Origin of the sequence: Haloferula helveola, assembly GCF_037076345.1 — a bacterium.
Classification (GTDB): Bacteria; Verrucomicrobiota; Verrucomicrobiia; order Verrucomicrobiales; family Akkermansiaceae; genus Haloferula; species Haloferula helveola.
This window is the reverse complement of sequence record NZ_AP024702.1, coordinates 3,741,818-3,799,488: the sequence shown is the minus strand read 5'-3', so window position 1 is coordinate 3,799,488 and position 57,671 is coordinate 3,741,818. Positions and strand designations below refer to the sequence as shown.

Annotated in this window: 45 protein-coding genes and 1 pseudogene (2 of these 46 running past the window's edge); 25 read left to right on the top strand and 21 right to left on the bottom strand. The window is 63.5% G+C overall.

Annotated elements, in window-relative coordinates; genetic code table 11:
* The 7 genes from thrS to HAHE_RS14240 all read right to left on the bottom strand — a co-directional run.
* Nucleotides 1–665 carry the start of a threonine--tRNA ligase gene (thrS, locus tag HAHE_RS14270; RefSeq protein ID WP_338685361.1) on the bottom strand. Its footprint begins 1,210 nt before the window's first position, so 665 of the gene's 1,875 nt are visible here — the first part of the coding sequence; the start codon lies at nt 663–665; the stop codon falls past the left edge of the window.
* A gap of 154 nt (nt 666–819) precedes the next feature.
* Nucleotides 820–3,837, bottom strand: a complete 3,018-nt coding sequence (locus HAHE_RS14265) for a M66 family metalloprotease (RefSeq protein ID WP_338685360.1) — start codon at nt 3,835–3,837, stop codon at nt 820–822.
* A 32-nt stretch (nt 3,838–3,869) separates the two neighbouring features.
* The gene (locus HAHE_RS14260) at nt 3,870–7,070 is read right to left on the bottom strand and encodes an Ig-like domain-containing protein (RefSeq protein WP_338685358.1); all 3,201 of its coding nucleotides are present in this window, start codon (nt 7,068–7,070) and stop codon (nt 3,870–3,872) included.
* A 125-nt stretch (nt 7,071–7,195) separates the two neighbouring features.
* On the bottom strand, nt 7,196–10,966 hold the full coding sequence (locus tag HAHE_RS14255; RefSeq protein ID WP_338685357.1) for an FtsK/SpoIIIE domain-containing protein: 3,771 nt from the start codon (nt 10,964–10,966) through the stop codon (nt 7,196–7,198).
* The gene (locus HAHE_RS14250; protein WP_338685356.1) at nt 10,950–11,165 is read right to left on the bottom strand and encodes a hypothetical protein; all 216 of its coding nucleotides are present in this window, start codon (nt 11,163–11,165) and stop codon (nt 10,950–10,952) included. The genes HAHE_RS14255 and HAHE_RS14250 overlap by 17 nt, the downstream gene beginning before the upstream one ends.
* Complete coding sequence (locus tag HAHE_RS14245) at nt 11,162–11,674, bottom strand: hypothetical protein (protein ID WP_338685354.1); 513 nt, start codon at nt 11,672–11,674, stop codon at nt 11,162–11,164. Before HAHE_RS14245 ends, HAHE_RS14250 begins: the two co-directional genes overlap by 4 nt.
* Before the next feature lie 92 nt (nt 11,675–11,766).
* Nucleotides 11,767–12,039 (bottom strand): WXG100 family type VII secretion target, encoded by a 273-nt coding sequence (locus tag HAHE_RS14240; RefSeq protein WP_338685352.1) that lies wholly within the window; start codon nt 12,037–12,039, stop codon nt 11,767–11,769.
* Between the two features lie 110 nt (nt 12,040–12,149).
* Between HAHE_RS14240 and HAHE_RS14235 the strand changes: the two genes are divergently transcribed.
* The 7 genes from HAHE_RS14235 to HAHE_RS14205 all read left to right on the top strand — a co-directional run bounded on the left by HAHE_RS14235 (nt 12,150) and on the right by HAHE_RS14205 (nt 23,819).
* The gene (locus tag HAHE_RS14235) at nt 12,150–12,938 is read left to right on the top strand and encodes an MBL fold metallo-hydrolase (protein ID WP_338685350.1); all 789 of its coding nucleotides are present in this window, start codon (nt 12,150–12,152) and stop codon (nt 12,936–12,938) included.
* Nucleotides 12,939–12,975: 37 nt separating this feature from the next.
* Nucleotides 12,976–14,526 (top strand): TIGR03790 family protein, encoded by a 1,551-nt coding sequence (locus HAHE_RS14230; RefSeq protein WP_338685348.1) that lies wholly within the window; start codon nt 12,976–12,978, stop codon nt 14,524–14,526.
* A 4-nt stretch (nt 14,527–14,530) separates the two neighbouring features.
* Nucleotides 14,531–15,907: a DUF2851 family protein gene (locus HAHE_RS14225; RefSeq protein ID WP_338685347.1), complete on the top strand. Its 1,377-nt coding sequence runs from the start codon at nt 14,531–14,533 to the stop codon at nt 15,905–15,907.
* A 9-nt stretch (nt 15,908–15,916) separates the two neighbouring features.
* Complete coding sequence (gene dprA, locus HAHE_RS14220) at nt 15,917–17,017, top strand: DNA-processing protein DprA (RefSeq protein ID WP_338685345.1); 1,101 nt, start codon at nt 15,917–15,919, stop codon at nt 17,015–17,017.
* A gap of 197 nt (nt 17,018–17,214) precedes the next feature.
* Nucleotides 17,215–20,085, top strand: coding sequence for a PVC-type heme-binding CxxCH protein (locus HAHE_RS14215; RefSeq protein ID WP_338685344.1), 2,871 nt, complete (start codon nt 17,215–17,217; stop codon nt 20,083–20,085).
* A gap of 218 nt (nt 20,086–20,303) precedes the next feature.
* Nucleotides 20,304–22,856, top strand: a complete 2,553-nt coding sequence (topB, locus tag HAHE_RS14210) for a DNA topoisomerase III (RefSeq protein WP_338685342.1) — start codon at nt 20,304–20,306, stop codon at nt 22,854–22,856.
* A gap of 402 nt (nt 22,857–23,258) precedes the next feature.
* A complete protein-coding gene (locus HAHE_RS14205) occupies nt 23,259–23,819 on the top strand; it encodes a POTRA domain-containing protein (RefSeq protein ID WP_338685341.1) in 561 nt (186 codons plus the stop codon).
* 183 nt (nt 23,820–24,002) lie between these two features.
* On the opposite strand, the gene lpxD is transcribed toward HAHE_RS14205, so the two are convergent.
* Together lpxD and HAHE_RS14195 are read right to left on the bottom strand one after the other, a co-directional pair.
* Nucleotides 24,003–25,037 (bottom strand): UDP-3-O-(3-hydroxymyristoyl)glucosamine N-acyltransferase, encoded by a 1,035-nt coding sequence (gene lpxD, locus HAHE_RS14200; protein ID WP_338685339.1) that lies wholly within the window; start codon nt 25,035–25,037, stop codon nt 24,003–24,005.
* Complete coding sequence (locus HAHE_RS14195) at nt 25,034–25,672, bottom strand: OmpH family outer membrane protein (protein ID WP_338685338.1); 639 nt, start codon at nt 25,670–25,672, stop codon at nt 25,034–25,036. Before HAHE_RS14195 ends, lpxD begins: the two co-directional genes overlap by 4 nt.
* A 128-nt stretch (nt 25,673–25,800) precedes the next feature.
* Between HAHE_RS14195 and panC the strand changes: the two genes are divergently transcribed.
* The 3 genes from panC (at nt 25,801) to HAHE_RS14180 (ending at nt 29,212) form a co-directional block, all read left to right on the top strand.
* Nucleotides 25,801–26,640 (top strand): pantoate--beta-alanine ligase, encoded by an 840-nt coding sequence (gene panC, locus HAHE_RS14190; protein ID WP_338685337.1) that lies wholly within the window; start codon nt 25,801–25,803, stop codon nt 26,638–26,640.
* A gap of 79 nt (nt 26,641–26,719) precedes the next feature.
* Entirely contained in the window at nt 26,720–28,333 is a 1,614-nt protein-coding gene (gene nadB, locus HAHE_RS14185) for an L-aspartate oxidase (protein ID WP_338685336.1), read from the top strand.
* A gap of 6 nt (nt 28,334–28,339) precedes the next feature.
* Nucleotides 28,340–29,212, top strand: a complete 873-nt coding sequence (locus HAHE_RS14180) for a hypothetical protein (protein WP_338685335.1) — start codon at nt 28,340–28,342, stop codon at nt 29,210–29,212.
* Here HAHE_RS14180 and HAHE_RS14175 read toward each other — a convergent pair.
* Complete coding sequence (locus HAHE_RS14175; protein WP_338685333.1) at nt 29,206–30,906, bottom strand: transglutaminase-like domain-containing protein; 1,701 nt, start codon at nt 30,904–30,906, stop codon at nt 29,206–29,208. The genes HAHE_RS14180 and HAHE_RS14175 overlap by 7 nt on opposite strands.
* Nucleotides 30,899–32,011, bottom strand: coding sequence for a DUF58 domain-containing protein (locus HAHE_RS14170; RefSeq protein ID WP_338685330.1), 1,113 nt, complete (start codon nt 32,009–32,011; stop codon nt 30,899–30,901). Before HAHE_RS14170 ends, HAHE_RS14175 begins: the two co-directional genes overlap by 8 nt.
* A gap of 120 nt (nt 32,012–32,131) precedes the next feature.
* Here HAHE_RS14170 and gltX point away from each other — a divergent pair, with 120 nt between their 5' ends.
* From gltX to aroE, 3 genes are read left to right on the top strand one after another with little or no spacing between them, the layout of a single operon-like run.
* Nucleotides 32,132–33,442 (top strand): glutamate--tRNA ligase, encoded by a 1,311-nt coding sequence (gene gltX / locus HAHE_RS14165; protein ID WP_338685329.1) that lies wholly within the window; start codon nt 32,132–32,134, stop codon nt 33,440–33,442.
* Between the two features lie 19 nt (nt 33,443–33,461).
* Nucleotides 33,462–33,728, top strand: a complete 267-nt coding sequence (locus HAHE_RS14160) for a hypothetical protein (RefSeq protein ID WP_338685328.1) — start codon at nt 33,462–33,464, stop codon at nt 33,726–33,728.
* Between the two features lie 4 nt (nt 33,729–33,732).
* Entirely contained in the window at nt 33,733–34,620 is an 888-nt protein-coding gene (gene aroE / locus HAHE_RS14155; RefSeq protein ID WP_338685327.1) for a shikimate dehydrogenase, read from the top strand.
* A 6-nt stretch (nt 34,621–34,626) separates the two neighbouring features.
* Here aroE and HAHE_RS14150 read toward each other — a convergent pair whose 3' ends face one another.
* From HAHE_RS14150 to HAHE_RS14130, 5 genes are all read right to left on the bottom strand, one after another.
* Nucleotides 34,627–35,565: a hypothetical protein gene (locus HAHE_RS14150; protein WP_338685325.1), complete on the bottom strand. Its 939-nt coding sequence runs from the start codon at nt 35,563–35,565 to the stop codon at nt 34,627–34,629.
* A gap of 155 nt (nt 35,566–35,720) precedes the next feature.
* Nucleotides 35,721–36,770: a hypothetical protein gene (locus tag HAHE_RS14145; protein WP_338685324.1), complete on the bottom strand. Its 1,050-nt coding sequence runs from the start codon at nt 36,768–36,770 to the stop codon at nt 35,721–35,723.
* 58 nt (nt 36,771–36,828) lie between these two features.
* On the bottom strand, nt 36,829–38,604 hold the full coding sequence (locus HAHE_RS14140; RefSeq protein WP_338685323.1) for an Hsp70 family protein: 1,776 nt from the start codon (nt 38,602–38,604) through the stop codon (nt 36,829–36,831).
* 55 nt (nt 38,605–38,659) lie between these two features.
* Nucleotides 38,660–39,193, bottom strand: a complete 534-nt coding sequence (locus HAHE_RS14135; protein ID WP_338685321.1) for a hypothetical protein — start codon at nt 39,191–39,193, stop codon at nt 38,660–38,662.
* Between the two features lie 16 nt (nt 39,194–39,209).
* Nucleotides 39,210–39,575, bottom strand: a complete 366-nt coding sequence (locus HAHE_RS14130) for an iron-sulfur cluster assembly accessory protein (RefSeq protein ID WP_338685319.1) — start codon at nt 39,573–39,575, stop codon at nt 39,210–39,212.
* Nucleotides 39,576–39,640: 65 nt separating this feature from the next.
* Here HAHE_RS14130 and HAHE_RS14125 point away from each other — a divergent pair, with 65 nt between their 5' ends.
* The 5 genes and pseudogenes from HAHE_RS14125 to HAHE_RS21760 all read left to right on the top strand — a co-directional run.
* Complete coding sequence (locus HAHE_RS14125; protein ID WP_338685317.1) at nt 39,641–40,480, top strand: patatin-like phospholipase family protein; 840 nt, start codon at nt 39,641–39,643, stop codon at nt 40,478–40,480.
* A 12-nt stretch (nt 40,481–40,492) separates the two neighbouring features.
* Complete coding sequence (locus tag HAHE_RS14120; protein ID WP_338685315.1) at nt 40,493–40,723, top strand: acyl carrier protein; 231 nt, start codon at nt 40,493–40,495, stop codon at nt 40,721–40,723.
* A gap of 21 nt (nt 40,724–40,744) precedes the next feature.
* Nucleotides 40,745–42,082, top strand: a complete 1,338-nt coding sequence (locus HAHE_RS14115; protein WP_338685313.1) for a hypothetical protein — start codon at nt 40,745–40,747, stop codon at nt 42,080–42,082.
* Nucleotides 42,079–43,467, top strand: coding sequence for a class I adenylate-forming enzyme family protein (locus tag HAHE_RS14110; RefSeq protein WP_338685311.1), 1,389 nt, complete (start codon nt 42,079–42,081; stop codon nt 43,465–43,467). The genes HAHE_RS14115 and HAHE_RS14110 overlap by 4 nt, the downstream gene beginning before the upstream one ends.
* A 137-nt stretch (nt 43,468–43,604) precedes the next feature.
* Nucleotides 43,605–44,414, top strand: a pseudogene (locus HAHE_RS21760) (IS5 family transposase); the annotation flags it as partial.
* Between the two features lie 422 nt (nt 44,415–44,836).
* Here HAHE_RS21760 and HAHE_RS14095 read toward each other — a convergent pair.
* Both HAHE_RS14095 and HAHE_RS14090 read right to left on the bottom strand, forming a co-directional pair.
* Entirely contained in the window at nt 44,837–46,411 is a 1,575-nt protein-coding gene (locus HAHE_RS14095; RefSeq protein ID WP_338685309.1) for an aldehyde dehydrogenase (NADP(+)), read from the bottom strand.
* Between the two features lie 14 nt (nt 46,412–46,425).
* A complete protein-coding gene (locus HAHE_RS14090) occupies nt 46,426–47,373 on the bottom strand; it encodes a proline racemase family protein (RefSeq protein WP_338685307.1) in 948 nt (315 codons plus the stop codon).
* A gap of 91 nt (nt 47,374–47,464) precedes the next feature.
* Between HAHE_RS14090 and HAHE_RS14085 the strand changes: the two genes are divergently transcribed.
* Nucleotides 47,465–48,223 carry an AraC family transcriptional regulator gene (locus HAHE_RS14085; protein WP_338685305.1) on the top strand — a complete coding sequence of 253 codons (759 nt, stop codon included), beginning with the start codon at nt 47,465–47,467 and terminating at the stop codon, nt 48,221–48,223.
* A gap of 5 nt (nt 48,224–48,228) precedes the next feature.
* On the opposite strand, the gene HAHE_RS14080 is transcribed toward HAHE_RS14085, so the two are convergent.
* On the bottom strand, nt 48,229–49,485 hold the full coding sequence (locus HAHE_RS14080; protein ID WP_338685303.1) for an NAD(P)/FAD-dependent oxidoreductase: 1,257 nt from the start codon (nt 49,483–49,485) through the stop codon (nt 48,229–48,231).
* A gap of 109 nt (nt 49,486–49,594) precedes the next feature.
* On the opposite strand from HAHE_RS14080, the gene HAHE_RS14075 reads away from it, so the two are divergent.
* The 3 genes from HAHE_RS14075 to HAHE_RS14065 all read left to right on the top strand — a co-directional run bounded on the left by HAHE_RS14075 (nt 49,595) and on the right by HAHE_RS14065 (nt 52,015).
* The gene (locus tag HAHE_RS14075; protein WP_338685301.1) at nt 49,595–50,179 is read left to right on the top strand and encodes an OmpH family outer membrane protein; all 585 of its coding nucleotides are present in this window, start codon (nt 49,595–49,597) and stop codon (nt 50,177–50,179) included.
* A gap of 4 nt (nt 50,180–50,183) precedes the next feature.
* Nucleotides 50,184–50,693 carry a hypothetical protein gene (locus HAHE_RS14070; protein ID WP_338685300.1) on the top strand — a complete coding sequence of 170 codons (510 nt, stop codon included), beginning with the start codon at nt 50,184–50,186 and terminating at the stop codon, nt 50,691–50,693.
* A 140-nt stretch (nt 50,694–50,833) separates the two neighbouring features.
* A complete protein-coding gene (locus tag HAHE_RS14065) occupies nt 50,834–52,015 on the top strand; it encodes an AraC family transcriptional regulator (RefSeq protein ID WP_338685299.1) in 1,182 nt (393 codons plus the stop codon).
* 70 nt (nt 52,016–52,085) lie between these two features.
* On the opposite strand, the gene HAHE_RS14060 is transcribed toward HAHE_RS14065, so the two are convergent.
* The gene (locus HAHE_RS14060; RefSeq protein ID WP_338685298.1) at nt 52,086–52,943 is read right to left on the bottom strand and encodes an RNA polymerase sigma factor RpoD/SigA; all 858 of its coding nucleotides are present in this window, start codon (nt 52,941–52,943) and stop codon (nt 52,086–52,088) included.
* Between the two features lie 436 nt (nt 52,944–53,379).
* On the opposite strand from HAHE_RS14060, the gene HAHE_RS14055 reads away from it, so the two are divergent.
* Genes HAHE_RS14055 through HAHE_RS14045 form a run of 3 tightly spaced genes read left to right on the top strand, consistent with a single transcriptional unit; the run spans nt 53,380 to nt 57,575 of the window.
* Nucleotides 53,380–55,122 (top strand): ATP-binding cassette domain-containing protein, encoded by a 1,743-nt coding sequence (locus tag HAHE_RS14055; protein ID WP_338685297.1) that lies wholly within the window; start codon nt 53,380–53,382, stop codon nt 55,120–55,122.
* A gap of 59 nt (nt 55,123–55,181) precedes the next feature.
* Nucleotides 55,182–55,586 (top strand): hypothetical protein, encoded by a 405-nt coding sequence (locus tag HAHE_RS14050; protein ID WP_338685295.1) that lies wholly within the window; start codon nt 55,182–55,184, stop codon nt 55,584–55,586.
* A gap of 21 nt (nt 55,587–55,607) precedes the next feature.
* Nucleotides 55,608–57,575, top strand: coding sequence for a hypothetical protein (locus HAHE_RS14045; protein WP_338685294.1), 1,968 nt, complete (start codon nt 55,608–55,610; stop codon nt 57,573–57,575).
* On the opposite strand, the gene HAHE_RS14040 is transcribed toward HAHE_RS14045, so the two are convergent.
* Nucleotides 57,563–57,671, bottom strand: partial view of a DUF971 domain-containing protein gene (locus HAHE_RS14040; protein WP_338685292.1) — the 3' end only. The gene runs 203 nt beyond the window's last position; only the last 109 of its 312 coding nucleotides appear in the window; its start codon lies off the right edge, out of view; it ends in the stop codon at nt 57,563–57,565. The two genes, HAHE_RS14045 and HAHE_RS14040, sit on opposite strands and share 13 nt — an antisense overlap.

Below are 57,671 nucleotides of genomic sequence, written 5' to 3'. Positions count from 1 at the left end.
AGCCCCTGGCCGACCGCCTCATCGATGTGGAACAGCTGCAGTTCACGCCCGAGCTTCCGGTGGTCCCGCTTGCGTGCTTCCTCAAGCCGCTCGAGGTGGGTCATCAGTTCGTCCTTCGTCGGAAACGCCGTGCCGTAGACCCGCTGGAGCTGGCCCTTCGACTTGTCGCCCATGTAGAAGGACGACGACACCGCCATCAGCTTGGCGTGCTTCGTCTTTGACGTCGATCCGACGTGCGGACCGGCGCACAGGTCGATGAAGTCGCCATTCTGGAAACAGGAGATCTCCTCGCCTTCGGGAATCTTCTCGATCAGGTCGAGCTTGAACCGGCTCGGGTTGCCCGGCCGCTCGCTCAGGCCGCCGAGACGCCCGCTCTCGGCGAGCGCGATCGCTTCCTCGCGGGAGACAACCTTGCGCTCGAAGCGCTGGTTTTCCTTCGCCACCTTGCGCATCTCCGCCTCGATCTTCTCGAAATCCTCCGGCGAGAGCCGGTGCTCCATCTCGAGGTCGTAGTAAAAGCCGTTCTCCACCGGCGGCCCGTAAGCGAACTGGGCATCCGGCCAGATCCGCAGGATCGCGGTGGCCATGACGTGCGCGCAGGAGTGCCGCAGGCGCTCCAGATCCGTCATCTGCTCACGTTCTTCGAGGGTCTTCCGTTCGGACATGCGGCCCCGGAAAAAGCAGACCGGCCCCCAACTTACAACCGCGAAAGCCGGCAGCCCGACCTCACGAGGGACGGGAGCCTCCGGATCAGCCGCCAAATCGGCGATCGGCGCGCCCGAGCTCGATCCGACGAGTTCTCGGCATCTCCGCGAAAGCTTACGGCAGGATCAGGACCTTGAGGCGAGCGAATTTCGCGGGCGAGTCGCGAGGTACGGTGAGAGTGACGGTGTCGGTGCCATCAAGGTTGTCCACTACGGCAACCGGAGGGCCCGCGGTCGGGGTATCGGGCACGGGATACTCGGTCGGCCACGAGACAAGGTCGGTGCCGACCTCGATGCTGACCGAAGTCGACGGATCGATGGACGCCCGGTCTCGGATGAAGGTGAAGGTGACGTCGCTGCCGCTGGATTGGACGGTGGGAAGATTGCCGAGTTCGGAGGTCGTGTTCAGGCCACCCAGCACGAACTCGACCGCGTTGCGCACGCCGTCGCCGTCATCATCGTCGTCCGGACCGCCCGTCGGCGCGTTGGTAGCGGCCCACAGTTCGTACGGGCTGGTCACCGGGATCTCCGCCGCGAGGAACTCGGCCGACAGGCAGAGCACGTCGGTGAGACCGGTGTTGAATGAGAATGTATTGGATCCCGGGGTGAGGTCCGTCGATCGCGCCAGCACATGTCCGGCGTAGTTGCCGCCCGTCTTCGCGCCGCCGAAGGTGACCGCCTCCGCCGGCGAAGCGGCCTGCACCGAGGTCGCCGTCGAGGCGGTGTTCCCGCTGCCTCCGAGGGTGAGCCAGGAGATCACCAGCGAGTTCGAGGCCGACACATTCATGTCCACACTCGAAGTTCCGGTCGCGATCGCGGAGGCACCGTTGAAACCGGGTGAGGTACCCGAGAGACCGATCGCGGTGTGCACATAGTTGTTTCCGTTTCCGGTGACCGAAAAGACGATCTGACCCGCCGAATGAACGGAACCCGGATCGTCAAGATACCAGAGATCCGAGGTCGTCTGCAGGGTCGATCCAACCGGATCCTGTTCCACCGCCTTGATCAGCGGAACGCCGTCGTAGGTGGCACTCACCACATCTCCCGCGGTGCTTCCCGGGTTGCTGTGTTCCCCCGAAACGATCAGGACCAGCTTGTCGGAGCCGCTGGCATCGAAAGTGAAGGTCTTGGTGTTGCCCGGGAGGTAGTCGGAAACGAAGCCGTCAAAGGTGATGGCACCGGGCAGGCCGGCGGCGTCCGTGGTGGCCGCTTCGGGAGCCGAAGGCCGGCCGGTGAAGCTACCCGCGCGCATGGTCACGGTGTAGGTGTAGGTGGTGGACGGTTGCAGACCGGTATCCGTGTAGACCGGATTGCTCTGCCAGCCGCTCGACGTGCCGCCGGGATTGCCACTGGTTTCGGTAAACAGGTATTCGACCGATCCCTCGTCGCTTGTACCGGCGAAGGCAGTCATGCTGATGAGGCTCGAACTTCCGGCAGCCGGCGGAGCCTCAAACCCGGCGGGATCAGGATTCACCGGGGCCCAGGTGGCAAGCACCTGCGGGTCGGCAGGCAGCCCGATGGCTTCCGCGTCGGGCGTATAGAGCAGTTCCGCCAGCGTGACGGCTCCGTCTGCCGCCGGCAGGTTGATCGCTTCGGTTTTCAGGCTGCCTCCGCTGAGTAGATTGGCACCGGGTTCCCAGGGTGCGGCGAGCATGTAGATCTTTTCCACACCACCCTGCATGACCCTCAGACTGACATCACAGCCGCCGCCCGGCGCGAAGCCGGTGGAGACCGCCGCAGCCCGGTCGGAGGCAACGCGGGGATCGAACAGTTCGATGAGTCCGCTGGTGTAGGGTCCGATCGGTGGATAGACCATGTTGACGTCCGGCTTGGCTCCCGAGATCGAGGCCATGACGCTGATCACCTCGGTGTCCCGCACCACCGGATACCGCACACCGTTGTTCGAGACCGTGTTGGTGTAATCGCCAGCGGTCTGGTTCCACGAGGCGTACGAATTGAGCGACGGGTTCCAGACCAACACGTGGCCATGGAGATAATCGCGCATCCTGAAGGCCGAGTAGTCGGAGTAGTGGTTCATCAGGAAACCGGGTTCCTGCCAGCCGTTGCCGCCGCCCTGCATCGGATCCACCTTGTAAGTGCCTGCGGGTTTGCCGCCGACGTTTCCCGGCTGCACGGTGCAGGGAATGAAGGTCTGCGTTCGTAGGTCGTAGCCCCAAACCGGCCCGGCATGGGTCCCGTTGTAGTTTGCCGGAGCGAGGATGCCATGCATGTCGCCCTTGTAGGGATAGGCGGCGTTGTCGCCCCAATGCGGCAGCGATAGGGCATGGCCCAGTTCGTGGATCAGGATCCCTTGGGAGGTGCCGTTGCCGACGCCCGCGAAGCCACCTGCCTGACCGCCGGCATTCACGTTGTAGATGTTGGTGTAGTAGAGACTGGTCCGACCACTCCGCCCCGACGCCCGCTTCAGGGCCCCGTTCCATGCCAGCGCGGCGGCCTGTTCACCGTCGAAACCAAGTCCCGTCTGCGCGGTATAATCGCCCGGCGATGACACCCGCACCGCCTCGGCGCCCACGTCCGACCGCGGCGGGATCACGAGTTCACGGAAAATGACGTGCGGGATACGACGGATCTCGAGATCCGACACCGGCCACTTCGCCTCAAGTTCGTCAAAGGTTCCCGCAGGATAGTCGCCGTTCGTGTCGTTGAAGTACTGCACGTCGAACATCGTCATGACGATCTTGGTCGGCGCTCCCACTTTCATGTCGGTGAAATTCACGCTGTCGGATCCAGCATCCACGGTCACCTCGAGACCGGTCTTCACCCACTCGGGCGGAATCGTCGCGGTGAAGGTGTTCGCGAACGAGTGCTCGACGACGCCAAGCCCGTCGGGAATCGAGGCGGACAGCGAAGCAGGGCCGGTGAGCGGCAGATTGAGGGTGTTGCCGCCAAGGCTGAGCACGGCCGTCACCGCCGGGGACGCGGGCGTCGCCGGATCCGTGACGTGAGCCTTGATGAGGCACTCGCGCTCGCCGACGAGGCCGAAATACGGGTGATCCGGAGTTTGCAGATGGGTCTGGCCGAAATAGACCGCATCGATCGAAACGGCGGCAGCGGTGCCGATCGCCGCAAGTAGGGCGGCCGGTATGAAGTGGATCGCATGCAAGGGTTTCATTGGGGAGTTCCGGCGACCGGATCGTTCGGATGTTAGGGAGTCGCGACCTCGACCATCAGCCGGGCGAAAAGCCGGCCGTTTGAGGCGAGGCCGGACGGCAGGGCTACGGTGACATCGGTGAATCCCGGTGTGCCCGGCACTTCGGTAATCGTGATTTGCTGCGGGCCGGGCCCCTCGTGAATGGCGGTCGTCCAACCCGACAGGGTGCTCCCGAACTCCACCGCGATGGTCGTGTTCGGATCCGCATTCGCATCGTCCCTCCGCCGGTAGGTGAACAGGAACTTGCCGTCCGGATCGCTGGCGGCGTCGATCGCGGGAAGGTGGGCGCTGTCGTCGCCACCTTGGGTCGGATCGCCACCAACCACCCACTCGATGGCGTTCGCCAGGCCGCCGCCATCGAAATCGAGAGACGGATCGGGATTCGCGGTGGGATAAAGCGCGGACCAGATCTCATAGGCATTGGGAGGAACCGTCGACACCTTGAACTCGGCGGCAACGACATGGATGTTGCCGCCCGCATTGGTGTTGAAGGTCGGTGTGACCGTCGTGCCGCCGGTTGGCACGAACTGGTAACCCGAGGCGCCGCCCCCCCACTGGCTTCCCCAGGTGCCGTTGTTGCTCAGGATGAGCGGCGAGACCGCGGTCGGGGTTCCGGCACCGTTCTGCCGTCCGGAGTTCTCAACCATCGCGATCACCAGAGAGTCATCCGCCGTGGTCGTGAGGCTGGTGGAAACATTGCCCGACGAGGCTTGGGTGAACCAGTTCGCCCCGGTATCGCCGAAGCCGGATTCCGTACCCGACAGTCCGATGACCGAAACCCAACCGCCATTGGGACTGCCCCCCGATGTCGTGACGCTCACCGTGAAGGTGGCGGTGCCCTGAAACGGTTCGTCGAGATAGAAGATCGCCGCGGTGCCTCCGTCGTAACTCGTGTTCGTCCGGGCGTTCTCCTGAACCGCCTCGGTGAGCGGGACGTCATTGAACTCCACCCCGGTCACCGTAGCGGTGTTGTTGTTGAACCCCGACTCGAAGCCGATCGCGACCACCAGTTTGTCGACACCCGAGGCGTTGTAATCCAACAGGGTGGTTCCGTTGTGGGTGGTGGCAACCTTGGTCTTGTCCGAACCGAGGAAGCCCTCGGCTTCGCTGACGATCGAGATCTCGGCGCTCGTCGGAGGCGCGGCGGTGGCAAAGTTCCAGGTCACATCATCGGTGATCCCCGCGAACAGGTTGCCGGACGGATCCATCACCACCCCGGCATCGATCCGGACGGCGAGGTTCGAGTTTCCCGGGAGGTTTGCCGAAGGGTCGATCGTCATGACCGTGTCTTCGAGGGCGACCTTCGCCGCATCCGTGACCGGAATGACCGTCTCCGTCGAGTTGCTCAGATTCCGGATCGTAATGTTTCCGCTGCCGAGCACCACAGGCTCATCGAAGGTCACGATGAGGTTGGAACCGACCGCCGCACCCGTGGAATCGTCGGCCGGGCTCAGGGCAGAAATGGTCGGCGCAGTGAGGTCGGGCGGCACCGTCGTGAAGTTCCAGGTCACGTCGTCGCTGATTCCGGCAAAGGGATTCTCTGACAGATCCTCAACCGCACCCGGATCGATCCGGACCGCATAACTCTTGCCTCCGAGGAGATCCGCGGTCGGGTTGATCGTCAGAAACGAACCGTTGAAGAAAACCTGGCTGCCATCGGTGATCGCGATGGTGGACTGCGTGGCATCGGTGAGATTCTTGAGCGTGATGTTGCCCGTGCCGGCGGCGACCGCCTCGTTGAAGTTGAGCACCAGATCAATGTCCGCTGCCAGATCGACGGAGTTGTCGAGCGGGCTCAATCCAGTGATCTCGGGAGCGAGGGTATCGGGGGTGGCGGACTCGATCAGGTCGATCATGCCGCGACCGAGGGCATCGCCGACAAGCATGAAGGTCTCGGCATGCCGGTTGTAGTGAAAGCCCTGGCTGCCGTTGGGAACCGGGGAAACGGACGCGTCCCGCCAGAAGCCGCGGGCCTCCATCGTCTTCACGTTGCCTGCGAGGTCCGGATAGCTCGCCGCGTCCGTGCTGACGGCGTGCTGAGCATCGATCACCGCCCGACGGGTCGGGTACTGGTTGAGGTAAGATTCGTCCCATCCTTCGAAGGCCGCGGTAGCGATCACGAAAGGTGCCTGGGGCACGACCTGACCCGGATAGCGGCTTTCGTAGTAGGCGCGGATCTCCCGAATGAAACGAGCCATGTTCTTTTCATAGTTGTTCGCATACGCCGCCGTACCGCTGAGGCCGTCGTTCCAACCTTGGAACCAGGCGAAACCGGCGATCTCGAAGCCCTGCGCCGCCCAATCCGTGTAGTGGGTGGCGAAATTGTCCAACACGTCGGTCACGTTTGTCACCGCCGGGTTCGAAGCACCCGCCGGGGCCCGATCGGCCTCCCGGACGAAGCATTCGTCGAACTGGTAGCCACCGTAGAACGCGTTCGGGACGGGAGTGGTGCCGGTGGGCCACGCTCCGGGCGACTCGCCATAGCCGGCGAACGTGTTCGAACCGTAGGTATACTGGACGCTGCCGGGCGGCAGGAAATCCCAGCCGAGGGCACGGCCGCCTTGCGAACTCTTGATGACCAGGACCGGCTCGTCGTGAAAGTAACCCATCACATGGCCGAAGGAAATCTCCGGGCCGATCAGGGTGGTCCCGTTGTTGTGACCGGGCGTCAGCAGGGAGTCGCCGGTAGCGGCGATGACTCCGCGGTAGCGGACATCGTTGCGGACGGACCAGGCGCTGCCATCGAGCAGGTTGGGGAACTTGTACTCGTTGCGCGTGATCGTCTCGAGTGTCCCGGCCGTGCCGAGGGGGCCGATGGATCCCTGCCCGACCATGTTCGACTGGCCGGAAAGGATATACACTTTCACCGGCTTGTCCGTGGCGCCGGCGGAGGCATCCGGAGCGGGCAGCGGATACGGAATGTTTGTGGTGATCGCAGGGTCGTTCGGAGCATTCGGCTGGGGATCGGTCGGAGCCGCTTCGATCGTCGCGACCTCGTACCAGTCCCCCGCTCCGTCGCCATCGCTGTCGGGGTCGTTCGGATCGGTGCCGGTGTCGGTCGGCGAAACATAGACACCGGTATTGGTCTCCACGGAGTCATCCAGTCCGTCGAGATCGGTATCGGCAGCATGGACGGCGGACGGAAGCACCAAAAAGACGCCAGCAAGCGCCTGAGGAAGTATCGGGTTTCTCACGTTCGGGAATCGGTTTTCCCGGCAGAATGCCCCGGGTTCTCAAGAACTCAAGAGGCCAGCCGCCGCGCCGCAGAAAAGCCCGCAATAAGGCGCAAATGCGCGACCAAAAGTAAGCGCGACGCGAGTCACCTCCCTGCTCCGATGCTCGGCGCAGCCGCTTTCGCATACGGCCGGAACGTCTCCAGCGAACCCAGCGATTCGTCGTACAGAAGGGCCCGGTGCAGGCCCAGCTTGCCAGCGGCCGGACTGTCGGTCAGCGCGGCCGAGTCGTTGGCGCTCATTTGGAAAAGCACGCGCAGCGGGAAGTCCGACAGCGCCTTGCGCGGCAGCCAGCGGCCGACATTGGCCCACGTATCGACACTCGCAATCAGGTGGATCCCCACCCCGGGTCCTTCGCTGGCCAGTTCGAGAAATGCTTTTGCCGCATCCACCTTGCCGGTGACGTCGGCATCGAAATCAAAGCGGAACTCGTCATCCTGTTTCAGCGCCTTGAAGCGCTGCAGGTCCCGGACGAACACGAAGACCTCGTCGTCACCGTCGGACTTGAGTCGCTGCGAAAGCTCTTCGACCACCTCCCCCACCGAGCCCGGCACGTGAACCTCGCCCGGATGGGGCAGCGAATTCAGCAACCCGGCGAGGTAGCCCTTTTTCCCCTCGGGATCGAGAACCACGAAGCGGGCGGTGCCGAGAGGATACTGGGCCGAAAGCGAGAGAATCGATGCTCCCATCAGCGCCTTGATCCTTTCTTCGCCCTGGCCGACCAGCAACAGGTTCGATCCGCTCTGACGTTTGAAACCCGCCGTGGTCGGACCCTTGATCGAGTTCGGCGCTCCAAGCCACGCGCTCGCCAATTCGGGCTTCGCTTCGGGAGGACTGGCGAGCGCCGCGGCAAGCAGGTCGTTGTCGGCCAACTCGGCCGGAGCATTTCCCTCGAAGACCACCGGCGGCGCCACCTTTACTCCACGCTCCTTCGCCAAGGCAGTCATCTCATCAAGACGCTCGTTCCGTTCGTCCTCGGAAAGCCACACCGTCTGGAACGGACTGTTCGCCGCGACCGCACCCGCGTTGTCGTTGTAGATCCCTTCGCCGGGCCGCGTGAGGAGGCGCGGCGCCGGATTGTCGTCGTCCATGATCAGATACGCGTCGGCCTCGTTGCACTGCAGAGCGATGCGGATGACCATCTGGCCGAGCGTGGCGCGGGCCAGCGTGTAGGCCCCGCCCAAGGTCTGGGAGCCGAGGATGCAGTGGATGCCGAACGCCCGGCCCTGCCGGATAATCCGGTCGAGAAGCAGCGACGCTTCCTGCGCGATGCCGTCGTCCTCGGTAAAGAACTCCTGGAACTCGTCGATCATCAGCAGGGTGCGCGGCATGATCTCACCCGATGCCTTCCGGTAGCCGGCCAGATCCTGCGCTCCGTGCTCGCGGAATAGCTCTCCACGGTGGCGCAATTCCTCGTCCACCCGATGCAGCACGCTCAGGCCGAAATCGCGGTCGCTCTCGATCGCCACAACCCGCGCGTGAGGCAGGCGCTTGCTGCCGTAGCACTTGAACTCAACGCCCTTCTTGAAGTCGATGAGGTAGAACTCCACCTCGTCGGGACTGCAGTGCAGCGCGAGGTTGGTGATCATCACGTGGAACAGCGTCGACTTGCCCGACCCTGTCTTGCCGGCGATCAGGGCGTGCTGCTTGGTCCCCTTCCCGATCGCGAGATACTGCAGCTTCTTCGCACCGGTCCGACCGATCGGCACCCGCAGTTCGTCGCCCGTTTCTTCGGTCCACCATCCGTCCTGCGGAGCGATGCTCGAGAACGGCACCTCGACCCGGTTTGAATCCACACTGGCCTTGCCGAAACGATGGACCAGCCGGGTCGCCAAGGCATCGGCTGGAGCATGGTCGAGCGTCACCTCGCCGGGTTGCCCGTCGAGTTGCCACCGGCCGTCCGATTGTTTCAGGCACAGGCAGCTGCGGCGGAGCTCGGCATCCAATGCGGCATCCGGCAGCGGACCATCGAGCTGGACGAGGAGAAAGACACCGCATCGCGCGCCGCTTGCCGCCAGACTCCGGAGCCTTCCGAGTGCGGTTTCGCTGAAACCGGTCGGAAGTCCTGCGATCACGACGAACCGGTACTTTTCGGCAATCGTTCCGGCCTGGCGGTTGTAGTCGGCGATCGTCGCGTACTCGTTGCGCAAGTACATCTGGATCACCTTCTCAACGTGCTCGTTGAGCTCCGCCAGACGTTCCTCGATCTGTTGCGGCTGGGTCCAGATCCGGCCGTGGATCAGGTGGTCCTCGTAGTCGGCGAGGTGCATCAACCCGGCGAAGTCGCGACCGAGACCGACCGCATCGATGAAGGTAAAGTCGACCCTGCCGGGCGGATGGGTGGCGAGCAGGCGGAGAACGATCTCGTTGATCGTTGAAGCCGCGTCCGCGGGTTCGCCTTCGAGGAGCAGTGAACCATGATCCGGGAGCCCGATGGCCAGCGGCACTTCGATTTCGTCCGGAAGCGGAAACCGTTCGTCCTCCGGGCGCTTATCGACCAGCGCATCCATCGGAATCCGGAGCTTGCCGAACGGTGCTACCGATTCCGCATCCTCCGGCGGCACCCAGCTGTCGGGAACATCGTCAGACCATGCCGGAAAACGCCGCTCGCGATCCTCGGCCAAAGCCGTCAAAGCCTCAACCGGCCGCGTGACCCGTTCAGGCCACTCGGAAGCAAGCGCGGCGATGACCTTCTCGGTTTCCGCATCGGACTCGCCGGTTTCGGCACCCAGCTCTTCGGCCCGCTTCTCCGATGCTTGCCGTAGTTCGTCAGCGAACGCGAGATTCTCGCCGGCGTGAACCGCCTCGAGCGCCGCCACACGCCTTTGGTGAATCCGCTCTTCGACCTCCGGCAGACGTGCGACCTGACGTTCGAGCTTCTCGGTTCCCTCGCGGATCCGCTCCTGGGCGGAATCGTCCGTCTCCCTCAGGGTCTCGCTCAGCCCGCCACGCAGCTGTTCGGCCTCACGGTCGATCTCCTCCTTCAGGCCCAGCACACGGTCCCGCATCGAGTTCACCGACATCGCGCCGGCCACACGCACCTGGTGCAACGCGTGGACCAATCTCATGGTCGGCCCCCAAACGCTGGCAAGCGCGATCAGGTAAAGTGCGAGCACCACCCCGGCGGCAATGCCCGCCATCGGCAGCCACGCCATCACTTCCCCAGGCGTCCCGGAAAACCAAGCGACCGCACCGACAGCCACCAGCAGAAGCAAGGTCAGCGGCACAAAGCGGAAGAACTTCGCCAGCGGAAGGGCCTTCACTTTTTCCACCTCTGCCGAAGCCGCCGCCATCAGGTCGCCGTCTCCGGGATCGGAGACCTTCACCCCCTTGCCGGATAGTTTCCGGTCGAAGAACGGACGGAACGCCCGCAACGACTTGCGTGCGCCTGCCGCCAGTATGGCCACTTCCCCCCGCTGCTCCTCGGCTTGCTCGCGCAATGCCACCAACTCGTGCTTGGCCTGCTCATACTCGTGCTTGCGCTGCTCCTGCACCCGCAGGATCTCCGCCTGCATCCTGCCCACACGACTTCCCTGGCTCTGGCTGATCCGTTCGGTCAGTGACTGCCTGGCCGAATGAAAGCGCTCCTCGATCCACGCCAGGCGAGCCTGGTGCCGGGCCTCCAGGACCTCGCGTTCGGCCGCGTGGCGCTGCTCCAGCAGGGATCGCCGGGCCTCCTCCTCCTCGTGCTCCCTTTCCTCACGCTCGCGGGCGATCCGGCGGGCCGCTACGATGCAGGTGGTATGCGCCCCCCGCACCTGTTCCTCGCGCCGGGCGGTTTCCTCGATGGCCCGCTTGAGCGCGGCAAGCTCGTCCAGCACCTGCCCCGGCTCCAATGGATCACTCGCAGTCGGCATGAACCCTCGAAATCAAACGTTCCAACTCATCAATCACCCGCACCGCACGCGAGATGTCTTCCCCGAGCCCCGACAGGTATTCTCGCCCGAACTCGTCCGCCTTGGCATCACGCCACGTCTCCCGCACGCGCTCCCATCGCGCCATCAGTTCGCGGGTCGCATCATTGACCGCCCCCTTGGCCATCCCCGTCGATCTCACGGTTCGCCTCCTTCCCGATCCGGACGCTTCGGCGGCGGCATCACGTCCGCGTAGTCGGTGAGGGCCCGGATCATGCCTTCCAACGAACTGACCGCTTTGGGAAAATCGTTGCTCAGGCGCTCCCGAAGACTGTCCAGAGGACGCACCGCCGGATCGACGATACTGTCGAAGTCCCTCACCCATTTTTGCGTCACCCGAAGCTTGTCCTCGGCTTCCTGAAGTGCGCGGCGCGCTTTCTTCACGGCCAGTTGCTGCACCGAGTGATCGTCCTTCAGATCCGAGAACTTCGAGGTCATCAGTTCCGCCTCGGCCTGTTCGAGGCGACGCTGGCAGCGCCGGACCTCCGCCTGCCATGCCAGCTTGCGATCGTAGGCCAGCCAGTCGCGCGTCCGTTTCACCTCGCCGCCGACATCATCCAGCGCGCGGACGGCCCGTTCCCGATACCGAAGGAGCGCGATCCGGAAGTCCTCCAGCGCTTCGATCGATGCGACTTTCGCCTTGTCTGCCACAGTTCCGTTCGGGGGTTCGCGGAGGAGCGTCGCCCCGCATTGCTTAGCCTAACGGGCCGTCGGGCCGCCACAAGTGACAAAGCGTGTCCTGCCTACCTCTGGTCGAGATACTGCTGGATCCGCTCGGCCTTGCGCATCAGGTACGGCGCATGGCGCTCGGCTACCTCGTTGAACCGCTTCAGCCCTTTCATCGTCTGCACGAACTCCGCCGCGAACTTCTCCTGCTCCTGATCCTGCCACGTGTCGCCCAGCGAGGAAAAACGCGCCATCAACGACGCCGACCTCTCGCGAAGATCCTCGTTGAAACGCTTCAGCTCCGCCGCGAACCGGCGCAACTCCTCGGGATCGACGATCGCTTGGGACATAGCGAGGATCATGCTCCACCCCGGCGATCTGACAACCGGGAAAGCCGGATGCCGCGACAACCCGCCTTGGACACCGTGACTCCCTGTGCAAGCCTGCGGCCGACAAGCGCATGGCGGAACCCTTTCACCTGACCTTCCTCGGCACCGGCACCTCCGTCGGGGTTCCGGTCATCGGCTGCGACTGTCCGGTCTGCACGTCCGAAGACCCCCGCGACCGCCGTACGAGATCGTCGGTCCACCTCCAGGCCGGCGACATCGAAATCCTCGTCGACTCCGGCCCCGATCTCCGAGAGCAGGCACTGCGAGAAGGACTGAAGCGGATCGATGCCGTGCTCTACACCCACGCGCACGTCGACCACGTCGCCGGCTTCGATGAACTGCGGGCCTTCTGCTGGGGCCGCGACACGCCGTTGCCGATGCACGGCAGCGGCCAGACCCTCGAGATCCTGCGCCGGATGTATGTTTGGGCGTTTTCGCCGGAGAATGTCTACCGCGGGTATGTGAAACCCGATCCGATCGAGTTCGACGGCACCCTTCGCTACGGAGACCTCCAGATCACGCCTCTGCCGGTCGTGCACGGCTCGATCGAGACCCACGGCTTCCTTTTCGACCACCCCGGCCATCCTCCGATCGCCTACATCCCGGACGTGAAGGAGATCCCCGCCCCCACGCGCGTCCTGCTTCGGAACATCGACATCCTCATCGTCGATGCCCTCCGCCCGAGCCCGCACCCGACGCACATGTCGGTCGCCGAGGCGCTCGCCGAGATCGAGTCGATCGGCGCGTCACGCGCATGGCTCACGCACCTCGGCCATGAGAACGGCCACGCCGCCCTCGAGGCGATCCTTCCGCCTAACATCCGCGTCGCCTACGACGGTCTGCGCATCCCGGGTTTTTGAGGTTTCATCTTCGGCCCGGAAGGGTTCCCATGCGGTCATGATCCGCTTGCTGGCTCTCATGCTGCTCCTGCCGCTGCACGCGGCGGCTTCCGATCCGCCCGCTCCGGCGACGGTCGCGGTCGTTTACAACAGCGAGATCGACGAATCCAAGAAGCTGGCCATCGCCTACGCGGAGGCGCGGAACGTTCCCTTGGAAAACCTCGTCGGGCTGGCGCTTCCGGACAAAGAGGAGATCAGTCGCGAGGAATACGACACGCTCATTCGCGGGCCGTTGACCGCTGAGTTCGACCGACGCCAGTGGTGGAAGCGAGGACCCGACGATGAAGGAGACCTGCAGATGCAACAGACCCGGATCCAGATCCTCGTCTGCATGCGCGGTGTGCCCAGCCGGATCCAGCACCCGAATCCCGTGAATCCCGACGGCAGCCCGTTGACGCAGCAGCAGGGCATGATGACGCGCAAGGCCGCGGTCGACTCCGAACTCGCGCTGCTCGGCTCCGAGGGACACTCGCTCGATGGCGCGCTGGCAAATCCCTACTTCAAAAAGGACAGCCCGATCACCAAGGCCGGCATGCCGATCCTTTTGGTCGGCCGGATCGATGCCCACAGCTTTCCCGTTTGCCACCGGATGATCCAGGACGCGGTCGAAACCGAAAAGACCGGCCTGTGGGGTTTCGGGGTCATTGATGTCGCCAACAAGATCCCGCAGGGCGATCTCTGGTTGCAGACCGCGGCCCGCGCACTCGATCGGGAAGGGATTCCGACACTTGTCGACCGCTCCAACGACACCTTGCCGATCAACTTCCCCCTGAAGGATACCGCCATCTACCTCGGCTGGTATGACTTCAATGTCAGCGGTCCGTTCAAGAATCCGGGGTTCAAGTTCAAGCGCGGTGCGGTTGCGGCTCATCTTCACTCATTCAGCGCGCGGCAGCTTCGCGACGCCGGCAAGAATTGGTGCGCGCCGCTGCTGGCGCGCGGCGCCTGTGCCACGATCGGAAACACCTTCGAGCCGTGGCTCCACATGACTCACAACTTCGACGTGTTCGCCGAGCGGCTCCTCGCTGGCTACACGCTGGTCGAGGCCGCCTACATGTCGATACCCGTGCTCTCATGGCAAGGGGTGGTGCTCGGCGACCCTCTCTACCGGCCCTTTCTCCATCTCGACGGCTCGGGGACAAAAGCGGATGACGACCGGCTCTTCCGGGCGTTCCGGATTTCCATGCTGAGATGGCCCAATGATGAGGCCGAACGCGAAAAACAGCTCCGCGCCGCTGCGGCGCGGATGGAAGACGGCCGACTGCTCGAAGCGCTCGGGCTGAACCTCGCAAGCAACGGCCAGGAGTCGAGGGCGGGATCCGTCTTCCGCGACGCGAAACTTCGTTTCGACGACGACTACGACAAACTCCGGATGGACCTGTATGTCGCAATGCTGGACCGCGAGGCCAAACGCACCGCCGCCGCGATCCAAGGCTTGCGGGTGGCGAAGGCAACCTACGCATCCCTTCCCGAATCGAAGGCGACGGAGGCATGGCTCAACATCCTCGATCCACCTCCACCTCCACCGGTTCAACCGAAAGCACGCTGAGCCGATGGGCGCCTACGCCCAACTGCTGGCGACCACGCGCGGCGGAGTTGCGGAGGCTCCGGCCGTGCCGCTGCCGACCGAACTGGAGCTCCAGGCGCTCTGGTTCGCCGGCGCCTTCGGTCGCGAGTTTACCGACTCCGACGGCCGCTCCGTCCGCATCGTCCAGTTCGGCGAATGGAATCGTGGGGCCGGACCAGACTTTCTCCATGGGGCCGTGGAGATCGATGGCGAGACCCACACGGGCGCGATCGAGCTCGACACCGAACCGGCGGACTGGGAGGCACACGGACACGGCGCGGATCCGGCATTCAATGGAGTGGTGCTTCACGTGGTATTCCGCGATTCGCCCGTCACGTCCTTCACCCGCACCTCCGAGCACCGGGCCGTGCCTCGGGTCCGGCTTTCAGCGGAAGCTCTTGAGGCCGTGCTCCAGCTCCCGGTGCGGGAAGTCGCCATCGCACGCCCCGGACGCTGCGTGCATCCGCTCGCCGGGCTTTCGGAGTCGTCCGTTCAAGCGTTGCTCCGGCAGGCCGCCGAGCACCGGGCCGCTCTCAAGACACGGCGCTTTCTTCATACCACCGATGCCCACGGTCGCGATGCCGCATTGTTCCAATCCGTCGCCGAGTCCCTCGGCTATCGGGCGAATGCACTGCCGATGCGACTGCTCGCCCAGCGGATGCCTTTGGCGGCGCTAAAGGAAAACACCGAGGCGATACCGGCACTGTTGTTCGGCGTCGCCGGTTTCCTGTCACCCGACCTCCACGAAAAGGCGCCCCCCGACACGCGGGACTACCTTCGCAACCTCTGGGACACATGGTGGAAGCACCGCGATCGCTGGGAGTCACGCCAGCCGCTGCCATGGAAAATGCACGGCCAACGGCCGGCCAACCATCCGCATCGCAGAGTCGCGGCGCTCGCAGCGCTTGCCGCAAACTGGCCCGCCTTCCGTCAACGGGCCCTCGGACGGCCGTTCGATCCCAAGAAGGTGATGACTTTCCTCGCCGAGCTCAATGATCCGTTCTGGACGCACCGGCACACCCTCTCGTCGCGGGCTTCGGACCGACCGGTCGCGCTCTTCGGCAAGTCGCAGGCGATCGAATTCGTCGCCAACCACGCAGCTCCCCTCGCCCTCCACGAGGACCCGGAATTCGGCTGGGATGAGCTGCGGAAACTCCCCGCCGGCGCCAAGAACGAGAAAGTCCGGCGGTGCGCGATCCGGCTCTTCGGCTCCGAGGAAACCGCCGGCCCCTGGCTTAGAAAAGCCGCCCACCATCAGGCCCTGCTGCAGATCTACCACGACTTCTGCCTCGAGGACGTGACCGACTGCCACAATTGCCCGTTCCCCGAACAGCTCTCCCAGTGGGATCATCCCGAGAACTGACCTCCCCCCATGCTCGAAGCCCTCATTGCCCTCAACGCCCTGCCGAAGATCGGTCCGGTCCGGATTCGCCGCCTCCTCGATCGTTTCGGCTCGGCCGATGCCGTGCTCTCGGCGCCCAAGGACAAGCTGCTCGGTGTCGAAGGCATCGGCCCGGAAACCGCGAAGGTTCTGCGTGACTGGGAATCCCACACCGATCCCGCCGCCGAGCTCCGCGAGGTCCGCGAGCGCGGGCTTTCGATCCTCACTCCGGACGACGAATCGTTCCCGCCCGGCCTTCGCGAATCTTTCGACGCGCCGATCCTGCTCTACGTCTGGGGCCGGATCGAGGAGCGCGACAGGCACGCGGTCGGCGTGGTGGGAACCCGTCGATCTTCCATCTACGGGAAAAACAGTACCAAAAAACTGTCGTTCCAGCTCGCGAGCTCCGGTTTCACCATCCTCTCCGGACTCGCCCGCGGCATCGACACGACCGCGCACGAGGCTGCAATCGCGGCAGGCGGACGCACGGTCGCGGTGATCGGTTCCGGACTCGCCAAGCTGTTCCCCGCCGAGAACCTTCCGCTCGCCGAGCGGATCGCCGACGGCCACGGCGCCGTCGTGTCCGAATTCCCGCTCCACACGCCACCCGACAAGCAGACTTTCCCGCAGCGCAACCGGATCGTCGCGGCATGGTCGCGCGCCTTGCTCGTCACCGAATCGCCGGTCTGGTCAGGCTCACTCATAACCGCCAATCTGGCCGGTGAATACGGCCGCCCGGTTTACGCCGTGCCCGGCCCCATCGACAAACCCACGTCCGCCGGCTGCAACCGCCTGATCCGCGAGGGAGCTACGCTCATCACCGACGCCGGAGAACTCATCGACGACTTGTCCGGCCTGTTGCCGATGGACCGCGGGCTTCAGCCCGCCCCGGAGCCCGAGAAACCGGACCTCCCCGAACTCCCCCCGGAAGAAGCCACCGTCCTGACCGCCCTCGGCACCGACGAGAGCGGCATCGACCGCCTCATCGACTCCACCGGCCTCCCCGCGCCCACCGTCACCGCCACCCTCCTGAAGCTCGAAATGAAGCGCCTCGTCCGCGCCCTCCCCGGCTTCCGCTACGTCCGGAGGTAATTGGGAGTGCGGTGGCAGAGCCCCGCAGGGGCGTCGACGCCGCTTTCGGGCAGCATCAGCCGACCGCACTTCGCCACCGTTCGTCCCGCCCCGGAAAGCGGTGTCGCCACTCGCAGGCTCGCTCTGCCACCGCACTCCAAATTCTCCCCAAGTTCCGCCCTGACAAGCAGGGCCGGAACGACGTAATCCTAGCGGTCGTGCGTTCCCTCATTCCGTTCATCGCCACCGCTCTCAACGCTGCCGAGTTTCCCGAGCCAACGAATACCGAAACCCGGCCCGGCACGCCGATGCCGGCCCAAGAAGTCGCCGCGAAAACACCGATGCCGGAAGGCTTCAGGATCGGTGTCTTCGCCGCAGAGCCGACGGTGCAAAACCCCATCGACTGCTCATGGGACTTCGAGGGCCGCATGTGGGTTGCCGAAAATTTCACCTACGAACGCCGCGGCACGAACCTGCGCGACGACTTCCGCGACCGGGTGATCCTGCTCAAGGACACCAGCGGAGACGGCAAGGCGGATCAGCGCCGCGTCTTCACCGACGACCTCATCAACCTCACCTCGCTCGAGTGGACGCCGGAAGGCCTGTGGGTCATGTGCCCTCCACAGCTTCTTTTCATTCCTGACAAGAACCGCGACGCCGTGCCGGACGGACCGTCCGAGGTGGTTCTCGACGGTTTCACGGTGCCGAAGAACAACCACCACAATTTCGCCAACGGCCTGAGGATCGGACCCGACGGCTGGCTCTACGGACGCTGCGGCGGCTCCGCACCCGGAGACGTCGGCAAGCCCGGTACACCGGCCGCCGGGCGCATCCCGCTTCGCGGCGGTGTGTGGCGCTACCACCGATTCCGCGGAACCTTCGAGGTCATCGCATCCGGCACCACCAACCCGTGGGGACACGACTGGGACAAGGACGGCAACCTGTTCATCATCAACACCGTCAACGACCACCTCTTCCACGTCGTGCCCGGGATGCGACTCGCGAGGAAGATGACCCGACCCGCCCATCCGCGCGTTTATGAAATGATCTCCGGACACGCCGATCATTGGCACTACGACACCAAGGGCGAATGGCACCAGTCCCGCGACGGCGCCGCCAACGACCTCGGCGGAGGGCACGCCCATGTCGGGATGATGATCTACCACGGAAACAACTGGCCGGAAGAATACCGGGGCCGGCTCTTCACGATCAATCTCCACGGCCGACGCATCAACCAGGAGATCCTCAAGCCGGAGGGCTCCGGATTTGTCGCAAGCCACGCCGAAGACCTGTTCGTCACGCCCGATCCATTCTTCCGGGGCGTCGAACTGACCGAAGGCCCCCATGGCGAGGTTTACCTCCTCGACTGGTCCGACACCGGCGAGTGCCACGAACACACCGGCGTCCACCGGACCAGCGGCAGGATCTACATGATTACCTACGATGAATATCGTAAATTCGATGTGTTGACCTTGGAAGAGAGGAACGACGACGAGAATTCCGGAGATATCCAACCATGGTTCCTTCGCATCTATCAAACGATAGCGCCTATGCCCCGGATCGAACCAAAGCTGGCTGACGCCGGACCTGACGCGGTCAGCAGAAGCCTCAGGTTCACCACCGATTTCTGGCCGCTTGACCGGATCGACTGCACCAGAACCGACCTCCCCAACACGGTGGAGGAAGCCGAGAAATATCTACCGCACATGGCGCGGTTGGCAGACCACTCACCTAGGGTCCGCTTGGAACTCGCGTCGATCCTGCAGCGCCTGCCGGTCCGCTTGCGGAGGAACCTGGCAGTTCCTCTGGTCCGGCATGCCGAGGACGCCGACGACCACAACCTCCCCCTTCTCGTCTGGTATGGCCTGATCCCCGTCGCCGACCACCACCCCGACCACCTCGTCGAGATCTTCGCCGCCTGCGAGTGGCCCAAGCTCCGCCAGTTCATCGCCCGCCGACTCGCCGAGGATCTCGACACCCGCCCGGCCCCGCTCGATGCGCTGCTGCGGACCGCGCGAGCCCACTCGCGCCCGGGAGCCTCCGCCGACATCGTCATCGGCATGTCCCAAGCCCTCTCCGGCTGGGCCACCGCCGAAGCCCCGCGTTCCTGGAAAACCTTCACCGAAACTGTTCCCCCTGCGTCCAAGGCCCAACTCGACGAACTCCACTCGCTCTTCGGCGACGGTCGTTCCATCGCCGAAATCGAAGCCGTGGCCCGCAATCCGAAAGCGCCCCTCGAAGCCCGCCACGCCGCCGTCCGCGGCCTCATCCGGGCCAATCCGGACAACCTCAAGCCGATCCTCCTTTCCCTCCTCGACACTCGCCAGCTCAACACGACCGCTGCCTCTGGTCTCGCCAGCTTCGACGACCCGAAAGTCGCCGAGGCCCTCATCCGCAAGCTCGGCAAGTTCCACTCCACCGAGCAGGACAAAATCCTGGAAATCCTGAGCGCCCGACCCGTTTTCGCCAAAGCCCTGCTAGCAACCGTCGAGTCCGGCAAACTCCCGGCAAAGCAACTCACCGCCTATCACGCCCGCCAGATCGAGAACCTCGGCGATCCCGTGCTGACCGAGAAACTCCACAAGCTCTGGGGCACGCCGAGCTCCACCGACGCCGCCAAGGCCGACCTCATCGAGAAAACCCGCGCCGCCCTCACTCCGAACGTACTCGCCGAAGCGTCCCTCAAGTCCGGCAAGCAGCAGTTCGAGGCCCGCTGCGCCTCCTGCCACAAGCTGCATGGCAAGGGCGGCAACATCGGCCCCGACCTCACCGGCGGCGGCCGGAGCGACCTCGACTACCTCCTCCACAACATCATCGATCCCTCATTTGAGTTGGCCCCCGACTACCGGATGGAGATCTTCACCCTGAAGGACGGCCGGACCCTGACCGGGGTCGTGAAGGAGTCGTCCCCGAAGACCGTCGTCATCCAAACCATGACCGATCGCGTGCCGCTCGAGCGGGGTCAGATCGGGAAACGCCTCGTGATCGAGACCTCCCTGATGCCCGAAGGCCTGCTCAACGGCCTGAGCCCTGAACAAGTCCGCGATCTCTTCGGCTACCTGATGCATCCGGGACCTCCCGCGGAGTGATTCCGAATCGGTCGCGCGGGTGATTTCCCACAAATTTTCCCGACTCCGCCGCTGTCCTATCCGGAGTCGCCCGGATTGGCCTGAGAATGAGCAAGGACGGGCGTCCCAAAAAAATCATCCCCTACGGGGATTGGCGACCCTGTCCCGGAATCCCCTTGCCAAGCGGCCCCCGGGGCGTCTAGTCCGTCGCCACCGTCCCGCCACAGACGACCACTTTCATGGGAAAAACGCTGATCATCGCCGAGAAACCGTCCGTCATGACCGACCTCAGCCGGGCCTTGGCCAAGGTGTTCGGCAAGTTCGAGAAGAAAGGGAAGGCCCGGGATGCCTACTTCGAGAATGACGACGCCGTGATCACCTCGGCGGTCGGGCACCTGGTAGAGCTCCGGATGCCGACCGGCCCCAACGGCAACAAGCTGCCGTGGAAATTCGACGTCCTCCCCGCGATCCCGAGCCGCTTCGATCTCGATCCGATCGAGCAATCGTCGGCCCGCCTCAAGCAGGTCGTCCGGCTCGCCAAGCGCAAGGACATCGATCTGATCGTGAATGCCTGCGACGCCGGCCGCGAGGGAGAGCTGATTTTCCGCTACATCATGGACATCGGCGGCATCGACAAACCGGTGAAGCGCCTCTGGATGCAGTCGATGACCCAAGGCGCGATCCTTGAGGCATGGGAACAGCTCCGTTCCGATGAGGAGATGCAGCCGCTGGCCGACGCCGCCCGCTGCCGTTCGGAGTCCGACTGGCTGGTCGGCCTCAACGCGACCCGCGCGCTGACCTGCTTCCGCTCCCGCCACGGCGGCTTCAACATCACCTCCGCCGGCCGGGTGCAGACCCCGACGCTCGCGATCCTCGCCAAGCGGGAGGCCGAGATCCAGGCCTTCAAGCCCGATCCCTACTTCGAGGTCCACGGCACCTTCGGCGTGAAGGCGGGTGACTACCTCGGCAAGTGGATCGATCCCGAGTTCAAACGGGACCCCTCCCAGCCCCATGGCCGTGCCGAACGGATCTGGGATCGCTCTCTGGCCGAGGCCATCAAGTCCCGCTGCGAGGGACAGACCGGCCGGATCGAGGAAACGAAGAAGCCGTCCACCCAGATCGCTCCCCAGCTCTACGATCTCACCACGCTGCAGCGCGAGGCGCCGTTCTCCGCCAAGGGCACGCTTTCACTGGCCCAGGCACTCTACGAGAAACACAAGATGGTGACGTATCCGCGGACCGACTCGCGGTACCTGCCGGAGGATTATATGGCCACCGTTCGCGAAACGATGGCGGAAATCGCCAACAGCGACCTTCCGGTCGCCGAATTCGCCCGGGCAGCTCTCGAGGAGAAAAACGGGGCCAAGCTGATAATGTCCAAGCGGATCTTCGATTCATCCAAGGTCACCGATCACTTCGCGATCATCCCGACGGGCCGCGTGGTGAAACTCTCGGACGCGGAACAGACGCTCTACGACTTCATCGTCAAACGCTTCATCGCCGTCTTCTATCCGAACGCCAAGTTCGAGCAGACGACGCGCCTGACCCGGATCGAGACGACCGGGGCGAATGATGTCTTCAAGACCGAAGGACGGGTGCTGGTGGAGCCCGGATGGCTCGCGGTCTATGGCCGCAAACCGGGCGTCGCTTCCGGAAAGGACGGTCTGACCGCCGTCGAGGACGGCGAAACCGCGAACACAGAGTCGCTCGAGATCCTCGATCTCGAAACGAAACCGCCGGCCCGCTACACCGAGTCGACCCTGCTCTCCGCCATGGAAGGTGCCGGCAAACTGCTCGATGACGAGGAACTGGCCGCTGCGATGTCCGAACGCGGACTCGGCACTCCGGCCACACGCGCCGCGATCATCGAGACGCTGCTGCGCCAGAAATACATCGCCCGCGATGGAGACGGCGGACGCGCGCCCCTGCACGTCAGCCCGAACGGCATGCGCCTCATCCGCCTGTGCAAGGAGATGAACGTCGAAGGTCTCGCCTCGCCACAGATGACGGGCGACTGGGAGTACAAGCTCCGGCAGATGGAGCTCGGCAAGCTGCAGCGCGACGAGTTCATGGATGAGATCAAGGCCTACACCACGAAGATCGTGGAGCAGGCCAAAGGGCTCGCGGAAGAACTCAAGAGCCGAAGCTTCCCCGATCTCGAAGTGCCCTGTCCCGCCTGTGGCGCACCGGCTCTGAAACAGACCGACGCCACCTACGAGTGTCGTGAACCGGACTGCAAGTTCCGCGCGAAGAAACACATCGCCGGCCGATTGCTCACTCCGAAGGAAGCGAAGCAACTCTTCACCACCAAGTTTGTCGGACCGCTCGAAGGCTTCATGAGCCGCTTCAACAAGCCCTTCGAGGCAGGACTCGAGCTCGACGACAAGTTCAAGGTCAACTTCGTCTTCGATCAGGACGAGAAGGAATCGGCTTCGGATCTGACCGAAGACCAGGTCATCGGCACCGTGCCGCTGACCGACGGCCGTCAGGTGAAGGTTTACGGCACCGAGAAGGCCTGGTTCGTTCCCGAGATCCAGACCAAGAAGGAGCCCGACGGCATCCGCATCGGCAAAACCATTCTCCAGCGCGAGATTCCCGAAGAAGAGCTGCTCAAGATGCTCGCCGAAGGAAAGACCGGACTGATCAAGGGCTTCATCTCGAACCGGACCAAGCGCCCCTTCGACGCCCATCTGGTGCTGGATCTGGATGCCGGCAAGATCGGCTTCGAATTCCCGCCCAGGCCGGCCAAGAAGACCGCGAAAAAGGCTGCCAAGAAGGACTCGGAAGCTTGATTCAGCCCTGCCTACGCGATCTCGTTAGGGGCTCCAAAGCCTACAAAACAAGGGGTTTTGGGAAATACGAACCGAGATAGTCATAAAGACTTTGCTTTCCGGTGAGGTTCGGGATTACCTTCCGGCCGTCCGCCCCCAACAGGGCAACATTCCCCCCCAACGAGCCGTTCGCGGCCCCTTGACGGAAAGTTGAGGACACCGTTTTCCCCCAAACGTGTGTGTGTGTAAGCCGTCCGGCAGATCGTCCCCCGATCCGCCGGGCGGCTTCTTTCTTTTCCGGATCCGGGACATTGCTGTCCCGATTATGGAGTGCGGCTTTTCAAGCCGCGGGTTTGCTTCAAGGCGAGATTGATGCGCGGCGGCTTGAAAAGCCGCTCTCCCTATTCCAATTCATCTTCTTCCATGGCGAAGGTCACACTGCATCTACTCGCCGCCGCGTGCCTGTTCGGCGCGCTCGGGTGTCGGAGCAAGCGCACTTCCGTCGAAGGAGAGAGGATTGCCGCCGTGGAGTTCAGATACACCGGTCCGACATGGATCGAAGAACAGCGGCTACGAAACTACATCGTTCTTCGGCGAGGAGCGCCCTACTCCACCGCCGATGTGGACAACGACATCGTGGCGCTCTACGAGAGCGGGTTTGTCGACGACGTCAGGGTTTTGGCCGAGAAGCAGCATGACGGTGTTCGGGTCGTTTATGAAGTGGTGCCACGCCGGTCGCTGGGCGTGGGGACACTCATCGTAGGTAACCACTCGGTTTCCACCGAAGCACTGGAGGCGGACCTCGCGGGCCTCGATCCCTTCGACAGCGCCCCCGCAGAAATCGAAGCCGCCCGCCAAGCACTCCTCAAGCGTTACCGGAAGGCCGGTTTCCCCGACTGCCTGATCAAGGTGGTCGCCAAGGATGGTGGTCCTCCGAGACAGGACGATTTCATCTTCAGCATCATCGAAGGAAAACGCCGCTGACCTGTCGTCCCGGCCAATCGCCATGGCACCGGTTCGCCGAACCCCCCCATGGGAGGCGGGACGCCTCGTCCCGCAACCGGACCCGCCCGAACCCCGGAAACCTCTTTCTTCCGCTGTCCGGAAAAACCCACCGGTCCGCCCAATGCCCCCTGAGATCGCGGGACGAGGGCGTCCCGCCTCCCATCACCCCTTCTCCAGCCGCTTCACGCGCTTGATCAAGTCGGGCAATTTCCTCAGCGCCGCTTTCTGACGTTGCTCGTCCATGTGGGGCTGGGCGGGATAACCGCCGTAGGTCTGTCCGCCTTCCATATCCGCCGTAGCTCCGCTGCGTCCGGCGAATACCGCCTGATCGCCGATGGTCACGTGACCGCCGATGCCCGCTTGGGCGGCGAGGACGACATACTTGCCGGTCTTGGCGCTACCCGCGATCCCGCTCTGGGAAACGATCAGGTTGTGCGGACCCAGCTGCACGTTGTGGGCGATCTGGACGAGATTGTCGATTTTGGTGCCGGCACCGATCGCGGTCCGGCCGAAGCGCGCCCGGTCGATCGTCGTGTTGGCGCCGACTTCGACGTCGTCGTCGAGAACCACGATTCCGATCTGGTCGATCTTCACGTGGCTGCCGTTGACCGTTTCATAGCCGAAACCGTCCGAACCGATCACCGCGCCCGGCTGGATGATCACCCGGTCTCCGAGCACGCAGCGTTCGCGGATCGAGACCAGGGCGTGCACATGGCAGTCCACGCCGATCTTCACCTGTTCGCCGACCACCGCATTCGGCCCGATTTCGGTGCCGTCGCCGATCACCGCCCCTGCCATCACCACGGCCCCGGCATGGATCCGGACCTTGTCGCGGTTCAGCTTGGCGGTCTCGTGGATAACCGCGCGCGGATCGACTCCCGGCTCGAACTGCCGGGCATGCGCCGCCGTGAAGTGTTTTACCGCCGCACCGAAGGCATACGAAGGGTTCTCGGCCGCGACCAGCGCGACGCCTTCGGGCCCGTCCTCGACTCCCTTCGGCACGATCACGGCACCGGCCCGGGTTTTCAGGAACTGCTGGCGATAGCGCTCGTTGCCGAGGAACGAGAGCTCGGTGGCGGTCGCCTCGTCGAGAGAGGCGATGCCTTCGATCACAAAAGAAGGCTCGCCCCGGACGATGTCACCATCGACCTGTCGGGCGAGCTCGGAAAGGGTCAGTGCCACGGCCTCGCGGCTCACTCGGTGGCGCCTTCGGCAGGAGCGGGCTCGGTGGCCTCTTCCTCGGTGCCGGAGTCCTCCGGAGCGTCCTTGTTGAGGTCTTCAAGCAGCACGGCGGTGATGTCCGTCGCGTCCTTGGTGTAGAGCAGGAAAGGAACCTGCGAGGTGCTCATGCCCGACTTGTCGAACACGTAATCGTAGTCCTCTTTCTTGGCCTCTTCCTCCACCAGCTTGCGGATTTCTTCGAGGATACCCTTCATGCGCTGGACCATCTTCTCGTTGAGAGCCTGGTTGCGGCGCTGGAGGAACTCGCGGCGCTCACGGTCAAGCGCGATGCCCTCGTTCTGCTTCATCTGCCACTCGCGGTAAACCGACTGCTTCTTGGAGTCCGAGATCGACGGATCATCGAGCTGCTTGCGCATGTTCTGGAGCTCGGTGTCCAGCTCGCGGATGCGGGCGAGGCGCTCGTTGTTCTCCTTCTGGATCCGGGCGCGCTCGACGTTGATGTTCTTCTGAGCCTCGTTCGTGCGATGGTACTCTTTGAAAAGCTGCTGCATATCGACCGTCGCGATGTTCAGCTTGGCGTCCTGGGCGGCGGCGGCTCCACAAAGCCCGACAGCCATGATCAGGGCGGCGAATTTACGAATCATAGTCATGAATTGGATGGTTCCCGGTGGGGTTCGGGGAGACCGTGAACGGAATTCACCGACCCGTCAACGCCACTCCTGCCGCGCCAATTCTCCATTCTTGCCCCAATCGCGCCGCTGGAGAATCCTGCGGCACCATGCGCGTCGTCACCACCCCCGGGGACCTTCGAGATCCGAGCCCGGCGCCGCTGGTGCTGGTGCCTACGATGGGGGCTCTCCACGCCGGCCACCTCGCCCTGATCCGGCGCGCGCGGGAAGCCGCGGGACCGGACGGCACGGTGGCGGTTTCGATCTTCGTCAATCCGATCCAGTTCGATCGCCCCGGCGACCTCGACGCCTACCCGCGGAAGCTCGAGTCCGACCTGGAGAAATGCCGGTCGGAGGGCGTCGACCTGGTCTTCACTCCTGCTCCGGACGCGATGTATCTCCCGGACCGCTCGGTCACGGTGCTTGAGACCTCGCTTTCCAAGACCTTGTGCGGTGCCACCCGTCCCGGGCACTTCGACGGGGTCTGCACGGTGGTGCTCAAGCTCTTCAATCTCTTCCGTCCAGCGTCGGCGGTCTTTGGCGAAAAGGACTTCCAGCAGCTCGCGATCATCCGCCGGATGGTGCGCGACCTCGATCTTCCGGTCGAAATCATCGCCCACCCGACCCTTCGGGAGCCCGACGGATTGGCGATGTCGTCGCGAAATGCGCGGCTGACGCCCGATCAAAGAAACGACGCGACGCGCATCCGAAGGGGACTCGAGGCTGCTGCGTCGCTGCTGGAGGCCCGCCCCGGAGCGACTCCCGCGGAACTCCTCGAACAGGCTCGCTCAGCCATCGAATCCCCCCTCAACCGCATCGACTACCTCGAATTGGTCGACGCCGAGTCCCTGCAGCCGGCCAACGACCTGACCCAAGCCGCCCTGCTTGCGACCGCCGTCTTCTACGGAGACGTCCGGCTCATCGACAACCGCCTGCTGCCCTCGGGCTGACGCGCTCAGACAGCCGCATCCCGCATAATTCCTTGGCGTTTCAGGCTTCTTGGCGGTTCACTCGGTCCCCCCACCTGAAATGACCTCCGATTTCCTCGTCATCGGTGCCGGAATCGCCGGGCTGTCCTTCGCCATTCGCGCTGCCGCACATGGCTCGGTGACGGTCATCACCAAGGGCAAGCTGCTCGACTCCAACACGGCTTGGGCTCAGGGCGGAATCGCCTCGGTCCTCCCCGAGTCACTCCGGGAGGAGGGCGACTCGGTGGAATTGCACGTCGCGGACACCCTCGATGCGGGCGCCGGGCTTTGTCATGAGGAAGTCGTCCGGGAAATCGTCGCCGAGGGTGCCGCAACGATCGACGACCTCGTCAGCTACGGGACCGAATTCGACCGTGAATCCGGCCGCTACGAGCTGGCCAAGGAAGGTGGCCACTCGAAGCGCCGGATCCTGCATTCCCGCGACACGACCGGCCGCGAAATCGCGACATCGCTGGTGGAAAAGGCCCGCAATACGCCGAATCTGACCCTGCTCGAGGACCACTTCGCTATCGACCTGATCACCACCGCAAAGCTCGGCGTAGTCACCGAGGACCGCGTCCTCGGCGCTTATGCGCTCGAGCGGGAAAGTGGCGACGTGAAGGTCTTCCGATCCGACCGCGTGATTCTCGCCACCGGTGGCTGCGGCAAGGTCTACCTCTACACCACCAATCCCGACTCGGCGACCGGCGACGGTGTCGCGATGGCATGGCGGGCGGGTGCGACCATCGCGAACATGGAATTCATCCAGTTCCACCCGACCTGCTTTTACAACCCCGCCGCCACAGGCCCCGAGGCCCGGTCGTTTCTGGTTTCGGAGGCGGTGCGCGGCGAAGGCGCGGTGCTGGTCAACGCCAAGGGCGAAGACTTCGTCAAGGAAGCGGACCCCCGCGGATCGCTGGCTCCGCGCGATATCGTCGCCCGCGCGATCGACCGCGAGATCAAGAAGACCGGCGCTCCTTGTGTCTTTCTCGACGCCACCCACAAGCCGCCGGGCTTTTTCCACGAGCACTTCCCGTTCATCCACGAGAAGCTGCTCTCCTTCGGCTTGGACGCTGAAAAGGAGCCGATTCCGGTCGTCCCGGCCGCCCACTACCAGTGCGGCGGCGTGGTCACCGACGTGGCCGGAAAGTCCACGATCCGGGGGCTCTACGCCATCGGCGAAGCGGCATGTACCGGGCTCCACGGCGCCAACCGACTGGCATCCAACTCGCTGCTGGAGGGAAATGTGATGGCTCGGAGGGCGCTCGACCAGATTCTCCACCATTACGACCCCGGGAAGCACGCGCTGGACGCCCCGGATATCCCGGATTGGTCACACGGCGACACCGCCCCGCCGGATGAGCTTGTCGTGATTTACCACAATTGGGACGAACTCCGGCGGCTGATGTGGGACTACGTGTCGATCGTCCGTACCGACAACCGCCTGCGTCGTGCCGCAACCCGGCTCCGGAACCTGAAAAAGGAAGTCCGCGACTTCTACTGGGGCCACCGGGTTAATGCCGACATCCTCGAACTCCGGAATCTGGTCGCGGTGGCCTCGCTGGTCGTGGACTGCGCGATCCGGCGCCGGGAGTCCCGGGGCTTGCATTATACGCTAGACTATCCGGGCATTGACGAACGGTTCCAAAAGGACACCATCCTGCGCCGTTTCTGAGACCTTATGCGCGCGACGATTCCGCTCCTGACTCTGGCTGCCGCCCTCGCGGCCGCACCGTCAGCGCATGGCCAGACGACCTCGAGTTCCGCCAATCTGCCGCGTGTGGTGATTCCGACAAGCCGCGAGCCGGTCCAGCGGACCCGCCCGATGGCACAGACGGGCACCCAGCTTTACCCATGGCGTCAGAACATCCGCGCCACGGTGTTCTGGGTCGGCGAGCAACCGACGCAGAACAATCCCACGCCGAACTGCAAGTCGTCGTGGGACACGAAGTGGATGGAGAACTTCGGCGGCTACGACAATCCCGACCCGTCCCAGAGGATTGCCGACCATCGGAACTCCGATTTCCGCCCCAAGGCATTCATCCCGAAACTGAACCCCTTCTATATCGCGCTGCCCTACAACGACGTGGGTGGCTACCGGTCGCACAAGAAGGAGGCATCACGGGTGATCCCGTGGTTCGCCCGGATGTCCCCCCAGCCCGGCAAGACCACCCTCAAGGGCCGTTGGATCCAGATCTACCACGGAGGCCGTAGTTGCTACGCCCAATGGGAGGATTGCGGACCGTGGCGAACGGATGATTGGGAATACGTTTTCGGAAACCAACCCCCGAAGAACCGGTCCAACAAGTCTGCCGCGATCGACATCTCCCCTTCCGTCCGTGACTACCTCGGGCTGCACTCCGGCGAACTCTGCCACTGGCGCTTCGTCGAGGCGGCGCAGGTCCCCTACGGCCCATGGAAGAAGTATGGTAACCAGACGGTCGTCACCCGCGACGGAGCCGACCTCGAAGCGAAGCGCAAGTATCTGGAGTATCTCCGGAAGCTGCGTGACGAACAGTACAAGCGGAGCGGAAGTTCGAACGAACGTCACTGAATCGAGCGTTCCCACGCACGAAGGCTCTTGGCCAACCGTCGTTCTTCTCCGGCATCCCTCCGCCGGCCCTCGTAGCGCACCGCGTAGTGGTAGCGAAGCAGGTCGGCGGCAATCTCAGGTGGATCGTTGAGAGAAGTCAGCATCGCACGCATCGTCCGGCCCGGCCGACAACTCAGCCCGCGAAGCATGCACCCATTGAGAAAGACCCGCCAGTAGGGAGCGGGTGGCGCGTCGGATCCATCCCACCCCGCGCTGTCCCGGGGCCGACGGCGACGGGCGAACCAGAGCACCGCCACCGGCACACCGAAAAGCGCGGCGAGCCCAGTCAACCACGAGCGTCCCCCTTCGCCGATGACTTCGGATTCGGCCAGCAGATCGTCGGCGCCGGGAGGAGGCTCGTCGGGAGCGGCCAGATCGGGCCGGCCGTTGACGAAGGCCGTTGGCGGTGTCGGGTCGAGCACGACCCAGCCCCAACCTTCGAGCCACACCTCGGCCCACGCGTGGGCCTCCCGCGAGCGGAAGACGAACAACCTACCCGATTCGTAGTAAGTTCCACCGCTCCAGCCGTAGCAGATCCTCGACGGAACCCCCGCCGAGCGGGCCAGCAACGCGCCTGCCGTTGCGAAGAACTCGCAGTGACCCCGCTGCTCGTCGAACATGAAGTTCTCCAGAGGGTCCCGCCCATCCTCGTTTTCGGTAACAAGTGAATACTCAAGCGTGGTTCTGAGGTGGTTGCGGATGCGGACCAGACGCTCGACGAGCCCGCCTTCGCCTTGAACGACACGGGCCAGATCGGCGATCCGGAATCCCAACGCACCACCGGGCAGTTCGAGGAACCGATCCGGAACCGCGTCCGGCACGGCCACATCGAGGCCCACAAGGTCATCGAGCATGACCGGCCGGGAAAGCGTATCGTACTCGTAGCCGTTCTCGCTCTCGGGCGGCGGAAGAAGATGCAGCCCCGGCGCGAGTTTGCTCACTTGCGGCAATCGGGCCGCGGCCAGCCCCTGCAATCCGAGAACCGGATTCTGACCCGATCGCTCGAGACTGTGATAGACCCGGCAACCGACCGCCTCACCGCTTCGGACTTCATCAAGCCGGACCCATCCATCGTTGTCGGCGGGCAGCGGAACCGGTTCGACATCACCCACCGACCAGACCCCTTTGCCATACTCGGCCAAGGCGAAGGCGTGGACGTAGATCCGTGACGACAGGAGCGATGCGGCGTCACCGGAGGGCCGCAGAAAGACCTCGGGACGATTGCCCGGCTTGTAGTTGGTTCGCAACGGAAGCCGGCGCTCACCATGCCGGTCCCAGAGCCAGTTGCCGGCATTCGGGTCCCGTTCTCCGGCCTGTTCCTCCCTTCGCTCCTTGGCCGCCATCGGCCGCAGCCATTCCTCAAAACGGCCCGCCATCGTCTCGAGCGGCTCCGGCGCCACATTGAAGAATAACAGGAACGCCCCCTCGATCGCCAACACGACCGCCCCCAGGGACAGGTAGTCCGGCAACCGAACGCGCCGTCGGCTCGCCAGAACGGGGCCTTCCCCAGCGTGCGCCGCCGCCCAAAGCCCGAACCCCGCGAACAGACACAGCACCGCGACGCATGCGCGGACCATCGCCGGCCACGCGTCGGGGTGGCCTCGCAGCAGAACGTAGGCAGCCGCCAAGGCCACAAGCGCCGCAGCATTACGCATGGGTTCCTCCCTTCAAACTCAGCCCCTTTTCGTAGCGGGTCACATCGATCACCTTCGATCCGGGAACCTCGGCGGTCAACCGGCACCAAGACGATGGCGGCATGTCCGAAACCAGCAGCACTTCCCCCCTGAAGTCCGCCAACCGCGCCTCGACCTCATGAGCTTCCGTGCCCTTCGACCGCTTGGCCCGGGCCAGCGCCTCACCCAACTGCCCGAGCGCCGTGCGACCATCGATTTCCCGCGGCACCCATTCCTCGAAGTCAGCGATCCAAACCACCGGAACCCGCTTCGACTGGAGGTGGCGGACCGAACCCCAAGCAAGTGAAACCGCCCGCTCGAACCGGTCCGGCCGGATCAGGGCGCCATCCGCTCCGTACGAGTGGAAGATCAGCACCACGCGCTCCGGTTGGAACCCGGGCGGATCCATCTCGCGCACCAGCACACCACCACCCTGAGCCGTCGATCGCAGGCTCGATGGCCATGCGATCAGCTTGGCGGGATCGCCGGGCCGGTAGTCCCTCAACCCGCGCAGCTCGCCCATCGTTTCCCGGTAGCCCGGCCTGCGTCGGTCCCCGGCATTACGCGATCCGGCCCCCTCAAGCAGTTCGGGTGGAACCACAGGCCGCGGCAGGATCAGCATGCCATGCGGAATCCGCAGACGCCGCTCGAACCGGAACAAACCGCAGGGAAAGATCGAAGTGATCCGCGCTTCAACCGAGTCACCGGCCCCACGGTCGGGAATCACCGCCCTGACCTCCCCGGCGGCGTCAGATCCTGCAGCCACCCAAGGAAGCGAGCAGCTCTCGTCGAGCCCGCCGGGACCGATCAACTGGAGGCGCAATGCAAATGCGTCGATCAGGCGGCGAGGGTTGGTGACACGGATGGCGAAGCGGAGCTCTTCACCCGCTTGGGCCACGGGCGGCCCCTCAAGGGCCACATCGATCCGCCGCAGGTTCCATCGCCCCACGGCCCATGCCAGCCCGGCAAGGATCGCGGCGGCAAGCCCGAGCGCGATCAGCACCCCGTCGACCCTCAGAAGCCCGGCGGCCGCCAGCGCCACCGCCGCGCCGATCACCACACTTCCCCGGGTCTCGATCCTCGACATCCGGAGAAAGCATGGCGCCGATCCGTCGCGATCCAACTCCGAAACCGTGCCCACCCTTGTGAAACGAGGAATCGGGATATGGGCTTGGCACTTCTTCGGGGGAATCTAGCGTCCCTGCCCATGGACGTCCGCACACGCTTCGCCCCCTCACCCACCGGCTACCTCCATGTCGGCGGCGCCCGGACCGCGCTCTTCAACTACCTGTTCGCCCGGCAGCACGGCGGGGCGTTCGTACTGCGTGTCGAGGATACCGACCAGGCTCGCAACACCGAGGAAGCCCGCGCCGCGATCTTCGACGGCATGGGCTGGCTCGGACTGGACTGGGACGAGGGCGAAGGCAAAGGCGGTGATTTCGGACCCTACAACCAGTCCGAACGGACCGCGCTTTATGACAAGTGGTTCGAGGTCCTGCGCGCCGCCGGACGCGTCTATGAAGACGACGGCGCGTGGCGGTTCCGCTTCGAGCGGAAACCGGTGACGATGAATGATCTCGTCTGCGGTGAGGTGACGATCGACTACCGGGACGAATCCAACACGCCCGACATGGTCGTCCGCCGGTCGGACGGGTCCTATGTCTTCCACTTCGTCAACGTCGTCGACGACCTCGAAATGCAGATCACCCACGTGATCCGCGGAGAGGACCACCTGATGAACACCCCGAAGCACCTGCAGCTTTTCGAAGCCTTCGGGGTCGCTCCTCCCCAGTACGCGCACATCCCGCTGATCCTCAATGCCGATGGTTCCAAGATGTCCAAACGGGACGAGGGCGCTGCCGTCGGAGACTATCCGAAGAACGGATTCATCGCCCCGGCGGTCGTGAACTTTCTCGCGCTTCTCGGTTGGAATCCGAAAACCGACGAGGAAGTCTTCACCATGGATGAGTTGGTTGCGCGTTTCTCATTGGAGAACGTGAACCGCTCGCCCGCTCGCTTCGACGCGGAAAAGTGCGCGTGGCTGAACCAGCAGCACCTCCTCAAACTTTCGTCCGAACAGTTCGCGGAACTCGCGAAGCCATTCGTCGAGAAGGCCGACCTGCCCCTCGGAGAACGGTACCCCGCGGCGGCGGAGGCCGTCCGGGAGAAAGTCCGATTGCTTTCCGAAGTCCCCGGTGCGCTCGATTTCCTGCTGGTCGATGAGATTTCCATCGACACCGAACCGCTCGAAAAGGTCCGCAAGAACGACCAGGCGTCGACCCTGCTCGCCGCCCTTGCCGATCGTCTGTCGGGCATCGGCGAGTGGTCCGCTGAGGCGGCCAAGGAGGCGATCGGCGAGACGGCGAAGGAAAACGGCGCGAAGCCGGGCCAACTCATGTTTCCCACCCGAGTCGCTCTCAGTGGCAAGGGCGGTGGCCCGGACCTCGGGGACATTCTCCGAATCCTCGGTAAGGATACATGCGTCGCCCGCCTCCACGATCTGGCCACGAAACTCTGACTGCCTCGGGCGTTCCGGGATGAAGCCGAATCCTGTCCTGCTGTTCTATCTGACCTGGATCAATCCCGGTGTGGCACTGGTCGTACTTGCATGCTGCACCGGCTCGGCGCTCAGCGGGGTCCTCGACGATGTTGTCGGGGCGGGGACATCCGGGGGACCCTCTTTGTTTGAGGACCCGCTCGCGCTCTACTTCATGGGCAAGGGCCTCTTCTGTTCCTCCCTGCTGTTCCTCTTCGGATTGTTTTTCCGCGCCTACCTGATCCGTGGTTTTTCCCGAGCCGATTGATCCCATGCCCGTTTACCGACCCGAGACGCTCGAAGAAGCCAACGCCGGCGACAAACCCGCACGCCTTGCCGTGATCGGCCATCCGGTCGGTCACTCGGCCTCACCGAGGATGCACCAACCGGCGCTCGATGAAGCCGGCATCGACGCCAGCTACATCGCCGTCGAGGTCGATCCGGGCACGGTGGCCCAAACCTTCGCTCGTATGCGCGAACTCGGATTCATCGGCTGCAACGTCACGGTCCCCCACAAGTTCGAGGCGTTGGCCGCCTGCGACGAAATCGAGGACGCCGCTCGTGAACTCGGAGCGGTCAACACCGTGCGCTTCGATGACGATGCCATCCGCGGCACCAACACCGACGGCTACGGCTTCGAGCAAGCCATCCGCGAAGACCTCGAATTCGAACTCAGTGATGCGGCGGTCTTCATTGCCGGAGCAGGCGGCGGAGCCGGCGGCGCCATTGCCACGCATTGCGCCTGCTCCGGTGTCGCCCGCATCGTCCTGTCCAACCGCACGATCTCGAAGATCGAGGAACTGGCCACCAAGATCCGCCGTCTCCATCCGGATGTCGATCTGATCACCTGCGGAGCCGACGCCCCTGCCGAAGTGCTTCAGGAGCTCACCGGTTCCTGCTCGCTTCTCGTCAACACTTCATCGCTCGGCCTGAAGGCCGATGACCCTTCACCGCTCCCCGCCGGATGCTTCTTCCCCCGGCACGCCGTTTTCGACTCGATCTACCAGCCACCCCGTACTTCGTTCCTGATTGCGGCGGAGCAGGCAGGCGCCCGCACCGCCAACGGCAAGGGTATGCTGCTGCATCAGGGAGTCGCCGCCTTCCGCTACTGGTTTCCCGGCACCGATCCGACCGAAGCGATGCGCGCCGGCCTCGGCTAGGGCCGCTCAGTCTTCGGCCGGTTCGACCCGCACTCCAAGGTCGTCGATCGAGAACCAGTGGCACGCGAGGACTTCCTCGATCTCGATCCGCTTGGGATTCTCAGGATCGCGCCGCAGGCGGACCCGCAGCCTGGCCATCGAATACGGGTCCTCCTCGTGGAGTTCGGTTCCGTAGGGAGCCTCCTCATCATCGACCAGTTCGAATGCCGCTGTCAGGATCCGCCCGGTTTCCGATTCCGGATCCACCAGAATCTCCGGGGAACGGGAGCCCGTCTCGGCGGGAGACCACGGACGGGGCTCGAACAGCATGATCCTAGATACGTCTCCCTGTTCCCCACTCGACCCCGCCCGGCGACGGGCAAAAACGCGAAACTCCCCGACTTCGGGACCTTCTCCGGCAACAAAAACCGACAATGGCTGCGTCGAGTAGCGAACGAGGTTGTCCCAATCGATCGACCACTCACCCTCGTGATTCTTGATGAAAAGGAACTCGAGTCTCCGGTCTTCCCCCATCATTCCGATGCTCTCACACATCCTACCCTTCGGAGTCTCAATCCACCGGAAGGTCGGCAGAGTGAACTCTTCGCCATCAGTACCGACCAACCCGTCACCCTGGAAATTCACCATTTTCCTCAGGGTCTCGTCGGGTTGGTAGGTCAGCTTCGCACGGTGCTCGGAAGCCGCACTCGCAAGAAACGACGCCACCAGTCCGTGGCAGGCTTGGTAGGCCTCCTGAAACTCCCGGCCGCTCTCGGCCAACTCCGTCACGCTTTTCTGGCCCGCTAGCGAGTCCGATCCCTGCTGGCGGGAGATGTTGACCATCCAGACGACGAACCCGAGGAACAGGATCCATCCGAGGACAAACCATGCGATACTCTTGGCCTTCGACGATTTGGCGCGAAGTTCGTCCGGGCGATTGGACCCGGAGGAAGTTCTCCTGTTCATGGACTTCTTGTCGGCCTGCCTCGCGGCCTCCAGAAACGCGAGTTCGGACTCCTCGACGACAGGGCTTCGCCCGCAGTCCGGACATAGGTCACCTTCCTTCCCGCGGAAGAAGTCTCCGCATCGTCCGCAGTGGAACCATCCTCCCGTCTCCATCTTCAAGGGCTCTCCCAAATGATCCATCCCTTGGCCACCACATCGACGAGCTCGAATTGACCCGTCGTACCCGAACCCGAATTCCTGACGCGCAAGGTCATCTTGGCCGAGTTCTCACTCGTCAGGATCGTGCCGTCGGCATGGAGGGCCTCGTCAATCTGTCTCACGACTTCCGATGACTTCGGCGCGTAGGCCCACGCGACTTCCAGTCCCGATGCGGATTCGATTTCGAAACACCGGACCTCTTCTTCCGGAAACGTGCTGTTGTAGAAGCTGTCACCGGAAACCACGACACGGATCAGCGCCTCGGTACCGGGTTCGGAACTCCGCAGTTCCTCAAGGCCCAACTCGCTCGCACCGGTCGTTGCGGCCCAATCGAATTCGAGGCCATCACCGTTCACCACGAATACCGCCTCCACATTCCGTCGGAGCCCGTCCTTGCCGTCGAGCGAGATCCACTGGCGACCCTCCGCGCCGTCGTGAACTTTGAGCTTCATCCGGTAAATGTCATCATCACTCAGCTGGACCGCACCCGTATCCCGTCGGATGAATTCCAACATCCCTTCTCCTCCGCGAACCCACTTGGCTGCCTCTTCCGGCGTTGCCGCCGCGAGGAATGAACCGAGAATTTCACGGGCTTCCTTGTAGTAGCGTCCGGTGGATTTCGCAAACCGGTCACCTGCGCTGCCAGCCTCACCCGGTGCCATTTCGATGATGTCGAAAGCACTCCGGTCACCGGGCTTGTCACCGCGCTTCCACATCACGAAGGCCACGGTGCCGATCACGAGGATGCAGGCCGCACCCGCCATGGAGAGGGTCGCGATCCGGTGGTTCCGCCGGCTCTTGTGATGCTTTCGGGGTTCCGGTTCGTCGAATCCGGGCTCGGCCTCGTCGGTCGAACGCACGCCGGTGACTCCATCCTTCTTCAGCCGCACCACTTCCTCAACATCAGCGACGCGCTCCCAGCCCGCGGGAGCGCCTCCGCCGAAAACCCTCAGCTCGACGCCGACGTCTTCGGTTTCCGGATCGTGGTCGTGGTCGGAATCGCTCATGCGGTGCTCGGCCGGAGGCTGCGCCGGATCCGTCCGGATCACAAGCCCCTGACGCTGCTCATTCCTCCATACGGCGGGCCAGCGCCTCTTCCATCGCCCGCTCCACCAGCTTCGCCGCCACACCCTCGGTCGCCTTGTCGAGAACCTCGACGGCGGCCTTGAGACGATTCGCGTCCTGCTCCTCGATCGCGGCCCTCACCTCCGCCTCGGCGGCCCGGATCGAAGCGGCCTCGGTCTCATCGACAAGACCGGCTCCCTGATCCAGAACAGAAGCGACCGCAGGCAAAAGCTCCTCGGCCTTCAGCCGGGCTTCGGTGAACACCCTTTCGGCCATGTCGTCGAAGGCATGTTCGATCGACTCGCTGACCATCGCCTCGACTTTCTCGTCCTCGACGTCGACCGCCGCGTCGCGGATTTCGACCACCACATCCTTCCCCGTGGCGGTGTCGCGGGCGAGCACCTGCAGGATCCCATTCTCATCGATGGAAAACTGCACCCCGACCCGGGCTCGCCCTTTCTCCGCAGGTTCGAACTCCACCGCAAAATCACCAAGCTTCCAGTTGTCCCGCGCCATCTCCCGTTCGCCCTGAAGCACCCGAATACTCATCGAGCGCTGCCCGGCTACCGCATTGGTGAACATCTCCCCGGCCTTGGTCGGGATGGTCGAATTGCGGGGAATGAGCACGTTCATCAAGCCGCCGAAAGTCTCGATACCAAGGCTCAGCGGTGTGACATCGAGCAGCACCACCTTGCGCATCGCCCCGCTGAGCACCCCGGCCTGGATCGCCGCACCGAGAGCGATCGCCTCGTCGGGATGCTGGGACAGGTCAGGCTCCCGGCCGAAAAACTCGGCGACCGCCGCGCGCACCGCGGGAATCCGCGTGCTGCCTCCGACGAGCACCACCGCATCGAGATCCTCTTTCCGGAGATCGGCATCCGCCAAAGCCCTGCGACAGCAGGCGATCGAGCGCTCGATCAGCGGCTTGGCCAAGCGCTCCAGATCGCCACGGGTCACCTCGCACTCGACTCCTCCCGCCTCCCCGGCGAATGGCAGGCGGAAGCTTTCCACCTCGCGATCCGAGAGCTGCCGCTTCACCCGCTCCGCTTCGGTCAGGGCACGCTCCCGCATCATGGGATCGGAAAATTCGGCTCCGGATTTCCCGACCACCCAATCGAGCAGGGCCCGGTCGAGATCATCACCCCCTAGCCGGGTGTCGCCACAGGTTGAGAGCACTTCGAACACGCCGTCCCGCATCTCGAGCACCGAGAGGTCGAAGGTGCCACCACCCAGATCATACACTGCCGCCCGGGAGCTCTCTCCGAGCCGCTCCAGCCCGTAGGCGAGGGCTGCCGCGGTTGGTTCGTTGAGAATCCGCACCACCTCGAGCCCGGCCAGTTCGCCCGCCTTCTTGGTCGCCGACCGCTGCGCATCATTGAAGTAAGCCGGCACCGTGATCACCGCCTTGTGGACCTCGCGATCCAGTCGCCAGCTCGCCACCCGTTTCAGTTCCTTGAGAATCTCCGCACTGACTTCCTCGGGCGTCCGGCCCAGCACCCGCAGGCCGTCTCCCTCATCGAGTGGCAGCGGAAAATCATCCACTTCGCCGGATCTCCGGCCCATCAGGCGCTTCACGCTTGTCACCACCGGCGTCACTCCCCTGCGTCGCAGGGCTTTCTCCCCGACCTCCACCTCGCCGCTCGCTCCGAACCAAACGGCACTCGGTATCACCCGCCGACCGTCCTCATTCGCAAGCAGGATCGGGAATCCGGAGTCCACCACACCCACGGCCGAGTGGGTCGTTCCCAAGTCGATTCCTACGATGACTTCCTCCACGGCCCCGCTCTGCCGTGCCCCGACGGGAATGCCAAGCCTCAATCGGGCCGGCGGCCTACCACAAACGCGCGAATCGATCGCGCACCTCGCCCTGCCATTTGGCGAGAAAACCCAGATCCCGGGCAACCTCCCAGCCGTCCGTCCCACCCACCTCGATGGACCCGAAACGTTCGACCCGAACCTCGACCATCTCTCCCAGCCGGTCCTGCATCGCTTCAAGCTTCTCGCGACACTCCTGCACCCTGCCTTCGAGCATCGCCTTGGCCAGGGCGCTCGACACCTTTTCCCGCTCCCGCAGCAATTCGTCGGTCTGCTGGAGCAGCACTCCCATTTCCGAAAAGACCGCCATCAGATCGTCGGACACCGTGCCCCGCATGTCGCCGGGTACTTTTTCAAGCTCCAACCAGTGCTTCAGACGCGACACTGGGCGCTCCAGCAATCCCTTCGCCTGCTGCAGGCGCGCGAAATCCTCCGCCGTTCCCCCCGCATCCGGATGGCGCTCTTTTCCGGCCGCCGTCACCGCCGCCTTTAGACTCTCGCCATCCAGAGTCAGACTCCGCTCCAGCCCCAGCTCCGCAAAAGCATCCATCTTCCCCCTCCGGTCCTCAGGCCGCGAAACTCTCACCACAGGAACAAGTCACCACGGCGTTCGGGTTGCTGACCTTGAACCCGCCCTGCTGAAGATCGTCCGAGTAGTCGAGCTCGCTGCCGCTGACGAAAAGGGCACTCTTGGGATCGATCACCACCTGCACTCCGTTGCTCGGCACAAGGATGTCGCGATCCCGCGGGCCATCGACCAGATCCATCTTATACTGCAATCCGCTACAGCCACCGCCGATCACGGCGATCCGCAGCGCACCATCGGCGCGGCCCTGCTTCTCCAGCAGCCCGCGCAGGTGCGCCGACGCACCGTCGAGCACCTTGATCAGCTTCTCGCTGCCGGTCTTGTAGTTCACGGCGACCTCCGTCATCTCGGCGCAAACCTGCCCCCGGATCTTGAAACTGAAAACTTGAAACTTGAGACTCCGCCACGCCCTTGACGTCCGAACCCTCCAACCCGCCCGCTTCTCCCGGCCGCACCGCCGTGGTCCTCGGCTCGTCGTTTCTCGGAGTCTACGCCCACGCCGGCTTCCTCAACGGGCTGATGGCCGCGGGCCTCGAACCCGCGAGGATCGCCGGTTCCTCGGCGGGCGCCTTGGCAGGAGCCCTGTTCAGCGGCGGCCTGCGGGGTGAGGAGCTCAAACGGGAGGCGACCTCCGGCCGCCTGCGGTGGTCGTTCACCGATGTCGGCGGCCTGTGGAGGCTGCCGGGAGTGCTGACCTCCTTCTGGGCCACCGGGGTTTTCCATGGAAAACGCACGGTCGCCCACCTGCGGGATCTCCTCGGTGAAACGGATCTGTCGGAGCTGCCCTTGGACATCGCGGTCACCGACGTCGTCGGCTCGCGCGCCGAAATCCTCCGTCAAGGACCCGTCGCGGAATCCGTCATGGCTTCGTGCGCCGTGCCAGGACTCTTCACGGTCCAGCAAATCGGCGAGCGCCGGTATCTCGATGGCGGCATCGCCTGTGAGCTCCCCTTCGAACACCTGATCGAGGATCCGGAGATCGACACGATCTTGATCCACCGGATCCGCCACGAGTCGGGAAGCGGACCGAATGTCGGCTGGGAAACCGTCGCGAACTCGATCGGAACCGCCCACCACACCGCCTGCAACGAACTCCACCGCTTGCGCGTCGAGCGATGCGAAATGCACGGCAAACGACTCATCGAACTCGATACCACGACTCCCTTTCCCGGTCTGTTGAGCGGCAAACTCGCTCCCCTTTGCTACGATCGCGGGTTCGACTCTGGCCAATCGGCCACCCGCCATCTTTGATTTCCCCAGCCCATGGAAGACGAACTGATCCAGATCCTGCGCGATGACCTCCTCGATCACGACGGCGAGATCACTCCGGAGACCGACCTCTTCGAGATCGGCCTCGATTCCATGGGCATCATGCAGCTCCTGCTTTCGATCGAAGACCGCTTCGGAACCGCCATCGACCCGGTCGACCTCTCCCGCGACAACTTCCAAACCGCGACCCGCATCGCCGCCCTGGTCCGGTCGAAACAGGCCTGAAGCCCCACCCGTTATTCCACTTTGATTCCCGCCACCACCAGCGACGGCTTTCTTCTCGCTCTTGAGTCGAAGAAGCGGCGCAGCGGGCAGTGGCACCATCTCTCCGCCACCATTCTGGAACTCGAGGGCCGGATGGATCCGGCAAGCCTTCGCGCGGCAGCCGACGCGCTGGCCAAACGCCACCCCCTGCTCAATGCCCGGATCACCCGCGGCAAGGACTTCATCGCCCGTTGGATCCCCGGCGACCCCCTTCCCTGTCCCTTGGAAACGAGTGACCGGGACGAAAGTAGCGATCCGGCCCGGGACGCCCGGACTTTCATCGAGGCGTCGAAAATCGACATCCTCAAAGACGGCCCGAACCTCGAGCTCGTCGCGCTTCAGTATGGCCCCGACAGTTGGAGGCTGATCCTTGTCTGGCCTCATGCACTGTTCGACGCCATCGGCATTAACAAGCTGATCTCCGAGCTGGACAACCTGTCGACCGACCGCCGAGAGGACTGGGGCGAAACTTCGAAGACCGAAGGCTCACCGGGCGGGCTCTGGAGCGAGGCCAAGCCGATGGTCGAGGAGATGCGCACTTTTCCGGCGTGGCCTATCCGTTCGCTACACGACAAGACCCGCTCGCCAAGCGACCCCCGTTTCGAAGTCTTCAATTTCGACAGGGAAACCTCGGCACGGATCCGGACGAAGATGGCCGGAACCGCGGGTGAACTACTAATGCTCCCGTATTTCGCATCCTGCGCGGCGAGGGCGGTGCACGCGGTGATCTGCCGGAGGCATCCGGACGAGGAGGCACCTATCCTTCTGTCCCTTCCCGTCCAACGCATCGCCAACCCCGCGAAGCGCCCGCTTTTCCAGAACCACATGGTCGCCTACTCGCTCCTGATGGAGCCGGCCGAACTCCGGAACCTCGGCACCGCATCGAAAGCCCTCTACCGGAAATATGCCGACTTCATGCGCCGCAAGCTTCCCGCTGCGATGGAGGCGCTCATGAAACTGATGGAGCGATGCCCATCCTTCCTCTATCTCAAGCCGGCGTCCTTCTACCTCAAGGGCGAGATCTGCTCGCTCTTCCATTCCCATACGGGCGAATTCGCTCCCGGCGTTTCCGAACTGTTCGGAAGCCGCCTGCTGAACGGCTACCATGTCCCCACCGTCTCCTCGCCGCCGGGCATCGGGATCTTCTTCTCGGAGTTCGATGGGCAACTGAGCTGCACCATTTCGACACTCAACGGCACCCTGACGCCCGATGAGCGTGACCTCCTGGTGGGCACCTTGCTTGAAGACCTCGGGATCGAGGCCGCCACGCCAGAAGCAACGGCTCCACCGCAGGCCTGCGAACCGGTCCACGGATCATGAATCTGATCGAGGAGATCGCCCGACTTCACCCCGCCGACGCCCCAGCCGTCGTCGCCGGCGACCGGGCGGTCACCTACGGTGAGCTCTTCGAGACGGCCCGGCCCGTGGCCGACGCGGTCCGTGAGGCAGCGGCCCCGCTCGGGCGCAAACCCCGCGTCGGACTGCATTGCCCGAATGGCCTCGACTACATCCAGCTCGCGATGGGAATCCTGCTCGGGGACGGCTGCCTCGTGCCGCTCGCCGAGGAACTCACCGCCGATGAACGCGATGAGATTACCCGCACCACAGCACTTGATTTGGTTCTGACCCATTCGGAAACGGACGGCTATGAGATCACCACCTGTGATCATCCGCCCTCGTTTCCCGAGCTAGCATTCCAGTCGCTGAACCCGGCCTTCATCCGCTTCTCGTCCGGCACGACTGGAACGAGCAAGGGCGTGGTGCTGTCCCATGAAAGCCTGCTCGCCCGTATCACCGCCGCCAACGAAGGAATGCGGATCGGCCCCGGGGACCGCGTCCTGTGGATGCTCCCGATGGCCCACCACTTTGCCGTCTCCATCGTGCTTTATCTCCACGCCGGGGCGCTGACCTTGCTGGAGCATTCCCCCACCCGTGAGGACATTCTCGCCTGTGCCGAAAAGCACTCCGCCACGGTGATTTACGGCTCGCCCTTCCACTTCGCCCAACTCGCGGCCGATCCGGGGGACTTCGGTTGGCCGAGCCTCCGCCTCGCGGTCGCGACGGCCGCCAAGCTCCCTGAGACCACCGGCCGTTCGTTCGAGCAGCGATTCGGAAAGCCGCTGGTCCAGGGATTGGGGATCATCGAAGTCGGGTTGTCCGTTCTGAACCTCGATGCCGCATCCGCCAAACCCGGAGCTCTCGGCAGGCCGCTTCCCGCCTACGAGATTGAGCTTCGGGACGAAGACGGCACCCCGGTCGCCGACGGTCACCCGGGAGAATTTCACGTGCGTGGCCCCGGTCTTCTCGATGCCTATCTGGTGCCGTGGGATCCCGAGCCTCTTGAAGACGGGTTCTTTGCAAGCGGCGACCTGGTCGTCCGCGACAGCGATGGCGACCTGACGCTCGTCGGCCGGACCAAGTCCGTCATCAACGTCGCCGGCATGAAGGTCTTCCCCGAAGAGATTGAGGCCGTGCTCAACGTTCACCCGGACGTCCGGCAAAGCCGGGTGCTCGGTCTTGAGCACCCCCACATGGGGCAGATCCCCGTTGCGGAGATCATTCCGACCGATCCCGCCGATCCACCGAAGGCAGTGGCCCTGCAAAAGCACTGCAAGGCCCACCTTTCGGCCTACAAAACCCCGATGCGGATCACCGTGGTCGAATCACTCCCTCTCACCGCCTCCGGCAAGATCCGGAGACACTGAGTCTTATCCGGCCGCCCTATCGGACCGCGAGCTTCAGCTCGCCCCGGAGTATCGGAAGCCCGGCCAATGGGGCGAGCTAAAGCTCGCGGTCCACTAGGATCTGTTCACGAATTAAATCTGTACTTTTCCTGAAGCGTTTGTTTCAAGCTTCGGATGCCAGCTGGACATCCTCGAAGCATGATCACCGACGAGATTTGGGAGCAGATTGAAAGTGCTCTGACCAAGGCGAAGCATTCGCGTGCGGGAGCTCCACCGGCCATGAGTGATCGCGAATTCATGGAGGCGGTTCTTTATCTGAACCGGACAGGTTGCCCGTGGCGCGATCTACCTCCTGAACTGGGCTATTGGCATGCCGTCTACATGCGTTTCCGGCGGTGGCAGGAGCGTGGTGTGTGGAAGCGCCTTTGGCAGGAAATGCAAGGCGGGCACTTTGCCGGAGCTCGTGAACTGATGATGGACTCCACCACAGTCCGAGCTCATCAGCATGCGGCCGGAGCGCCAAAAAAAACTCTTCCGATCAGGCTCTCGGACGCTCTCGAGGGGGATTGAGCACCAAGATTCACGCAGCAACCATTGATGAGAACTGTAGCGTGGCGCTGCATCTTACCCCTGGCCAGGCCCATGATGGCAGGCAGTTCGAGACACTCTTCGAAAGCCTCCAGCCGGAGAACGTTCTGGAAGCAGCCATGCTCGACAAGGGTTACGACGCCAATCGCATCCGCGAGCGCCTGAACTTCGAGGGCATTGAAGCGGTGATCCCGCCGATCAACTCAAGGGCAGGCGTCATCCGGTATGACCGGAATCGCTACCGCCGCCGAAACCGGGTCGAACGGTTCTTCAACAAGATCAAACACTTCCGACGCATTGCCACGCGCTACGACAAGCTTTCTCAGACCTTTTTCTCTGCGGTCTATCTGGTAGCGGCATTCATCATCGCACGCAATTCGTGAACAGATCCTAAAGTCTTCACGCCTAATGCCGAGTTCCCAGCTCCTGGACGTCACGCAGCAGCAAGTCGGGAGTGTCCCGATAAGACCTAACCAGCACCCAATATCGAGAAGGATGCTTCAAGAGCTTCGAAAGCATGTAGCGCCACTCGTAAGCCTCCGGGTCCTCTACCGCACACTCGAAGACCGCAATGCACAATCCCTCCCTCCGCCGAGGTGATTTTACGCGATCCAGATTCCTATGGAGCCAGTCCCAAGCCTGCCTCTTCTCTGACTCAGAATAAAGATAGGAAGACAGAGCATTCAATTCCTCCACGAAGAAGCCATCGCTCACCTTCGCTGAGAGGAACGTTTGCTCCAACTCCTCGAGCAGTCGGTCGAGCTCCGCCATTAAAGGTCAACCCTTCCTCGGCAAGCCTAGCTCACACCCGCTTCCCGTCCTCCATCCGGGAAATGCCGAGCGGATTACCGTCGCGGAGCTCTTCCGGAAGGAGGCCCTGCGGGAAGCCCTGCCAGGAGACCGGGCGGCAGAAACGGTTGATCGCCATCGTCCCGACCGAAGTACTACGACCATCGGACGTCGCCGGGAAGGGACCGCCGTGAACCATCGAGTGGCAGACTTCCACACCGGTCGGGAAACCGTTGATGATCAAACGTCCCGCACGACGCTCCAGAGCGGAGATCAGCGACGCGCTGGAGGCCAACTCGTCGTCGGTGCCGTGCACGGTCGCCGTGAGCTGCCCTTCGAGTTCCGGGATCGTCGCCTCGATTTCCTCGAGACTGCCGCGGACGATCAGGGTGCCCGGGCCGAACATCTCTCCGTGAAGCTCCGCATCCTCGAGGAAGCGACGGACATTGACGGTGAAAACGACCGGCACCGCACGCTCCTCCACCTGTTTGGTGAACGCGTGGGCAACCGTCGTCACGCCCGGGGTGTCGGCGAAGTCCGCGGTCGCTTCCTTGAATGCCTGGCAGATGCCGTGATTGAGCATCACCGCCGACGGCGCGGTCTCGACCAGCTCGCGCAGCTTGGCGAGGAACGCGTCGCCGCATCCGTCGGGGAGGAAGATCAGGCCGGGGTTGGTGCAGAACTGCCCGGCACCCAGTGTGAGCGATCCGAAGAGCCCTTCCGCCAAAGCCTCACCGCGCTCCTCGACCGCGCCCGGCAGGAGCACTACCGGATTGACGCTGCTCATCTCCGCGTAGACCGGAATCGGTTGGGGCCGGTTGGCGGCGGCCTCCATCAGGGCGAGCCCACCGGAACGCGAACCGGTGAATCCGACGGCCTGCACGACCGGATCCTTCACCAGTGCCATGCCGACCTCGCGGCCACTGCCATACAGCAGGGAAAAAACACCTTCGGGCATGCCGGTCGCCTGAGCGGCGCGCAGCACGCAGTTGCCGACGATTTCCGCCACGCCGGGGTGGGACGAGTGCGCCTTGACCAGCACCGGGCAACCGGCGGCGAGGGCCGCGGCGGTGTCGCCACCGGCCACCGAGAACGCGAGCGGGAAGTTACTGGCGCAAAACACCGCCACCGGGCCGAGCGGACGCAGCATCGAGCGCAAATCCGGCTTGGGCAGCGGCTGGCGATCCGGTTGGGCGAATTCGATGCGGGCATCGACCCACGAGCCTTCCTCGATCAGCGACGCGAACAGGCGGAGCTGGCCGGTCGTGCGGGCGGTCTCACCCCGCATCCGGGGCTCCGGAAGGCCGGTCTCCAGCGGTCCACGCTCGGCGATATCATCCACGACCGCGTCGATCTCGTCGGCGATCTTCCGCAGGAACTCAGCCCGCTTGGCGGCCGGCAATGTCGAGTATTCGGGAAATGCCTGACCGGCGAGGGCGATCGCTTGGTCGACCTCGTCAAGCGTCGGCGCGACATACACGGGATCGAGTTTCTGACCGCTGGCAGGATTGACCGCCTGACCCGACGATTCGGTGCCGGTGCTGCGGGTGAAGCCGATGATGGAAGTTCCGAGAAGTTGGGTGCTCATGGTCTAGCTCGTGGTCAGGATGCTTGGATGGTGGGAATGCCGTATTGGAACGGATCGTCGGGCTGGAAGTGGTAAATGGACTGACCGGTGACCCATGCCCGTCCGCTCACTCGAGGCAGGATGCGCCCGCCGTCAAGGGCCTCGTAACTGCCTTCGAAGACCGTGTCGAGGATACTCGCCTGACGCCAGATCTCGCCCGGCGCCAGCTTATTTGCGGCGGCCAGGCAGGCGAGCTTGGCACTCGTTCCGGTGCCACATGGCGAGCGGTCGTAGGCATCGCCCGGACAGAGGACGAAATTCCGTCCATCGGCTTCTGCCGGATTTCCCGGAGGCCCGAAGACCTCGACATGGTCGATCTCACCGCCGTCCTCACCGGTGATTCCACCCGCGGCCAGAGCGCGGCGGACCGCCCGCGAGAAGTCGGTCAGTCGGTGGAGATTCGCCACTTCGACATCCGGACCGAAACCCTCGATCAGGAAAAACCAATTCCCACCCCAGGCGATGTCGCCCTTCACCTCGCCCCAGCCGGGGACCTCGACAGGCACCCCGGCACGATAGCGATAGCTTGGCACGTTCGCGACGGTGACCTTGCCGGTCTCGTCGAGATCCGCGTGCACCACCCCGACCGGAGTGTCGATACCGTGCCTTCCCGGGCCGATCCGTCCCATGTGCGCCAGCGTTGCGATCAGGCCGATCGTTCCGTGAATGCACATGTGCAAGGTGGTCACGTTGTTGAAGTAGAAGATCCCGCACTCGCAGCCGGGCTCGTGGGCCTCGCACAGCATCCCGCCCACCATCGCGTCGTGCCCGCGGGGTTCGTTGCACACGGCGCTGCGGATGTGATCATGCTCCTCGCGGAAACGGCGGGCCCGATCCGCGATCGGTCCGCTGCCCAGATCGGGGCCACCCTCAACGATGATGCGGGTCGGTTCGCCGCCGGTATGGGAATCGATGACTTTCATTGAAGCGAAGTCCTTCTGTCATATCACCCGGGTATTGTGAAAAGCGCTAGCGGCGGCCCCGGAATGTGTCTAGAGAACGGGTTCAGCCGCCATGCATCTGCAGAAAGCCGCCGCCATCTTCCGCAAACGGTTCGGCGAGTCCATCGATGGACTGCTGCCGATCGCCGACCTTTTCGACAACATCTCGGATATCCTCATTTTCGTGAAGGATCGCAACTTCCGCTATGTCGCGGTGAACGAGACCTTCGCCTCGCGCTGCGGCCTCCCCGACAAGTTCGCGGCAATCGGGCACACCGCTCGCGAACTCTATCCCGAGCCGCTGGCGGAAGCCTTTCTCGAGCAGGACAAGGAGATCCTCGCGACCGGTGTCGGCTTCCATGACCGCCTCGAGATGCACCTCTATCCCGGCGGCCGCAGTGGCTGGTGCCTGACTTACAAGGAACCAATCCGCGGCAAGGACGGCACGATCATCGGCATCTGCGGCTGCTCGCGCGATCTCGCCGCCCCCGCCGACAAGGCCAAGAACTACGATGCGCTGTCGAAGACGGTCGACTTCATCCACCGCCACTACGACGAGCCGCTACGGCTGCCGCAGCTCGCGGAAATGGCCGGACTTTCAGTCTATCAGTTCGACCAGCGGATCCGCTCACTCTTCCACCTGACCGCCGGCCAGTATCTCGTGAAGGTGCGCATCGATGCCGCCTGCGAGCAACTCGCGTCGACCAAGGAGCCGGTCGCGCAGATCGCCCTCGCCTGCGGCTACTCCGACCAATCGGCATTCTCGCGCCAGTTCAAGCAGGCCGTGGGCGTCAGTCCGCTGGCCTACCGCAAGCGCATGGAAGGCTCCTGAACGGATCAGCCGAAACGCCCGAGAGCCAGCCCATCGATCGGCCGGAAAGGCTCGCGACCGGTCAGCAGATCCGCCACCAGGCGCCCACTCACCGGTCCGAGGCTCAGCCCCATCATCGCGTGTCCGGTCGCGGCCACGGTGTTGTCGAAGCCGTCGACCTTGCCGAGATACGGGACGCCATCCGGCGAAACCGGTCGCAGCCCGGCCCACGGACGGACACCCTCGAAGTCGGCCTCGGAAAACTTGGGAAAGTAGCGTCGCACCGACTTCACGATGCCTCGCACGCGGGCCTCATCGACCGACAGATCCAAGCCGCCGACTTCCATCGTTCCGGCAAATCGGAGTGATCCGCCCATCGGCGTGATGGCGACCTTCGCTTCGGTGAAGATCGAGCAAAGCCTCGGAAGCTGGGGCGGGTCGGGAAGGGTCAGCGAATACCCCTTGCCCGCCTGCAGAGGAAGCTTGGTCCCGAGCTGGCGAAGGAGTTGGCCGGTCCACGAACCGCCGGTGATCACGAAGTTGCCACCTTCGAAGCGTCGGCCTTGCGACACAGCCGCCACAACCCGGTCGCCATTCGTTTCCAGACGCTCCACCTCGACTCCAATCTCGATGGTTCCTCCAAGTTCGATCACGCGCTTCCGCAGCAGCGCCATCAGACGCTCTGGCTCGAGGTGGCAGTCCTGGGCGAAGTGCACCGCTCCGGCGATCGACATGTCGATGTCCGGATCGAGCCGGGCGGCTTCCGCAGGATCGACGACCCTGGCTTCGACCCCGAGTTCGACCGCCTGCCGCGCCACTTCCGCCTCACCCTCGAGCCCCTTCTCCGTTTCGCAGAGCATCAGCAAACCCTTGCTCACCAGCCCGAAGTCACCGTCCTCGGCAAGTTCGTGAAACAAACGGCGGCTTTCCAGATTGAGATCGCGGAGAACCTCACTGCTCGCCGCGACGTGACGCTCGGTCGAGTGCCGGTAGAACAGCCAACCCCATCGTGCGAGTTCGGGACTGAGCCGCGGGCGGACGTAGAATGGACTCTCGCGGTCGAACATCCAGCGCAGGCCCTTGGCAATCATGCCGGGGGCGGCGAGCGGGATGAAATGGCTGGGCACCACCATCCCCGCATTGCCGAGCGAGCAGTTGTCGCCGCCGGCGGGCTCCCGCTCGAGCACGGTCACCGGCAGGCCCGACTTCAGCGCGTAATAGGCGCTGCAAAGGCCGATAATTCCGCCTCCGACCACGATCACCGACTCGTTGCTTTTCGACATCCGGGGCGAGCCTAGCACCCCGGTCTTGCCCGTCTGCCCAGCAATTCCTCGCCAAAGGGAGGCATGGGCGCTCTCGACAGCCAGCGGACTCGGGTACACAATCTAGCAAATGTTTCGACGGACCATCCTCATCGCTTGGCTGGCTCTGGTCGGAATCACTTGGGGGGAAACGAAAGTCGCCATGGTGCAAATTGGCGAAGTCTACCGCTCGCTTGATTCCACCAAGGTCCTGAATGCGGAGATCGATTCGCAGCGCAAGGCCATCTACGCCGATGCCCGCCTCACCGCGTATCGCAACGCGCTGAAGGAATTGGAAGCCCTCCAGCAACAAATGGCCAAGCATGCGGATTCTCCCGACGCCAGCCTGCGCCAGGACATCGAGCAGAACTTCGCCCTCAAGCGACAGGAGGCACTCACCCTGCAACGGGAGTACGAAGCATTCCGGGAAAAGCGGACCAAGGAGATCAACACCCAGCTGGTCGCACGGATGAAGGAGATCCTTTCGGAGATCCAGAAGGCGGCCGCCGAGGTCGGACAAAGCAAGGGCTACGACTGGGTTCTCGATTCGACCGGCAAAACCAACACGGGCTCTCCCTTCGTACTTTACTCGAAGAATCCTCAGGACATCACTGAGGACGTCATCGAACGTCTCGCGAAGCCGATGGCCACTGTCGAAGGCGACGACGACAACTGACCCTATGGAAACTCTCATCGACATCATCAAGATGCCCTTTGTCTGGGGTCTGGCGATCGGCCTGACCCTGATGGTTCTCACGTGGAAGGCAGGACTCTCGAACAAGATGAGGCTGTCCCGCGATGTCCGCCGGCTTGAGAACGAACTCCGCGAGTTGCAGTCTCACCTCAACACCCAGCTCAAGATCAACGCCCAAGGCAACCAGAGCCTTCAGGACGAACTGGACCGGCTTCGCGAGCACAACGAGAACCTGCGGGTCTCTTTGGCCACCGCCCAGTCCAAGCCGGGACGCGCGGAAATCCGCCAGTACCAGGTGATGGAGGCAGCCGTCCGGCAAATGCGCGAGCAGGCGCCGGGCTTCGCTCCCGCGTGGGAAAAGGCCGTGAGACAGGCCGAAACCGAGATCGAGGCCGGCGAAAACGGCCTGCGGAAACTCGTCCGCAAGGTCATCCCCGGCATCGGCATGGGTTCCGCCACCGGCAACGGTTCGGCCGAGAAAACAGAGGAAGACTGATACGGGCGGCCGGGGAGATTCCGCCTTTCCGCCATCCTCTTGGGGTTTCGGCGGCGAAAAAATGAGCTTCATGTCGAAGCGGAGGATTGCCACCATTCAGGCGCACTTGCTTGGATGCGCCCTTCCCCCTTTCGACCGCCATGTCCTCCTACTCCGGATCCGACGATCAACTTTTGGAAATTCTCAACCTCGCCGGCCCGGAATGGGCTGACTCCCGCAGTTGGGAAATCGAAAAACCGACGGAGTCGTCGGGAGACGCCGCGATCCACGTTGATGCTCCCGCATTCTGCTATCGCTGGGAAATCCGGGGCCCGAGAGTTGGAGTTTCTTTCATCAGTGACGGCCCCCGCCAGCTCTCCCCCGGAATCGCCCGGATGCTCGTCATCGAGGCCGGCAAGGGCACCATCCGGGTTCATATCCCGGGCCGCGAGCCTCAGGTCATCGGCGCCATCGAGCCCGCGACCTACCAGCAGATCGTCGAGCTGATCAGCGAGGCACAGGCATCGCACCCCGCCCGCGACGCGGAGTGGCACCACGAACTGAAGGTGGTCGGCTGCGCGATCCGGATGATCACGCTGACCTACGACGCCGCCCAAGCGGCAGCCGCTCCGGACCGCGGCGGCAAGCGGTCGCCGAAGAAGGACCAATTGGTCACGCAACTCCACGAGTGGCTGCGGCCGAATCTGCAGAACTCGGTCAAACTCGGCGACGCCGCGAAACGATTCGACAAAAGCCCTCGCCAGCTAATCCGGATCCTCAAGGAGACCACCGGCGCTGGTTTTGCCGAGCATCTGACGATGCACCGCCTGACCCTCGCCCGCTCCCTCCTGATGCGTACCGGACAGTCCGTGATGGAGGTCGCGCGGGCCTCGGGCTTCAACAGCCGCGAACAATTCATCAGGTCCTTCAGCAAGGCCTTCGACTGGACGCCGCTCCAGTTCCGTAAGGCATGGAACCGCGCATCCCTGTCGGACAGTGACCTCGTGGCACTCTGTCAGGTCTCAGGCCGCTCGCCGGTCAAATGGCTGCCACCGGGAGAGATCGGCACCACCCCCAATGAAAAGGACCACGGCGAACCCCACACCGTGGTGGTCGCCAACGCACTCCACGAAATCGTCGAACTCTTCTGGGTCAGCCCCCAAGGCAAGTTGGCACGCATCGACGTGCTCGAGCATGGCGGCATGGCCTTCGTGAACCGCGACAACGGGGGCTCGGCCTGGCTGGTGCGGGTGCCGTCCTCAGGCTTGGAGCGCTCGTTTACCACCCCGGATGACCACGCTCTGGCCGTGGTTTCCCGGGCGGTCGTCGAGGGTAAGGAATAAGAAACGGGCTGCGGCACACCCCCGCAGCCCGTCGACATGAAACTGATGACAGCCGAAGGTCTCGGCGAAATCAGGTGGCCGCCAAGCCTTCGACCGGCTTCGGCAGTGGCTTTTCCTTCCGGCGCAGGGCCTTCCGCATCTTCGTCAGCGCGACGTTCTGCAACTGCCGAATCCGCTCGCGGGTGACGCCGAACTCCCGTCCAACCTCTTCGAGTGTCATCGGCTTGCGCCCTCCGAGCCCGAAGCGCTCGTCAATGATGCGGCGCTCCCGCTTGTCGAGCACTGCAAGAAGATCGTCGAGTTCCCCGTGGAGATTCTTGTCGGCAAGCGCCTCCAGCGGGTCCTCTGCCCGATCGTCGCCGATGATCTCCCCATACTGGGTCGCCTCACCGTCATTGATCGGAGCGTCCAAGGACGTCGGCCGCTGGGCGGCTTGCTTGAGCATCGCCAGCTTCCGGCGAGGCAGGCCGATTTCCTCGGAGAGTTCCTCGTCAGTCGGCTCGCGGCCCAAGACTTCGGCGAGCATGGTCGAGATCCGACGCATTTTCGCGATCTTGTCGACCATGTGAACGGGGAGACGGATCGTCTTGCTCTGGTTGGCAAGAGCCCGCTTGATCGACTGCTTGATCCACCAAGCAGCGTAAGTTGACAGTTTTCCTCCTTTTTTAGGATCGAAGCGTTCGACGGCCTTCATCAGGCCGATGTTTCCTTCAGAAATGAGATCGGACAGCGGCAATCCGTAGCCGGAGTAGTCCTGAGCGATCTTCACGACCAAGCGCAGGTTCGCATTGATCATTTGAGTGCGGGCCTCCTTGTCGCCCTTCTTGATTTTCCGCGCCAGTTTGACCTCTTCCTCAGGGGTCAGGAGCGGCGTCTGCGAAATCTCGCGCAAGTAGACTTTGAGGTTGGAGTCATAGTCGAGTGCCATAATTACGGGTGCCCCGAAGGGGCGGTTATTGGGTTAAAAGAGTTTCCTCCTTATTGGTTAAACGTCTGGAGCAGGAATTTTGTTCCCATTTTCTGCGATCAATTTTGTGATCACATTGTATTCGAAAGATTCCTTTTGGTGTCACATACAGGCTAGCAATGCCTGTGCCCAACTGGGCGATTCCCGAAGGGTTCACTGATTCTCAGTGACTTCTGTTGAAATGGTGGATTTCAAGGCCATTGCCATCCGGGTCAGACTGCCTCAGCGGGACATTCTGACCGCCCCAAGTTGGCGCAGATCGCACCTTGCCTCGCAGGATGCAACGTTCGAGGCCTTCGGAATGACCCGAATTCAGGGCAACTTGGGGAGTTTCCGGAGGTTTCTTGCTCGCCGTCCGAAAGATCCGTCCCTTTTCTAGCGAAAGCCCAGCCTTACCGTGCTCGAACTCCAAGACGTCTGCTTCACCATTCAAAAGGACGGCGAGAGCGTGAATCTCGTCGATCGCGCCACTCTCAAGATCCCGCGCGGACACTTCATGGCCATCGTCGGGCCGTCAGGATGCGGCAAAACCACCCTTCTGAAGACGATCGCGGGCCTCAATCCGGAGTCCGAGGGCGCCCTATTCTGGGAGGGCCGGAACTTGTCGGAAGACGGGGATCTCGAGGCCTCGGAGATCGGCTACGTTCCACAGTTCTCCATCGCCTACGATCCGCTGACGGTCGATGAGTCCATCGAAGCTTCCACCCGGCTGCGCGTCCGTACGGATGATTCCGAGGATCTGGATCGCCGCATCGACAGGGTCCTCGAAGAAACGGGCCTCACAGCGATCGCCGACCGCCCCGTGAAGGTCCTCTCCGGGGGCCAAAAACGTCGACTTGGGCTCGCGATGGAGCTGGTCTCCGATCCCAAGCTGCTCCTCTGCGACGAGGTGACCAGCGGCCTCGATCCGCGCTCGGAACGCGAAATTGTCCGACTGCTTCACGATCTCTCCCGACGTGATGGCCGCATCGTGCTCTCGGTCACCCACTCGCTCGCCCACCTCGAGCTTTACGACTCGATTCTGGTACTCCACGAAGGCCGGGTCGCTTTTCATGGGCCGCCCGAACAGGTCACCCACTACTTCTCGGTGGGAGATACCGAGGAGGTGTATCCCAAGCTCGCCACCCAACCGAGCGACCGCTGGCAGAGCTCCTGGCTCAAGCATCAGGAAGCCTACTACGGAAAATTGGAACGCAGCCGAGAAAGAGCGATCGCCGCGGGCACCCTGCACGTTCCGGAAGTTGCTGCCGAGGATTCGGATGAGGAACGGGAAGCACACTCGGTCGAGACTCCCGGCTTCTTCGCGCAGCTCTCGACCCTGCTTTCCCGGCGCTGGAGGATTTTCTTCCGGGATCGGGGACAGGTTTTACTGCAGCTGGCCATCTTGCTCTGCTTCCCGGTGCTGGTCACGTTGTTCGCCGACAAGGCCAACGAACCGATCATGAGTCTCTCCGACTCGAAACAGGAGAGTCAGCTGGTCGAATTCCGCGAGGCCATCGCGGTCCAGGAAAGCCAGGGCAAGGTCGGATCCGCAGTGAGTGGAGTCATCATGTTCCAGGTGATCCTCCTCTCCCTCATGGGCTCCAATAACTCCGCCCGGGAAATCGCCGGTGAACGTCCGATTTTCGAGAAGGAGAAATTCGGCGGCTTGCGGCCGATGGCTTACCTTTCCAGCAAGGTGATCTTTCTCGCCTGCCTCGTCATCGCCCAGTCGGTGTGGATGGGAGTCTTCGTGAACTTCTTCAGCAACTTCCGGGGTGAGTTCCCCGAGCACCTGATGTTTCTGCTTCTCGTCAACGGCGCGATGACCGCGATCTGCCTCGGGATCTCGGCCGTCATGCGCACTGCGGAGCAGGCTTCCCTGCTGTCCATCTACCTCGTCGGCTTCCAATTGCCCCTCTCCGGCGCGGTTCTCGCCCTGCCGGAGCACATCGAACGCTTCACCCGTCCCTTCATTTCCGCCTACTGGGCATGGTCCGGTAGCGTCGATGCCCTTGAATCAAAGGTTCTGAATGCCGTCAAATCGGTGATCGACACGTCTTTGACCGCCCATACCGCCTGCCTTTACGTCCTGCTCCTCCACATCGGAGTCGGTCTCTTGGCGGCATGGATCGGCTCGCGCCGTCACCAATGGGACTGACACCTGCGGTCTTGATTCCCGACAAACCTCTGAGACAGTAACGCTTAGCTCTTAATCCCATGCCCCGCCGCGCCAGTTCAGGAATCAACCCCAGCGTCATCATCGGCGTTATCGTGCTCGTTGCGGCCGCCTTTTTCGGCGGCAAGATGCTGTTCAGTCAGAAAACCGGAAAGGAACTCGACGGAACCCAGCTGAACATGAGATCCGCGATCGAGAACGCCAACTCGCTGCGCGGTAACGAATACGTGGTGGAGGGCAAGATCGACGACCAACTCGATTGGGACGCCGACCTTGGCCAGGTCATTTCCCTGAAGGTCGCGGACGGTGACCGTGCCGACTTCCTCCCTATCGAAATTCCTCCCGCACTTTCCAACATCAACATCGAACGGGAGCAGAACTACGCGTTCCGCATCCGCTTCCGCCAAGGTGGCATCGCCGTCGCCGAGGAAATAACGCGCCGCTGAGGCCCACATCCCGTCACCATCATGAGACCCGCTCCGCTTCGAATCCTGCTCATGTCCACAGCCGTTGCAGCGGCTCAGGTTTACACTCCGCCTCCTGGCGACAGCCAGCCTTCGTCGAACAACTCGGGCGGCGACACGGTGATCCAGAGGCAACCCCAAGAGAAGAACAGCAAACCGGTCTTCGGCAACGAACTTCCCTTCCTCGACCCCTCGAGCGAACTGGTGTCGTGGAACGGCCATACTTGGTCGGCCACGGACAACCGGCTGTTGGCCGCTCGTTTCGAGCGCTACCTCAACGAGCCGGCTGACGACTCCGACGCTGCGCTCGAGTATCGCGAGACCATTGAGCAGATTCTCGAGTACGTCTCACCCCACCACCCCGGTGGTCCGGACTTCTCCGCTGCTGTTCGACTGCTTCCGCGCGCCTCGGGCTTCCCCGGCGATGCGAAGCTCTGTGACTCGCTTTCCCAAGCCATTTACGCGGCTGTCCTCGCCAAGAAAGACGTCAACAAGACCAGGACGCTGAACACCGCGATGGAGGACGAGAAGCAGCGCCTCATCGACAGCTCCGATTGGAAGGCTCGGCATGAGCACGATCCTTCGCTCAACCAGACCGCCCCTGCCGGGGGCGGAGGCGGCGGCGGCCGAGGTGGTGGTGGCAACCAGCCCGGAAACGCCAGCCGGCCGGCTCAGAATCCCGGCGCTGGCGTGCAGTCCCTCGAGTACCAGGATGCATTGCGTCGCATCGCCGAGATCGAGGCACTCAAGAAGACCAATACCGCCAAGAACGAGATTCAACTGGTTCAGGCCAAGATCCAGTACCAGGCCCTGATGATCCAGTTCTTCGTCCAGCGCCGCTTCCAACACGTCATGATGGCTGCGCGCTTCTACCACCAGATCTTCACGGACGGGGACAACCAGTTGCACATCGACAAGAAGTCGGACGTTTCGAAGATGATCAGCGAGACTTTCGGCACGAGCCCGACCGTTGCCGCCCTCGACTCGCTGGCAAGCGAAGCGATCCGGGATATCGACAAAGGAGTCGATGCCTTCAAGTTCCTCTCGGAACGGGGTGAACTTGAAAGTGCCGCGAAACGCCTCAGCGAGGCTTACATGGTCGGCGAGTTCATGCCGTCGATCCAGACACTCCCGCGGGAAGAAAAGCGCCGGGTCCTTCTCTACGTGCGAGAGTCCTACAAGCTGATCGCAGCCCTCGATGCGAAGGATTACGACGCCGCTGCCGAGTTGGTCGAGAGCCTCAAAGAAACCGCCGGCGACTTCGACGCCACCAAGGCGGAGGCGGCGATCGCGACCTACACCAGGGTCAGCAACATGCACATCGACTCGGCCAAGCTCGCGGCTTCCACGGGCGACAACGAGAAGGCGGCTTCCGAGATCCAGAAGGCGATGGAGGTTTGGCCGCAGAACCCGAAACTCGCTGAATTCGATCAACTCGTGAATCAGAGCGGCGCCCTCGTCCAGGCACGGAATGACTTCGACCGCCTGTTGAGCGAGAACAACTACCGCGAGATTCTGAAGCGGCAGTATGAGATCGCACCTGCGATTCAAGGCGACTCCCGCCGTGAGGATGCCTTCAAGCAGATCATCACCAACATTTATCGGATCGATGGTGCGCTCGCAAAGGCCTCCGAATTCAGCAAGATGGGGCAGGACTATGCGGCATGGGAGCAACTGGCGAAGCTTCGCGAGGAGTTCCCGGATGACCCGAAGCTCGGACGGGAACTGGAGCAACTGGCTCCGGATGTTGCCGATTTCACGAAAGCCCTCAACGAAGCGAGATCACTCGAAGAGAGAAGAGATCGGCAAATCGGCTCCGCGCTCTCTTGGTACCTCAAGGCGAGATCCATTTACCCTGCCAGCTCAATGGCGCAGGAGGGAATCGACCGACTGGTCACCGAAGTACTGCCGCGGGAACAGCCCGAAGAAACCCGCAGCCCGGCCGATGACGACGGCTACTACGAGGACTGAGCGGCGTCTAGCCGCCTGAGATAGTCGAAGCTGTAGATCCCGGTGGAGTGGCCATCGGCCCAGAATAGCTGTAGCGCGTAGCCACCTACCGGTGCG

Coding starts and splice junctions, on each gene's coding strand:
- HAHE_RS14265 (WP_338685360.1), bottom strand. CDS start 3,837: ATGAAACCCTTGCATGCGATCCACTTCATACCGGCCGCCCTACTTGCG.
- HAHE_RS14255 (WP_338685357.1), bottom strand. CDS start 10,966: ATGCCGACTGCGAGTGATCCATTGGAGCCGGGGCAGGTGCTGGACGAG.
- HAHE_RS14240 (WP_338685352.1), bottom strand. CDS start 12,039: ATGTCCCAAGCGATCGTCGATCCCGAGGAGTTGCGCCGGTTCGCGGCG.
- HAHE_RS14235 (WP_338685350.1), top strand. CDS start 12,150: ATGGCGGAACCCTTTCACCTGACCTTCCTCGGCACCGGCACCTCCGTC.
- HAHE_RS14230 (WP_338685348.1), top strand. CDS start 12,976: ATGATCCGCTTGCTGGCTCTCATGCTGCTCCTGCCGCTGCACGCGGCG.
- HAHE_RS14225 (WP_338685347.1), top strand. CDS start 14,531: ATGGGCGCCTACGCCCAACTGCTGGCGACCACGCGCGGCGGAGTTGCG.
- dprA (WP_338685345.1), top strand. CDS start 15,917: ATGCTCGAAGCCCTCATTGCCCTCAACGCCCTGCCGAAGATCGGTCCG.
- topB (WP_338685342.1), top strand. CDS start 20,304: ATGGGAAAAACGCTGATCATCGCCGAGAAACCGTCCGTCATGACCGAC.
- HAHE_RS14205 (WP_338685341.1), top strand. CDS start 23,259: ATGGCGAAGGTCACACTGCATCTACTCGCCGCCGCGTGCCTGTTCGGC.
- HAHE_RS14195 (WP_338685338.1), bottom strand. CDS start 25,672: ATGACTATGATTCGTAAATTCGCCGCCCTGATCATGGCTGTCGGGCTT.
- panC (WP_338685337.1), top strand. CDS start 25,801: ATGCGCGTCGTCACCACCCCCGGGGACCTTCGAGATCCGAGCCCGGCG.
- nadB (WP_338685336.1), top strand. CDS start 26,720: ATGACCTCCGATTTCCTCGTCATCGGTGCCGGAATCGCCGGGCTGTCC.
- HAHE_RS14180 (WP_338685335.1), top strand. CDS start 28,340: ATGCGCGCGACGATTCCGCTCCTGACTCTGGCTGCCGCCCTCGCGGCC.
- HAHE_RS14175 (WP_338685333.1), bottom strand. CDS start 30,906: ATGCGTAATGCTGCGGCGCTTGTGGCCTTGGCGGCTGCCTACGTTCTG.
- HAHE_RS14170 (WP_338685330.1), bottom strand. CDS start 32,011: ATGTCGAGGATCGAGACCCGGGGAAGTGTGGTGATCGGCGCGGCGGTG.
- gltX (WP_338685329.1), top strand. CDS start 32,132: ATGGACGTCCGCACACGCTTCGCCCCCTCACCCACCGGCTACCTCCAT.
- HAHE_RS14160 (WP_338685328.1), top strand. CDS start 33,462: ATGAAGCCGAATCCTGTCCTGCTGTTCTATCTGACCTGGATCAATCCC.
- aroE (WP_338685327.1), top strand. CDS start 33,733: ATGCCCGTTTACCGACCCGAGACGCTCGAAGAAGCCAACGCCGGCGAC.
- HAHE_RS14150 (WP_338685325.1), bottom strand. CDS start 35,565: ATGAACAGGAGAACTTCCTCCGGGTCCAATCGCCCGGACGAACTTCGC.
- HAHE_RS14145 (WP_338685324.1), bottom strand. CDS start 36,770: ATGAGCGATTCCGACCACGACCACGATCCGGAAACCGAAGACGTCGGC.
- HAHE_RS14135 (WP_338685321.1), bottom strand. CDS start 39,193: ATGGATGCTTTTGCGGAGCTGGGGCTGGAGCGGAGTCTGACTCTGGAT.
- HAHE_RS14130 (WP_338685319.1), bottom strand. CDS start 39,575: ATGACGGAGGTCGCCGTGAACTACAAGACCGGCAGCGAGAAGCTGATC.
- HAHE_RS14120 (WP_338685315.1), top strand. CDS start 40,493: ATGGAAGACGAACTGATCCAGATCCTGCGCGATGACCTCCTCGATCAC.
- HAHE_RS14110 (WP_338685311.1), top strand. CDS start 42,079: ATGAATCTGATCGAGGAGATCGCCCGACTTCACCCCGCCGACGCCCCA.
- HAHE_RS14095 (WP_338685309.1), bottom strand. CDS start 46,411: ATGAGCACCCAACTTCTCGGAACTTCCATCATCGGCTTCACCCGCAGC.
- HAHE_RS14090 (WP_338685307.1), bottom strand. CDS start 47,373: ATGAAAGTCATCGATTCCCATACCGGCGGCGAACCGACCCGCATCATC.
- HAHE_RS14085 (WP_338685305.1), top strand. CDS start 47,465: ATGCATCTGCAGAAAGCCGCCGCCATCTTCCGCAAACGGTTCGGCGAG.
- HAHE_RS14080 (WP_338685303.1), bottom strand. CDS start 49,485: ATGTCGAAAAGCAACGAGTCGGTGATCGTGGTCGGAGGCGGAATTATC.
- HAHE_RS14075 (WP_338685301.1), top strand. CDS start 49,595: ATGTTTCGACGGACCATCCTCATCGCTTGGCTGGCTCTGGTCGGAATC.
- HAHE_RS14070 (WP_338685300.1), top strand. CDS start 50,184: ATGGAAACTCTCATCGACATCATCAAGATGCCCTTTGTCTGGGGTCTG.
- HAHE_RS14065 (WP_338685299.1), top strand. CDS start 50,834: ATGTCCTCCTACTCCGGATCCGACGATCAACTTTTGGAAATTCTCAAC.
- HAHE_RS14060 (WP_338685298.1), bottom strand. CDS start 52,943: ATGGCACTCGACTATGACTCCAACCTCAAAGTCTACTTGCGCGAGATT.
- HAHE_RS14050 (WP_338685295.1), top strand. CDS start 55,182: ATGCCCCGCCGCGCCAGTTCAGGAATCAACCCCAGCGTCATCATCGGC.
- HAHE_RS14045 (WP_338685294.1), top strand. CDS start 55,608: ATGAGACCCGCTCCGCTTCGAATCCTGCTCATGTCCACAGCCGTTGCA.